Source organism: Bacillus sp. TH22 (genome assembly GCF_016651015.1).
GTDB lineage: Bacteria > Bacillota > Bacilli > Bacillales > Bacillaceae_G > Bacillus_A > Bacillus_A mycoides.
In genome coordinates this window covers 3413529-3471199 of record NZ_JAEKER010000001.1, presented here as the reverse complement: position 1 = coordinate 3471199, position 57671 = coordinate 3413529, and the positions used below count along the sequence as shown (strand labels likewise).

Annotated in this window: 65 protein-coding genes, 1 tRNA gene and 1 pseudogene (2 of these 67 cut by a window edge); 15 read left to right on the top strand and 52 right to left on the bottom strand. The window is 36.5% G+C overall.

Annotation, left to right across the window (positions count from 1 at the left end; translation table 11 throughout):
• From cggR to JFU18_RS17495, 9 genes are all read right to left on the bottom strand, one after another.
• Nucleotides 1-104, bottom strand: the start of a protein-coding gene (gene cggR, locus JFU18_RS17535) for a gapA transcriptional regulator CggR (RefSeq protein WP_061673724.1). 925 nt of this gene lie to the left of the window's left edge; only the first 104 of its 1029 coding nucleotides appear in the window; the start codon lies at nt 102-104; the stop codon falls past the left edge of the window.
• 135 nt (nt 105-239) lie between these two features.
• Nucleotides 240-485, bottom strand: coding sequence for a glutaredoxin family protein (locus JFU18_RS17530; protein WP_002143722.1), 246 nt, complete (start codon nt 483-485; stop codon nt 240-242).
• A 9-nt stretch (nt 486-494) separates the two neighbouring features.
• Nucleotides 495-1802, bottom strand: a complete 1308-nt coding sequence (gene rpoN, locus JFU18_RS17525; protein WP_201034496.1) for an RNA polymerase factor sigma-54 — start codon at nt 1800-1802, stop codon at nt 495-497.
• 300 nt (nt 1803-2102) lie between these two features.
• Entirely contained in the window at nt 2103-2300 is a 198-nt protein-coding gene (locus tag JFU18_RS17520) for a hypothetical protein (protein WP_201032090.1), read from the bottom strand.
• Nucleotides 2301-2319: 19 nt separating this feature from the next.
• On the bottom strand, nt 2320-3540 hold the full coding sequence (locus JFU18_RS17515; RefSeq protein WP_201032091.1) for an ABC transporter permease: 1221 nt from the start codon (nt 3538-3540) through the stop codon (nt 2320-2322).
• 3 nt (nt 3541-3543) lie between these two features.
• Nucleotides 3544-4428, bottom strand: a complete 885-nt coding sequence (locus JFU18_RS17510; RefSeq protein WP_201032092.1) for an ABC transporter ATP-binding protein — start codon at nt 4426-4428, stop codon at nt 3544-3546.
• Nucleotides 4429-4523: 95 nt separating this feature from the next.
• Nucleotides 4524-5996 (bottom strand): S8 family peptidase, encoded by a 1473-nt coding sequence (locus tag JFU18_RS17505; protein WP_201032093.1) that lies wholly within the window; start codon nt 5994-5996, stop codon nt 4524-4526.
• On the bottom strand, nt 5980-8136 hold the full coding sequence (locus JFU18_RS17500; protein WP_201032094.1) for a peptidase domain-containing ABC transporter: 2157 nt from the start codon (nt 8134-8136) through the stop codon (nt 5980-5982). Before JFU18_RS17500 ends, JFU18_RS17505 begins: the two co-directional genes overlap by 17 nt.
• 19 nt (nt 8137-8155) lie before the next feature.
• Nucleotides 8156-8410, bottom strand: coding sequence for a response regulator transcription factor (locus JFU18_RS17495; RefSeq protein WP_201032095.1), 255 nt, complete (start codon nt 8408-8410; stop codon nt 8156-8158).
• A 270-nt stretch (nt 8411-8680) separates the two neighbouring features.
• Between JFU18_RS17495 and JFU18_RS17490 the strand changes: the two genes are divergently transcribed.
• Nucleotides 8681-9610 carry a polyprenyl synthetase family protein gene (locus tag JFU18_RS17490; protein WP_201032096.1) on the top strand — a complete coding sequence of 310 codons (930 nt, stop codon included), beginning with the start codon at nt 8681-8683 and terminating at the stop codon, nt 9608-9610.
• 1 nt (nt 9611) lies between these two features.
• Here JFU18_RS17490 and JFU18_RS17485 read toward each other — a convergent pair whose 3' ends face one another.
• The gene (locus JFU18_RS17485) at nt 9612-9779 is read right to left on the bottom strand and encodes a hypothetical protein (RefSeq protein ID WP_201032097.1); all 168 of its coding nucleotides are present in this window, start codon (nt 9777-9779) and stop codon (nt 9612-9614) included.
• Nucleotides 9780-9895: 116 nt separating this feature from the next.
• Between JFU18_RS17485 and JFU18_RS17480 the strand changes: the two genes are divergently transcribed.
• Together JFU18_RS17480 and JFU18_RS17475 are read left to right on the top strand one after the other, a co-directional pair.
• The gene (locus tag JFU18_RS17480) at nt 9896-12211 is read left to right on the top strand and encodes a sensor histidine kinase (RefSeq protein ID WP_201032098.1); all 2316 of its coding nucleotides are present in this window, start codon (nt 9896-9898) and stop codon (nt 12209-12211) included.
• 5 nt (nt 12212-12216) lie between these two features.
• The gene (locus JFU18_RS17475; RefSeq protein WP_201032099.1) at nt 12217-12870 is read left to right on the top strand and encodes a response regulator; all 654 of its coding nucleotides are present in this window, start codon (nt 12217-12219) and stop codon (nt 12868-12870) included.
• Nucleotides 12871-12907: 37 nt separating this feature from the next.
• On the opposite strand, the gene JFU18_RS17470 is transcribed toward JFU18_RS17475, so the two are convergent.
• The 9 genes from JFU18_RS17470 to JFU18_RS17430 all read right to left on the bottom strand — a co-directional run bounded on the left by JFU18_RS17470 (nt 12908) and on the right by JFU18_RS17430 (nt 18422).
• Nucleotides 12908-16066 (bottom strand): type 2 lanthipeptide synthetase LanM family protein, encoded by a 3159-nt coding sequence (locus tag JFU18_RS17470; protein WP_201032100.1) that lies wholly within the window; start codon nt 16064-16066, stop codon nt 12908-12910.
• A gap of 155 nt (nt 16067-16221) precedes the next feature.
• Nucleotides 16222-16455 (bottom strand): mersacidin family lantibiotic, encoded by a 234-nt coding sequence (locus tag JFU18_RS17465; RefSeq protein ID WP_000033704.1) that lies wholly within the window; start codon nt 16453-16455, stop codon nt 16222-16224.
• 32 nt (nt 16456-16487) lie between these two features.
• Nucleotides 16488-16721, bottom strand: a complete 234-nt coding sequence (locus JFU18_RS17460; RefSeq protein WP_201050322.1) for a mersacidin family lantibiotic — start codon at nt 16719-16721, stop codon at nt 16488-16490.
• Between the two features lie 31 nt (nt 16722-16752).
• Nucleotides 16753-16986, bottom strand: coding sequence for a mersacidin family lantibiotic (locus tag JFU18_RS17455; protein WP_000033704.1), 234 nt, complete (start codon nt 16984-16986; stop codon nt 16753-16755).
• Between the two features lie 32 nt (nt 16987-17018).
• Entirely contained in the window at nt 17019-17252 is a 234-nt protein-coding gene (locus tag JFU18_RS17450) for a mersacidin family lantibiotic (RefSeq protein WP_000033704.1), read from the bottom strand.
• A 32-nt stretch (nt 17253-17284) separates the two neighbouring features.
• The gene (locus JFU18_RS17445) at nt 17285-17518 is read right to left on the bottom strand and encodes a mersacidin family lantibiotic (RefSeq protein WP_000033704.1); all 234 of its coding nucleotides are present in this window, start codon (nt 17516-17518) and stop codon (nt 17285-17287) included.
• 32 nt (nt 17519-17550) lie between these two features.
• Nucleotides 17551-17784 carry a mersacidin family lantibiotic gene (locus JFU18_RS17440; RefSeq protein ID WP_000033704.1) on the bottom strand — a complete coding sequence of 78 codons (234 nt, stop codon included), beginning with the start codon at nt 17782-17784 and terminating at the stop codon, nt 17551-17553.
• 32 nt (nt 17785-17816) lie between these two features.
• Entirely contained in the window at nt 17817-18050 is a 234-nt protein-coding gene (locus JFU18_RS17435; protein WP_201032102.1) for a mersacidin/lichenicidin family type 2 lantibiotic, read from the bottom strand.
• Between the two features lie 296 nt (nt 18051-18346).
• Nucleotides 18347-18422 (bottom strand) — tRNA-Arg (locus JFU18_RS17430).
• A gap of 204 nt (nt 18423-18626) precedes the next feature.
• On the opposite strand from JFU18_RS17430, the gene JFU18_RS17425 reads away from it, so the two are divergent.
• The 8 genes from JFU18_RS17425 to clpP all read left to right on the top strand — a co-directional run bounded on the left by JFU18_RS17425 (nt 18627) and on the right by clpP (nt 23226).
• Entirely contained in the window at nt 18627-18833 is a 207-nt protein-coding gene (locus JFU18_RS17425) for a DUF1657 domain-containing protein (protein WP_000216167.1), read from the top strand.
• 107 nt (nt 18834-18940) lie between these two features.
• Complete coding sequence (locus JFU18_RS17420; RefSeq protein ID WP_085312774.1) at nt 18941-19429, top strand: YhcN/YlaJ family sporulation lipoprotein; 489 nt, start codon at nt 18941-18943, stop codon at nt 19427-19429.
• Between the two features lie 28 nt (nt 19430-19457).
• Complete coding sequence (spoVAC, locus tag JFU18_RS17415; protein WP_002034730.1) at nt 19458-19934, top strand: stage V sporulation protein AC; 477 nt, start codon at nt 19458-19460, stop codon at nt 19932-19934.
• On the top strand, nt 19935-20951 hold the full coding sequence (spoVAD, locus tag JFU18_RS17410) for a stage V sporulation protein AD (RefSeq protein WP_000938981.1): 1017 nt from the start codon (nt 19935-19937) through the stop codon (nt 20949-20951).
• Nucleotides 20948-21298: a stage V sporulation protein AE gene (spoVAE, locus tag JFU18_RS17405; RefSeq protein WP_000575919.1), complete on the top strand. Its 351-nt coding sequence runs from the start codon at nt 20948-20950 to the stop codon at nt 21296-21298. Before spoVAD ends, spoVAE begins: the two co-directional genes overlap by 4 nt.
• A gap of 9 nt (nt 21299-21307) precedes the next feature.
• Entirely contained in the window at nt 21308-21514 is a 207-nt protein-coding gene (locus JFU18_RS17400) for a DUF1657 domain-containing protein (RefSeq protein ID WP_002034728.1), read from the top strand.
• 20 nt (nt 21515-21534) lie between these two features.
• A complete protein-coding gene (locus JFU18_RS17395; protein ID WP_201032103.1) occupies nt 21535-22404 on the top strand; it encodes a DUF421 domain-containing protein in 870 nt (289 codons plus the stop codon).
• 240 nt (nt 22405-22644) lie between these two features.
• Complete coding sequence (gene clpP, locus JFU18_RS17390) at nt 22645-23226, top strand: ATP-dependent Clp endopeptidase proteolytic subunit ClpP (protein WP_001049163.1); 582 nt, start codon at nt 22645-22647, stop codon at nt 23224-23226.
• Nucleotides 23227-23826: 600 nt separating this feature from the next.
• Here clpP and JFU18_RS17385 read toward each other — a convergent pair.
• The 25 genes and pseudogenes from JFU18_RS17385 to JFU18_RS17265 form a co-directional block, all read right to left on the bottom strand.
• Entirely contained in the window at nt 23827-24075 is a 249-nt protein-coding gene (locus tag JFU18_RS17385) for an HPr family phosphocarrier protein (RefSeq protein WP_002016081.1), read from the bottom strand.
• Between the two features lie 23 nt (nt 24076-24098).
• Entirely contained in the window at nt 24099-25049 is a 951-nt protein-coding gene (gene whiA, locus JFU18_RS17380) for a DNA-binding protein WhiA (protein WP_002016082.1), read from the bottom strand.
• 88 nt (nt 25050-25137) lie between these two features.
• The gene (locus tag JFU18_RS17375) at nt 25138-26091 is read right to left on the bottom strand and encodes a gluconeogenesis factor YvcK family protein (RefSeq protein WP_002016083.1); all 954 of its coding nucleotides are present in this window, start codon (nt 26089-26091) and stop codon (nt 25138-25140) included.
• A 3-nt stretch (nt 26092-26094) separates the two neighbouring features.
• Nucleotides 26095-26976 (bottom strand): RNase adapter RapZ, encoded by an 882-nt coding sequence (gene rapZ, locus JFU18_RS17370; protein WP_002016084.1) that lies wholly within the window; start codon nt 26974-26976, stop codon nt 26095-26097.
• Nucleotides 26977-26996: 20 nt separating this feature from the next.
• Complete coding sequence (locus JFU18_RS17365; protein WP_001190080.1) at nt 26997-27455, bottom strand: NUDIX hydrolase; 459 nt, start codon at nt 27453-27455, stop codon at nt 26997-26999.
• Nucleotides 27456-27670: 215 nt separating this feature from the next.
• The gene (locus JFU18_RS17360; protein WP_201034497.1) at nt 27671-28477 is read right to left on the bottom strand and encodes a DUF368 domain-containing protein; all 807 of its coding nucleotides are present in this window, start codon (nt 28475-28477) and stop codon (nt 27671-27673) included.
• 160 nt (nt 28478-28637) lie between these two features.
• Nucleotides 28638-29594 carry a thioredoxin-disulfide reductase gene (trxB, locus tag JFU18_RS17355; RefSeq protein ID WP_002089563.1) on the bottom strand — a complete coding sequence of 319 codons (957 nt, stop codon included), beginning with the start codon at nt 29592-29594 and terminating at the stop codon, nt 28638-28640.
• Between the two features lie 80 nt (nt 29595-29674).
• Complete coding sequence (locus JFU18_RS17350; RefSeq protein WP_002129890.1) at nt 29675-31186, bottom strand: tetratricopeptide repeat protein; 1512 nt, start codon at nt 31184-31186, stop codon at nt 29675-29677.
• Nucleotides 31187-31331: 145 nt separating this feature from the next.
• Complete coding sequence (locus tag JFU18_RS17345; RefSeq protein WP_201034498.1) at nt 31332-31838, bottom strand: acyltransferase; 507 nt, start codon at nt 31836-31838, stop codon at nt 31332-31334.
• Nucleotides 31839-31891: 53 nt separating this feature from the next.
• Nucleotides 31892-32539 carry a pyrophosphatase PpaX gene (gene ppaX, locus JFU18_RS17340; protein WP_002112826.1) on the bottom strand — a complete coding sequence of 216 codons (648 nt, stop codon included), beginning with the start codon at nt 32537-32539 and terminating at the stop codon, nt 31892-31894.
• A 66-nt stretch (nt 32540-32605) separates the two neighbouring features.
• Nucleotides 32606-33418, bottom strand: coding sequence for a prolipoprotein diacylglyceryl transferase (gene lgt, locus JFU18_RS17335; RefSeq protein WP_002034719.1), 813 nt, complete (start codon nt 33416-33418; stop codon nt 32606-32608).
• A gap of 24 nt (nt 33419-33442) precedes the next feature.
• Nucleotides 33443-34372, bottom strand: coding sequence for an HPr(Ser) kinase/phosphatase (gene hprK, locus JFU18_RS17330; RefSeq protein ID WP_002016091.1), 930 nt, complete (start codon nt 34370-34372; stop codon nt 33443-33445).
• Nucleotides 34373-34528: 156 nt separating this feature from the next.
• Nucleotides 34529-34909 (bottom strand): phage holin family protein, encoded by a 381-nt coding sequence (locus JFU18_RS17325; protein WP_002089574.1) that lies wholly within the window; start codon nt 34907-34909, stop codon nt 34529-34531.
• A 114-nt stretch (nt 34910-35023) separates the two neighbouring features.
• Nucleotides 35024-35473, bottom strand: coding sequence for a DUF4275 family protein (locus JFU18_RS17320; protein WP_002139156.1), 450 nt, complete (start codon nt 35471-35473; stop codon nt 35024-35026).
• 58 nt (nt 35474-35531) lie between these two features.
• Entirely contained in the window at nt 35532-38402 is a 2871-nt protein-coding gene (gene uvrA, locus JFU18_RS17315; RefSeq protein WP_201032104.1) for an excinuclease ABC subunit UvrA, read from the bottom strand.
• Between the two features lie 5 nt (nt 38403-38407).
• On the bottom strand, nt 38408-40384 hold the full coding sequence (uvrB, locus tag JFU18_RS17310; RefSeq protein WP_201032105.1) for an excinuclease ABC subunit B: 1977 nt from the start codon (nt 40382-40384) through the stop codon (nt 38408-38410).
• A gap of 151 nt (nt 40385-40535) precedes the next feature.
• Nucleotides 40536-40976 (bottom strand): annotated as a pseudogene (locus tag JFU18_RS30375) (DUF4362 domain-containing protein).
• Nucleotides 40977-41012: 36 nt separating this feature from the next.
• Nucleotides 41013-41633, bottom strand: coding sequence for a hypothetical protein (locus tag JFU18_RS17300; protein ID WP_060749262.1), 621 nt, complete (start codon nt 41631-41633; stop codon nt 41013-41015).
• On the bottom strand, nt 41630-42391 hold the full coding sequence (locus JFU18_RS17295; RefSeq protein ID WP_002129901.1) for a MerR family transcriptional regulator: 762 nt from the start codon (nt 42389-42391) through the stop codon (nt 41630-41632). Before JFU18_RS17295 ends, JFU18_RS17300 begins: the two co-directional genes overlap by 4 nt.
• A 100-nt stretch (nt 42392-42491) precedes the next feature.
• Nucleotides 42492-42719 carry a hypothetical protein gene (locus JFU18_RS17290; protein WP_063219387.1) on the bottom strand — a complete coding sequence of 76 codons (228 nt, stop codon included), beginning with the start codon at nt 42717-42719 and terminating at the stop codon, nt 42492-42494.
• A gap of 16 nt (nt 42720-42735) precedes the next feature.
• Nucleotides 42736-43128 (bottom strand): ATPase, encoded by a 393-nt coding sequence (locus JFU18_RS17285; protein ID WP_201032108.1) that lies wholly within the window; start codon nt 43126-43128, stop codon nt 42736-42738.
• Complete coding sequence (locus tag JFU18_RS17280; protein WP_002089582.1) at nt 43125-43346, bottom strand: hypothetical protein; 222 nt, start codon at nt 43344-43346, stop codon at nt 43125-43127. Before JFU18_RS17280 ends, JFU18_RS17285 begins: the two co-directional genes overlap by 4 nt.
• A gap of 17 nt (nt 43347-43363) precedes the next feature.
• Nucleotides 43364-43681: a hypothetical protein gene (locus JFU18_RS17275; protein WP_201034499.1), complete on the bottom strand. Its 318-nt coding sequence runs from the start codon at nt 43679-43681 to the stop codon at nt 43364-43366.
• Nucleotides 43682-43764: 83 nt separating this feature from the next.
• Nucleotides 43765-43962, bottom strand: a complete 198-nt coding sequence (locus JFU18_RS17270; RefSeq protein WP_201034500.1) for a helix-turn-helix transcriptional regulator — start codon at nt 43960-43962, stop codon at nt 43765-43767.
• 124 nt (nt 43963-44086) lie between these two features.
• The gene (locus JFU18_RS17265) at nt 44087-45109 is read right to left on the bottom strand and encodes a YeiH family protein (RefSeq protein ID WP_002166465.1); all 1023 of its coding nucleotides are present in this window, start codon (nt 45107-45109) and stop codon (nt 44087-44089) included.
• A 152-nt stretch (nt 45110-45261) separates the two neighbouring features.
• Here JFU18_RS17265 and JFU18_RS17260 point away from each other — a divergent pair, with 152 nt between their 5' ends.
• The 4 genes from JFU18_RS17260 to abc-f all read left to right on the top strand — a co-directional run bounded on the left by JFU18_RS17260 (nt 45262) and on the right by abc-f (nt 49024).
• Entirely contained in the window at nt 45262-46155 is an 894-nt protein-coding gene (locus JFU18_RS17260) for a LysR family transcriptional regulator (protein WP_201032111.1), read from the top strand.
• A 51-nt stretch (nt 46156-46206) separates the two neighbouring features.
• Complete coding sequence (locus JFU18_RS17255; RefSeq protein ID WP_002016114.1) at nt 46207-46575, top strand: MerR family transcriptional regulator; 369 nt, start codon at nt 46207-46209, stop codon at nt 46573-46575.
• 4 nt (nt 46576-46579) lie between these two features.
• Nucleotides 46580-47125 (top strand): flavodoxin family protein, encoded by a 546-nt coding sequence (locus JFU18_RS17250; RefSeq protein ID WP_002016115.1) that lies wholly within the window; start codon nt 46580-46582, stop codon nt 47123-47125.
• A gap of 264 nt (nt 47126-47389) precedes the next feature.
• Nucleotides 47390-49024 (top strand): ribosomal protection-like ABC-F family protein, encoded by a 1635-nt coding sequence (gene abc-f, locus JFU18_RS17245; RefSeq protein WP_201032112.1) that lies wholly within the window; start codon nt 47390-47392, stop codon nt 49022-49024.
• Between the two features lie 283 nt (nt 49025-49307).
• Here the strand turns inward: abc-f and JFU18_RS17240 are convergent, their stop codons facing one another.
• From JFU18_RS17240 to prfB, 8 genes are all read right to left on the bottom strand, one after another.
• Complete coding sequence (locus tag JFU18_RS17240) at nt 49308-49619, bottom strand: YbjQ family protein (RefSeq protein ID WP_002112849.1); 312 nt, start codon at nt 49617-49619, stop codon at nt 49308-49310.
• Between the two features lie 65 nt (nt 49620-49684).
• A complete protein-coding gene (locus tag JFU18_RS17235) occupies nt 49685-51400 on the bottom strand; it encodes an ABC transporter ATP-binding protein (RefSeq protein WP_201032113.1) in 1716 nt (571 codons plus the stop codon).
• A gap of 128 nt (nt 51401-51528) precedes the next feature.
• Nucleotides 51529-52713, bottom strand: a complete 1185-nt coding sequence (locus tag JFU18_RS17230) for a PDZ domain-containing protein (RefSeq protein ID WP_201032114.1) — start codon at nt 52711-52713, stop codon at nt 51529-51531.
• Between the two features lie 95 nt (nt 52714-52808).
• Nucleotides 52809-54245, bottom strand: a complete 1437-nt coding sequence (locus tag JFU18_RS17225) for a S41 family peptidase (protein WP_012261984.1) — start codon at nt 54243-54245, stop codon at nt 52809-52811.
• 118 nt (nt 54246-54363) lie between these two features.
• Nucleotides 54364-55257, bottom strand: coding sequence for a permease-like cell division protein FtsX (ftsX, locus tag JFU18_RS17220; protein WP_002089596.1), 894 nt, complete (start codon nt 55255-55257; stop codon nt 54364-54366).
• Complete coding sequence (gene ftsE, locus JFU18_RS17215) at nt 55247-55933, bottom strand: cell division ATP-binding protein FtsE (RefSeq protein WP_002016128.1); 687 nt, start codon at nt 55931-55933, stop codon at nt 55247-55249. The genes ftsX and ftsE overlap by 11 nt, the downstream gene beginning before the upstream one ends.
• Before the next feature lie 323 nt (nt 55934-56256).
• The gene (gene cccB / locus JFU18_RS17210; RefSeq protein ID WP_002016129.1) at nt 56257-56580 is read right to left on the bottom strand and encodes a cytochrome c551; all 324 of its coding nucleotides are present in this window, start codon (nt 56578-56580) and stop codon (nt 56257-56259) included.
• Between the two features lie 456 nt (nt 56581-57036).
• Nucleotides 57037-57671, bottom strand: a protein-coding gene (prfB, locus tag JFU18_RS17205; protein WP_100248371.1) for a peptide chain release factor 2; it runs 464 nt beyond the window's last position. Within the gene, nt 57037-57671 belong to an annotated coding region that runs on past the window's edge; the region does not span the whole gene.

Here is a 57671-nt window from a genome sequence, read left to right as displayed (position 1 = left end):
ATCGGCTGCATAAGCCTAATGTACTGAAGCACTTGCATTCTCGTTTGCATAACAGGTAGCAGATCAGGTAATAATTTTTTTGTGTTCTGAATCCATGAGCGCATATCTTTTCTCCTCACTGCATCGGTTCATTTCCCTTCGTGGTCACTTTATGTCCCGTAGTGACATTTTGTGTCCCACTTAGGTTAAAAAAATAATCCCTGCTACGTGTATTATTGTAACAGGAGACAGAAACTTATTCAACTCTTAACTGCATTCTTTATATAGTTTATTATGACACCTTTGTGAATGTTACCATATTCCACTTGTCTTCCGCCTATTTCTACAACAGGAATCATTAGATGGTATTTCTCTAAAAGGTCATTATCTTCATATATATCTATTTCCTCAATTTGAAAAGAATATTCATATTGTACTTCTTTTAAAACTTGTTTCGCCTTCACGCAAAGACCACAATCTTTTTTTGTATATAGTACAACCTTCATCTTCTTCACCTATCCAATTGTTTTTCTTAGAGATGAAGCAGGAATATGCATTTGTTCTCTATACTTCGCAACCGTTCTTCGAGAAATAACTATTTCATGCTCTTCTTCTAATAATTTTGAAATCTTTTGATCCGAAAGTGGCTTTTTCTTATTTTCTGCTCCAACAAGCGTTTGAATGAATTGTTTCACACGCTTTGTGGAAACCGCCTCATCTTCCGTCGTAGAAATAGAATTACTAAAGAACGATTTCATCTCAAATAAACCGTGCGGCGTTTGCACATATTTATTACGCGTTGCACGACTAATTGTAGACTCATGCACACCTAACTCTTCCGCCACCTCTTTTAAAGCAAGTGGTTTTAAATACTCTGGACCTCCCCAGAAGAAATCATGCTGTTTTTCCATAATAATACTCATCACTTGTAAGAGTGTTTGTTTTCTCTGTTTCAAACTGCGTATAATCCATTGCACATGCTGATACTTCTCCGATACGTAAGAAGCCACTTCACTTTCACTATTATTTAGTAACGCACTATACTCAGAGTGAATTTCAATTCTTGGCATATTTCTCTCATTCATCTGTAAAACGAGATGATCGCCATCTTTTTTTACCGCCATATCAGGCACGATATAAAGTGGTTTATCAGAAGAAAATGCAAGACCTGGTTTCGGCTGCAATGATGTAATACAGTTCACCGCATCCTGTAATTCCTCGTTGGTACACTTCAACACTTGAACGAGCTTTCGCCAATCTTTCTTAACGAAATAATTAAAATGATCATCTATAATTTCTTCCGCTAACCCATTTCTTCTTTGTAAGCGCTTCAATTGGATTGATAGACATTCCTGAATATTACGCGCACCTACCCCTGCTGGCTCTAACGATTGAACAAGCTCCACGGAACAGTCCACTACATCAATTGGCGCAGAAAGAAGCTCTGATAACTCTTCATTTGTTTCTTGTAAATAGCCATTTCCATCCATGTTCATAATAATGAAAGAAGCTGCTTTTCGCTCTTCTTCATCTATTTTATAATACTGTAGTTGATTTAATAAATGTTGCTGAATCGTTGTAGAATCCACACTGTAGATTTCCATTTGATTATCGACTTGTTTGCGGGTACTTTTACTTGTGTTAGAGCTCTTTTTCTTCTCCCTCTCAAAACCACCTAACTCAATAAGGGGATTCTCTAACGATTGCTCATACAAAAACTCCGATAATTCTTGTACATTATACTGGAGCATTGTAATCGCTTGCCTTAACTCTTGTGTCATTGCCAAACGTAAGCTTTGTTCTTGTAAAAGACTTGCCTTCAAACTAATCTCCCCCTTGTTTCTATTGTACAATAAGTTTGGTAAAAGGAGAATCCTATCGCAGACACCCATTCCAAAATATTATTAATTTATATGTATTAATGAGATTTACATCTTACAACCTAAATTTGAATAATATTGAAAGAAAATAATAACGTATAAAAATTATTACCACATACTAATAGTAACCCTTAATTTTATATATAACAACATTAAATTTATCTCTGTTCAATTCCAAAATAAAAAGAGCAGTTTAGGTATAGTGACACTTCACTATGCCTAACTACTCTTTTATGATTCCTATTAAGTAAGAAACCTCTTATTTAAAGCTAAGGAACTTTGATTCCTAATTACATAGGAATCATAGAGATAATCGTTCGATTCACTAGACGCTCCTTGAATTCCTCTCATCTCTTCCACAGACAACTCAACTATTTTTTTCACGCTTCTCTCGCCACTACTATCCATCATTTTTTGTTTTCTTTTCGAAAAAAATCCCATTTTTTATTCCCCCTTACAATTAATTATTTTTTAACAATTGACTAAATTTAAGGCTCTTACCACTTCTTAATACACCTTTCGGATAGACCTTCGCTGCAAACATAGCAATTAAGCTGATGCTAGCCAGTAATACAACCATAGATGTAATAATTTCTAAACTCCCAACAGATCCATTAATAATCCTAACTACCATACTAATCGGGGCTGTAAATGGTACATATGATGTCACCCTTGATACTAGCCCCTCAGGATTATCAAGTACTACTAATAACTCCACCACTAAGCTTCCCATCAATATAAGGGTAATCGGCATCGTTGTTCCTGATAATTCTTCTGGCCTGCTGACCATGGAACCAAACACTGCGAAAAGCGCTGCATAAACGAAGTAACCGAGAACAAAATATAACAAGAAATATGCAGCGTGCTCACCTGTAATCATATTCACATCAATATTCACTCCAAAAAATGAATCCGATACCTTAAAAACTCCCGATTTAATATATAGCGCCATACTAAGGAAGAAAATAAATAACTGTGTCAAACTAGCAAGACCGACCCCTAAAATTTTTCCGAAAACCATATGGACAGGAGATACTTTTGTTACCATCACTTCCATAACACGTGAGGCTTTCTCTGACGCAACTGCTGTCGCGATAGCATTTCCATATGAAGTGATCGCTAAGTACATAATCGCTACTAATAAATATACTAGTAAAAATGAACTTGTTTCTTCGTTATTTAAGTTTTGCTTTTTCGCTTGCACGTTCATCGTAAGTGATTTCACAGCCTCTTCTGATAACTGTTGTTTAACTACTGTACTTTGGAAATACTGATTTTGTACAAATACCTGTGCACTTTGAATCAACTTAGGATTATCCAGCTTCATGAAATAATCTAATACTGGTTCAGCACCCGCACCCTCTTTTAATATAAAGAGCGCTTCGACTTTCTTATCTAACAAGTCTTGCTTATATTGATTTAATTTTGTTTTATCTCCCAAAGACCAATCCCATTCTGGAAAAGCTTTACTAAGATTAGATTGATCCACCGTAACATTAGGTGCTTCAGAAATAAATACAACCTTTTCTTTTTCTTTCTCTCCAGAAAACTTTTGTACTAAAGTTGGAAAAGAGAATAAAAATATCCCGCCTCCTATTAATAACAATGTCATCCCAATAAATATTTTCGTTCTCACACGATCCCAGTACGTTTGCCCTAAAACAATCCAGAAATTCCTCATTACTTATGCACCCGCCTTTTCAACAAAGATTTGATGTAAAGAAGGTTCTTTAATTGAAACATCTCGGATATATTGTTTAGTTTTAATATCTTCAAGCAGCGAAAATGCATCCTCTCCATCATTAACTTTAATCATGAACGTACGATTATTTTTTTCAAAATTGAAATTTTTTTCCTTGAGAATAGGTTCAATATCTCCTTCCGTTTGCAACGTCATATATTTGTATTGATAACTTTTCTTAATATCTGACAAAGCACCCGATAATACAAGTTGACCGTTTTTCATAATACAAATTTCCTCACAGAACGTTTCTACACTGTCCATTTGATGACTACAAAAGATAATCGTTTTTCTTTGTGCGATTAACTCGAGCACAACATTTTTTAACATCTCTGCATTTATAGGATCCAATCCACTAAATGGCTCATCTAGTATGATGAATTCCGGATTATGCAATATCGCTGAAATCAATTGGATTTTTTGTTGATTTCCCTTTGACAATTCCTCTGTTTTCTTCTTTAAATGTGGTGTCATTTCTAATTTTTCTAGCCATTGTAACGTATGCCTTTTTGCAAGATTAGCTGGCATTCCTTCTAACTTTCCGAAATACACTAATTGCTCCACTACATTCATTTTCGGGTATAATCCACGCTCTTCTGGTAAATAACCGATAGACAAGTCTTTCTTTGAAAAAGGGCGATTATTCCATAGAATTTGGCCGCTATCCGGTTTAATTAAATCTAAAATCATACGAATTGTTGTCGTCTTACCAGCACCATTCCGGCCCAGCATCCCTAAAATCCCGCCTTCTTCTACACGTATATTTAAATCGTTAACGGCTTTATATTCACCAAATGTTTTATTTAATCCTTGAATTTCAAATGCCATATATAACATCCCCTTTTACTGTTTAATAAAGTAAATAACTGCCATTCCTAAAGCAATTCCGCCAATCATGAGTAAAAATTTTTTAAAATTCATCTTTATCTCTCCCATTTTTTAAAATTTGTATTTCGAAAATCAAGTGCACCCTTCGCATTTACAATGCCTTTTCCAAAGTATTTTTTCCCGTCATCCAATACCGGTTTGGCCCCCTGATATAATCTTGTTTTAACAAATCCATTACTAGGCTTCAGCCTAAATTTTTCTTTATATTCCGCAATTACAAGTGCAGCTGTAGCAGATACTTTAGGAACTGCTAGACTCGTTCCAATCATCAGCTCATACCCTCTATCAAATCCTAACCATTCACTTAGCTGAGATTGCGGAAGGTTTGTAGGGTATGTGGTTAATACCATAGCTGTTTCATCTCCCACTTTTTCACTTTCCCACAAAGATCCATAATCTCCTGATGGAGCTGCAATATCAACATTTGTTCCATAATTAGAGTAATAAGCTAATCGATCATCTTTATTTGTTCCCGCAACAGTTACTACCCCCGGTAAACCTCCAGGCATATGAAGTTGCAAGTCGTTTTCATATCCTCTTTGCTTAGCTAATTGAAAAGGATTTGAAATATCGAACCCTTCTGTTCCAGAGGAAGCCACTAGCAAACTCCCTTTACTATTCGCATACTCTATTGCTCTTTTGTAAGCTAAATACACAGCTCCTTCTTCTGGATCTTTAATGGACTTGTATGTTCCTAAACTTAAATTAATAACATCCATCCCATCATTTGCAGCCTCTACAATAGCTTTAATAATCCAGCTTGAATCCGCAGAACTACCTTGAAATACTTTGTACGGTACAATCCCGATTTTTGGAGCTACACCCTTTATTTTCCCATCAGCAGCTATCAGCCCCGCAATCATTGTTCCATGACCAATATTATCTTCAATCGATTCTACATTCGGAACTAAAATTTTCCCCTGACTAACTATATTCCCCTTTAACGCAGGATGATTTACATCAATTCCACTATCAATAACACCAATCTTTACACTATGATTTCCTTGTTCAATTTTATAGCTCTCCCCATTTTCTGTTACCTTATCGATATCCCATTTCCATTTGCTATAATCGACCTCTTCTTGTTCTAATTGTGAAGGTGCGTATTTTGTTATATTCGAAGGTTTCTTCACTATAGTGGGTGGCTTTAATTCCACTACATCCTCTCTACCTGCTTTTTCAATTATCCCTTTATAATTTTTTAATAAATGCTGCTTCGCTTCTTGTACTCTTTCTAAATTATCACCTTCAATATTCAGCATCTTAATTTCTTTTATTACTTCTAGCTTTAAATCTGGATATTTATCTCTAATTTCCTTTATCATTTCATCCGTATTTTCACCTTGCCTCAATGTAAACACATACGAATTTTCTTTAATTTGATTATGTTTCATTTCTTCAGCGCTTATCGTACTAACTCCAACTATAGGAAGGTTTAATAATAATCCTACTGTAATTCCAGCACCTATTTTCGCTATAGTGTTTCGATATTTAGGCCAATCTTTCACTTTTAATCCCTCCTTTTACTTCCTGAGCTTTTGACAATTGATAATAATATCCTTGCTTCTCAAGTAACTCTGTATGTGATCCTATCTCTACAATTGCTCCCTTATCCATTACAATAATCTTATCTGCATTCTTAACCGTACTTAACCTATGTGCAATGACAATCCTTGTACATGACATATCAGTTAAATTCTCATCAATAACTCTTTCAGACAATGTATCGAGGGCACTTGTCGCCTCATCTAATATTAGAATAGATGGGTTTGTTACCAATGCTCTAGCTAATATTAACCTTTGTCTTTGCCCACCAGAGAAGTTAACTCCAAATTCAGATACCATCGTTTGAAAATTTAATGGTAGTATCATAATATCTTCAAATATATTCGCTTGCTTTGATGCCTCAATTACTCCATTCGGAGGCACACCTTTCCTTTGCGCGATAATATTTTCTCCTACCGTTTTGTTAAACAATCTCGCTTCTTGGAAAACAACTCCTATTGATTTCCTTAAAAATTTCAAATTCAACTTTTCGCTTTCTATCCCATCAAATCGGATTTTCCCATTCGTTGGTGTATATAGTCCAAGAAGCATTTTTACAATTGTACTTTTTCCAGAACCAGACGCCCCAACAATTGCGACCTTCTCACCAGCCTTGATTTTAAATGAAACATTCTGAATTGCATCTTCACTGAAATAATTGTGACGATAAGAAACATTTTCAAACTCAATATCACCATTCAGTTTTTTAATTCCTGAAAATTGATTTACCTCTCTCTCCGATCTCGCATGCATTACATCGTAAATCCGCTGAATATAGGAGCTAATATAAATCAATTCACCATAGCCACTCCCAATGGAAATAATCGGTGTTATAAACGAAATCGCTAATGCGTTAAAGCCGAGTACACTTCCTAATGTCATATTTCCAGCTAGCACCTGTTGTCCACTGAACCAAAGTAGAAACAACGGTAAAATAAATTGAATAGAACCCGCTAATGTATTCATCAACGCCGTCCAGATAGATCTCTTCTCTGCATGAATAAGTTGAGAACCAAAGCGTTCTTGCCATTCTGTAAATACTTGCTTTTCCAATCCCATAACCTTCACATCACTAATCCCATTAATACTCTCAGACAAAATTCTTTGAACTTGAGCTTGAGCCGAAACCTCTTTATCAGCTAACTTCTTAGAAACAGTCGTGCTCATGACAAGTAGGGCGAATATAACAATCCCAACTGCTAACACAACGAATCCTAATAAGGTCGAATAATGAAACATGAAGAATAAGTAAGTGAAAAGCAGAATTCCATCTATAAGAAAGGAAATTACCTTAGTAGATAATATTTGTCTAATATATACATTGGAATTTGCTCTAAATAACAGTTCTCCCATAGATCGATTCTCAAAAAAGTTATAAGAAAGACTTAATAGTTTTTCTATAAAACTTTGCATTAAAGACATATCAATTGCCGTTTGCAACTTCGCTATTAGAAAGCCTCTTAACGAAGCAAATACTTGATAACTTATTAGCAATACTAAAATGCTGTAACCTATCATATTCATATAGCTCGGATCTCTCGGAACAATTACATGGTCGGTCATCCAACTTGTTACAAATGGAATCACCAGCGCAAAAGCCTGAATTATTAAAGATGCTAATACAATTAAAGCTATTAATTTCTTTTTTCCTAACACAAACGATAAAAAGAATTGCAAATGAGAGACACCTTTTTGTTTTTGAAATGACTCATCTGGTTCAAGTGTTAATACAAATCCAGAATACTTTTCCTCCATCTCTTTTTTAGAGATTTTATTTCTTCCGTAAGCAGGGTCTATAACTATAGCCCCTTTTTTTGTCACTTTCTCTAGGACTACATAATGTTTATGCTCCCAATGGATAACTGCTGGTAATTTAACTTCACTTAAAGCCTCATATTCAGCTTTATATCCTTTTACATGAAAACCATTTTTTCTAGCAATATGCATAAGCTGGTATAAAGATGTACCACCTTTTGGGACACCAAACTCTTCTCTTAATTCCGCTAACGAAACATGCTTTTCATAAAAACTAAAGACCATCGCCAATGAGGCTAATCCACATTCGCTATGTTCCATCTGTTCTATAAAGGGCACCTTTGCCATTTTATTCCCCCCTATCTCTTTAACTATTAATCATGGCAACACCCTCATGGTTACCCTGATTAAAATTAAATTCAAATGTAATTAATCCTAAAAAATATGCAGCTATTCCGATTTGGACCCTTGAATGTATTTCTAACTTTCTTTTAATTGAGGCTACTAATTCCCCCACCCTCCTTCTACTAATAAATAACTCCCTTGCTATTTCAACATCCTTCAAACCTCGTGCAATCAACACAGCTACTTCTTTTTCTCGACCACTTAAAACTTTCTTCATCATTCTCCTCCTTTATTCTCAAACCATATTAGATTATTTTTTCTCGTTTATTAAACTGTGTTGTCTTAATCTGTACTCATATCATATCCTTCTTTTAAACGTTATTGTCCGCAATGCACGTTGTAGTTACCGCAAACAAATTAGCGCGATTCTCCGCAACATCTTCATAAAAAAAACACATCGCATTTGCGATATGCTTAATTGTGAAGATCTCCTTCTTATGTTACAATTTGAATATTACGAATTTTCCGTAAAAAAAGGGGGCTGCGAGTGATTTATTCATTACAAAACGAATTAATTTTGCGTGCAAAAAAACTGGTTTATGGACATTTTTTCGAATCTACATTACGTCAATGTTCTTCAGAATATATCGAATACAAATTCAATGATTCTACTCGTTTTGCTAACATCACTCTCGTACATTATGAAATATTTCAGGATAACCAAAATGAAGAAGAAAAACAATTACTGCTAACAATTATAGAATTACTTATGCTCTCTCTAGATATTATGGATGATATTCAAGATGAAGATTTCTTAGAAGGACCTTGGACAAAACATCCAATTGCCACAAATCTCAATATAATTATGGGATTCTTACTTATTTGTTTGCAAGAAATTGACAAATCTTCCCTTTCAATTCAAATGAAAAACTGGCTCAAAAATGAAATACACTCTTGTATTTTAAACTCTATTAATGGACAACAGCTAGATCTTAAAAATGAAATCCATTCTGAAAAAGATTATATCGATATGGTAACTCACAAATCTGGATATCTAATTAAACTTGCATGCTTATTAGGAACAGGGAATATCAACCCTATCCAGCGTTCTTTAATTGAAAACTACGCACTATGTATAGGTGTTATTAATCAAATAAAAAACGACATGCGTGATATTATGCAATGGGATAAGAAAAATGATTTTCTTAATTTAAAGAAAACTTTACCAATACTATATTATTTAAATAGTAAAAATGATAACTTTATACTTATAAAAAAATTCTTTAATCAAGAGATACAATATGATGAATTAAATAATCAAGCATTAGATTCTTTAAAACACATATTACTATACGGTGGATCGATGGAGTATTGCTCCGTTATGCAGAACCTATATGTATACAAATGCCAAGGATACATCGAACAACTTTCACTCAGTCAAGCAAATAAGGATAGGTTAATTGATACTCTAATTTAGTTTACTTCCATGTCTCAGCAGCTTTACTAAGTAAAGTCGATTTATTTAAAGTACCTAATATAATTTCTAATTCTTTTTTTGATATACCATCAATGGCTATTGTTCCTTGACTACACACATTTTTAAATTGAATATCTTCTAATATACGTTCAACTAATTCCCTAATCATATATCGTTCACCCCACCAATTTTTATAGTTTTATATTATTACATATTCTTTTGCTATTATCCGCAATCCTATTGCGGGATTCCGAAATTATATATGATAGTGAGGTAGTTCTAGCAATGATTAAACAACGTCCAATTTATTTCGTAATTTCATTAATAATTTTTTACTTAATCATACAAAGTTACATCCTCTACAAATTTTATCAGCCTTACAGTGGCATTATCGCTTCTAAAGAAAACCATAAGACATATACAATCAGTCAAATTGATACTTCGGGTTGGGCTGCAAAAACAGCATTAAAAGCAGGTGATGAAATTTACAAAGTGAATGGGGAGAATCCTTATTTAGGGGTTTTCAAGCGGTACCAAAATCAATTTTTAAATGCAACCGAAATTCAAACTATAAAGAATGATAGGATCTCTACTTATAGCACAACAGCTACTTCAGACAACAAGGAGCTACTTATTACATTATACTTACCAATGATTTTTTCTCTAACCATTTTAAGCTTATGTTTTATTGTCTATAGAAATAAAGCTATAAGGCGAGAAGAGCGTTATTTTATGCTTTTTTTATTAGCAACCTCTATTAGCCTTTCCGCCTCTTCTATATCTAGTAAATCTGATTTTGGCGGACTCTTAATTATAAGTATCTCTTTTCAAAGTGTATCTTTATTTCTTACTTTATTTCTATATCAACTGTTTAAGCGGAAGGAAATTATTATTATACATAAAAATGTGGTTAGATTTCACATTTGTCTATACATGACCGTTGTTACTACTGGCTTATTATCCGTTACCTTTTTTCCAAATTTGCAACAAGTCTCTGCTTACACAGATTTAGCTTATTTATGTTTTAGTATTCTTTTAAGTGTATATTTCCTTTTAAAAGGATACATAAAATATAGAAATACTTTACACAGACCTTTTTTTAAATTTATGTTAGTTATCCAATGTATTTCCTTCGGGCCATTTATAATACTATATGCTCTCCCAAGGATATTATTTAATGCAGCCATTATTAGGGCTGATATTGCAGCATTATTCCTATTTTGCATTCCAATTGGCTACTTTTATTTAATATTAACAAAGCAAATCTTTGATATTGATTTTATGTTTGATCGTGTTCGATACTACTCTATGCTCTCATTACTTCCAACTATCATTATTACGTTAATTATAAGTTGGGGTATTAATCCTGACGAACGCTTCTTTATTAGACTCATGCAAAATTTTATTATCATTTTCCCTTTAAACATACTGTTTCTTATAATAAAGGAACGATTAGATTTCACATTTCGCAATCAATTATTCAGAAGCAAAACCAATCTACATGTAAGTATTGATCAATTCGCACAACAACTTTCTTCCATTATGAAAGTAAAAGATTTAGAGAAAAAATTTATGAATGAAATTATCTCCCTACTAAAACCATGTTTTATACAATTTATTGAATTTGATATAAAACAAAATACATACAATTGTTATAAAAGTTACGGAGAAACAGAAAAATTTAATCTTTCGAAAAAGAAACAATGGGGAATGGAATCGGGATATGTAAATGATTTATTAGAAGATGACGGATGTATCGGCATCTATTTATATTCTACTCAAAATACAAAGCATTACATTTGGGTTGGAAATAAAACCAACAATATTAAATTTAATATCAATGAAAAAACTTGGTTTATTGCTATCGTAAAATATGTACGTCTCGTTTATGAAAACCTAAATTCAGTTAACCAGATCATTCAATCTTTAGAAAAAAAAAGCCTAGCAAATAAAACACATTCAGCAACTCTTTCGCGCCTACTATTTCAAATCTCAGAGACTGAAAGGCGTCGACTCGCTGCAGATCTTCATGACGCTGCCCTGCAAGACCAAATTGTCTGGTATCGGAAACTAGAAACCGTATTAAAAGAACATACTGTACCAGGTGAATTGCAGGGACAATTAGAAAAAATAAAATTCGGTATGTTTGATGTTATTCAACAAATTCGTGACACTTGTAATGAATTAAAACCCGCTCTTCTATCTGAAATTGGTCTTATAGGTGCGCTTAAAGAGCTATTAGCACAAATGCAACTACGTACTAATTTCCGAATTCAATTTGAATACGACTCAATACAGGAGAATCATTACGAATTTGATAAAATTTTATCTATTTATCGTATCATCCAAGAATTATTAAACAATGCTGATAAGCACTCTAATGCAAATTTAATTAATATATTTTTATGGGAAGAGAATAATTGTATTTATCTAGATTATCGTGATAATGGCATCGGTTTTAATACACAAGCCCCCTATTCTTCAAATAAACATATGGGCTTATCTGGAATTAAAGGGCGCGTTCAAGGAATAGGAGGCGAAATTCAGCTTATTTCAGAAATAGGAAATGGACTACAAGTAAATATTACTATACCGAGGTGAATAAAGTGATACACGTTTTGATTGTAGACGATCACCAAATAGTTGGTGAAGGCACGAAAAACATGATCGAGTTAGAAGAAGATATTCAAGCAACATACATTTTAAACGAACAGGAAGCAATTTCTCAAAGTTCAAAAACACCTTTTGATATATATCTTTTAGACATGAACATGCCTAATTATAGTGGACTTGATGTAGCTCAAAAACTTTTTCACATACAACCAGATGCAAAAATCATTCTCTACACAGGCTTCGAATATTTATCACAATTTAATTTATTAATAGATTCTGGTATTAGCGGTATTGTTAGCAAATCAGCATCACAGCAAGAGTTATTAATGGCTATTCGGGCCGTCTTAAATGGGTATACTTTAATTCCAATTTCTCTATTGCGACAACTTCGAGTTGAAGATATGACTGTTGATAACTTAGATCCGAAAAGAGCATCAAGCCATGTTACAATTACACAAAAAGAATTAGAAATTCTTGAATCCATCGCAAAAGGAAAAAGTAATAAACAAATTGCAGATGAATTATATATGAGTTCTAGGGCTGTTGAATATAATTTAACGAAACTGTTTAAAAAGTTCAAGGTGAGTTCTCGTTCTGAAGCACTAGCTGAAGCTGTTCGAAAAGGTATAATAAATGTAAATGTATAATAAAGAAATTCTACCAAAAGGTAGAATTTCTTTTCATTTATCCTTTTACATTTTCTAATGTCATAACGGATGGAATTTCATTCGGCTGTACTAGTCTTAATAACTGCATACCAACTCCTGCTATCCCTACAAACATACCGAATGATTGAATATCATCTGGTGCATCACATTGATAACTACCAGTTTCTCTATAATTATTAATGACTTGTATGCCAATTTGCATCGCCTGTTCATACAATTCTTTATTATCATATAACTGTGAAACAGCCAATAGTAATTCCGTGTCCCCCATATTCCCATGACATAATGTATCATTATTTTTAAATCCATACTTTCGTATATTATTTACAGCTACTCGAATTTCTTCGTCCATTTCTACATCTTCTTCATAGCTTCTTACTAAAACCCTACTCAATCCTATTCCAGTGGAACCGTGGCACCATTGATGTAAACACTTCTTCTCACTCTCTCTTGTGTCTTTCCACGCACTTTCTTCTTTTTCAAATAATGATCGATCATAAGCAAGTGCTTTTTTAGCTAAATTAATATATTCTTGATTCCTATTCATAATCCCTGAACGCCATAAGCTCCAAGCGATACCACTCGTCCCATGAGAAAAACCACCTAAATAACTGTTAGTATGTTTATTCTTCCACGCTACTCCACTTTCTAATATTGATACATTTCCCACCAAATGCTTACTGTACATATCAGCAAGATTTAAATAATCTGGATCCTTTGTCATTTCAAATAAATTAAGGGCCACTTGAATAACTCCCGCTGAACCACTTAACAAATCAAACTCTTCTTCTTCTTCGAGCCTTTCTTTTAATTCTACTTTTATTTCTTCTAAAAAATCCTGATATTCTTTTCTAGGACTTATAGATTGAAAATGTGCTAATGGATATAACAATGAATATTTACCCAAGAAGGTTGATAGAAGCCCCTTCGCTTTCGATAAAGGGTTCATCGCTGATTTCAACGCCTTATGAGCAACCTCTAAATATTTTTCGTTACCTGTAACCTTATTTAGATACAATAAGAATAGTGCTACGCCACCTAAACCGTCATATAAATTTTGTTTCATAGGAGCAACATACCACTTGTCGTGAATAACATTTGCTTGTAACCATGAAGCCGTTGTTCTATCACCGGATAATACTACATTCTCTAATAAGGCCTCTCCGATATTTATAGCTTCCTGCAAGATTGTCTCCTGATGATTTTCTAACAATTCACTTCTGTAATCCTCTTTTCTTCTCACTTTAATATCAACATCTCTATTTCCCTGTATTGCCAACTTCAGCCATCCTCTTTGCTTTTCCAATTCCTTATCATCAAAATGATAAATTCTATTATATACTTGCTCATAACCGCTCTCCTTAAAAAAATCTTCCATCCTTTCACCTGTACTACTATATAAATCTCGTGAATCTGTAAAAGTCGTAAATATAGGAACATCCGCACGTAATAAGTCTTGAATCTCATGAATGACTAGTTCCTTATTTTCGTATGGGTAATACCATACTCTTTCAAATAATTGTTCCAATAAAATTGAATCTCTCATATAGTCTGGATGTGTAGACTCTTGTAAGAAATTACAATATTGTTGAGTAGCTCTAGCAACAATGCGAATTTTATTTTCTTTAAATGTAATTAAAGGTCCTCTTTCTGATAAAATCTCTTCCTTATACTCAATAAAAAATTTACACATTTCCTGAAAACCATCAATAATAAAGGTTAAATAATCCTCTACATAAATTTCTTCTACTCCAAGTTTCGGTAGATTTTTAGCACTTTGACTTTTAGCTTCTTTCATAGTAAATTCCATTTCATCCTTACTATTTTGATTTAAAGCCAACACCTTAAACGGCAAATCTTGCTCTTTTCCATTTAAAGCACTTAAATCTATACCTTTTCCATCGATGTTTTGAAACATTGCTTGTGGCAGCAATCCAGATCCTATCACTGAGTCGCTTTGTTCATACTTCAATTTTACTTCCGCACTATCCGGAAAATTCAGTTTTGGATATTGATGAAAAATCGTCTCCGAATCAATAATGTATGGATACTCTCCATGAGCAATTATATTTTCAAAATGCAAATCAGCACCTTTTAACATATGCATTAACCCAATCAACTTACCAAAACGTAAATAGTAGCGCTCCACCTCTTCTTTAGAAGAACATGGTTTATAAAATATTTTTTCTTCCCATCCATATTCACCAAAGTCTAAAACTTTATATGATGGAAGTTGTATACTTCCACTTACCTCATTCATCCATTCTAAAAACGCATGGTACGATTTCGTAATTCCCATGGACTTTGGCTTATATAAAATTTCTTTACCTGAAGAGAATACAAGCTGAACAACCGTTTTTCCTTCTTGATGTGTATCTCCTAATCCAACCTTAATTTCGCTTAATGATGCATCCTGCAATTGAAATTCTTTTTGTAATTGTAGCCAATTTTCATTCAAACGAAATAGTAACATTTGAACATTTTGTATAAAATACTCTGTTCTCAAAATTAACCTTCGTGTTAATGTTGCATATTCCTCATAGAATGCAATTAAATTCTCCTTATTTCTAGCTTTCTCTCTGACAAAGGATAGAAATCGTTCTTCTGGAGTCTCTCCTACTAGTTCTTCCCTTAGTTTTACAATATTAAATTCTAAGACTAGTGATCGCACCGCATTATTTAATAACTCTTCTACTAAAGATCGAACTAACATTTCTTTAATCTCTTCATGCTCATAACGTATCTTATTTAATCTATATTTCAACGAACTATCTATCATTTCGGCTGCATAAAGTGCAAACGGCCTAACAAATTCTATAAACCCTAAATCTTCCTCTGCACTTAATGGTTTACTTTCACACAACTCTATTCCCATTTCTAACAAGCGCAAATTCACATATTCATTTAATTCATCTATATATAAATGCTCTTTGAATTCAGGGATTTTCTCAATTAAACTCGCAAACTCTTCTTTTGTCATTTCATTCATCTTTAATTTATAATCAAAATCAGCTTTATTACTTCTAAACATTTTATCTATCCATTTATTTAATTGGTCTAAATTTAACTCTTCCGATAATAATAAATCTCTTCTACTCATTAGCGTTTTATAACGCTCTTTCAAATTAAGACTCTTCGCAAATGCCTTTTCATTTATATATGAGTGAATTAACATAATAATTTAATCCCCTTCCTTATTTTAAAATCCATATTCCAATAAATTGGTCCCCCTTAAGGAGAAACAGATTCCAACATTCGATTTTTCGCATTCGAATATTGGAATCTGTTTCATTCAAAAGGAGATGAACACCCCTTTCGAATGAAACCTATCTACTTACAAATCTTAATTGACGTTGTTAATCCTATAATTACTCCCACACAAAGTGGTGTTGTTTCTGGTTGTACATCTGATGCCCCTTGAATCTCCGCCAATTCTTCTTCACTTAATTCATTTAACGCTTTCCCAGATGGGTGTTTCGGTAAATCTTTTAACTTCTCTCTTACTTGTGGATCTTTCCACGCCTCTACTAACTCTTCTTTTGTAAATTTGTATCCTTTTGACATTTCATTCATCCTCTCGTTTTGTTTTTTTATTTTTATTTACAAATCTTAATTGACGTTGTTAATCCTATAATTACTCCCACACAAAGTGGTGTTGTTTCTGGTTGTACATCTGATGCCCCTTGAATCTCCGCCAATTCTTCCTCACTTAATTCATTTAACGCTTTTCCTGATGGGTGTTTCGGTAAACCTTTTAACTTCTCTCTTACTTGTGGATCTTTCCACGCCTCTACTAACTCTTCTTTTGTAAATTTGTATCCTTTTGACATTTCATTCATCCTCTCGTTTTGTTTTTTATTTTTATTTACAAATCTTAATTGACGTTGTTAATCCTATAATTACTCCCACACAAAGTGGTGTTGTTTCTGGTTGTACATCTGATGCCCCTTGAATCTCCGCCAATTCTTCTTCACTTAATTCATTTAACGCTTTCCCAGATGGGTGTTTCGGTAAATCTTTTAACTTCTCTCTTACTTGTGGATCTTTCCACGCCTCTACTAACTCTTCTTTTGTAAATTTGTATCCTTTTGACATTTCATTCATCCTCTCGTTTTGTTTTTTTATTTTTATTTACAAATCTTAATTGACGTTGTTAATCCTATAATTACTCCCACACAAAGTGGTGTTGTTTCTGGTTGTACATCTGATGCCCCTTGAATCTCCGCCAATTCTTCCTCACTTAATTCATTTAACGCTTTTCCTGATGGGTGTTTCGGTAAATCTTTTAACTTCTCTCTTACTTGTGGATCTTTCCACGCCTCTACTAACTCTTCTTTTGTAAATTTGTATCCTTTTGACATTTCATTCATCCTCTCGTTTTGTTTTTTTATTTTTATTTACAAATCTTAATTGACGTTGTTAATCCTATAATTACTCCCACACAAAGTGGTGTTGTTTCTGGTTGTACATCTGATGCCCCTTGAATCTCCGCCAATTCTTCTTCACTTAATTCATTTAACGCTTTCCCAGATGGGTGTTTCGGTAAATCTTTTAACTTCTCTCTTACTTGTGGATCTTTCCACGCCTCTACTAACTCTTCTTTTGTAAATTTGTATCCTTTTGACATTTCATTCATCCTCTCGTTTTGTTTTTTTATTTTTATTTACAAATCTTAATTGACGTTGTTAATCCTATAATTACTCCCACACAAAGTGGTGTTGTTTCTGGTTGTACATCTGATGCCCCTTGAATCTCCGCCAATTCTTCCTCACTTAATTCATTTAACGCTTTTCCTGATGGGTGTTTCGGTAAATCTTTTAACTTCTCTCTTACTTGCGGATCTTTCCACGCCTCTACTAACTCTTCTTTTGTAAATTTGTATCCTTTTGACATTTCATTCATCCTCTCGTTTTGTTTTTTTATTTTTATTTACAAATCTTAATTGACGTTGCAGGTAAAACCGTTAACCTTACACACATCGGTGTTGTAGCTACTTGCACATCTGATGCTCCTTGGACTTCCGCTAACTCTTCCTCACTTAATTCGTTTAGTACTTTCCCTGATGGATGGTTCGGTAAACCCTTTGATTTCTCCCTTACTTGTGGGTCTTTCCACGCTTCTACTAATTCCTCTTTTGTAAATTTGAATTTCTTTACCATTTCATTCCTCCTCTTGTTTTTTCTATTTATTTATTTGTTTGTTTGTTGTTCTCTACAGTTATAAATTTACAAGATTCTAATTTTTTAGGTAACTTCGCAAAATTGCATATTTTTAACATTTTCAAAACAAAAAATTCCTAATCTACAAAATGTAAATTAGGAATTTCAGCTCTATATTCAACATTAAATAAACAATAATTGGCTAACGATAACATCAAAAAAGCCCTTTGCACATGGTATTTTTACTTACCACATACAAAGGGCTTCTGCACAAAATAATATTAAAGTTTATATAACGCGCCCAGAGGGATTCGAACCCCCGGCAGACGTGGTACCGGAAACCACCGCTCTATCCGACTGAGCTATGGGCGCATGATTATAAAAACACTTCATTTTCTTCTCATAATAATAGCAATAAAACCCATCTAAATCAATAAAAATATCCCATACTTCCTTTATACTCCATAGCAATATTTATATTAAACACATTCCTTCACCTTAATTTTCCAAACATAAATTCACCCAAACCCACAAATTATAATCTTTGAATTGATATTCCAAAGGGGGCTTCATTCAATGACTGTAATTACAAAACTAAAGCAAACTGTTTCTGGATTAAAAAGTGCACAAGCTAGTTTAGAGGGATTCGCTCTTGATACGGATAACCAACAAGCAAAGCAACTTTTCCAAACAGCTGCGCAGCAAACGCAAACAATTATCGATTCTTTAAACCCGCGTGTTGAAGAAGTCCAGCAAGAAGAACCACAATACACACAGCAATAATCAAAAGTGCCATTTCATCTAATGGTACACAATTTGAGAAAAAGGATGATATGCAATCATCCTTTTTCTCTCACATTACATACTGCAATAGAAATGGAATGATTATAATGCGAAAACTTGGAATCATAACCGCGTTATTTATGCTCCTATTCGGTTCACTTACCGGATGTGATAATAGCCCGTTAGATAAAAAAGTAAAGAAAGAAGAAGCTAAGCGAACAGATGAGAAAAAGGGCCCTAAGTTAACAAAAATGAGTACAGAATCCTTTAATCAATCTATATCGCAAGACTCTAAGAAAAAAGCTCTTGCTATGGAGGGAATTATAGAAGCTACCGCAGTTAATACAAATTTAGATCTTTACATAGCCATCAAACCTGAACATCACGAAAGATTTGGTTTAAAACCTTTACGAAGTAAATTAAAAAAGAAGCTAAGTGATGAAAACCCTACTTTCGATATTCGTGTAAGTACAGACAAAAAGATCTTTATGCTCATAGAAGAACTTGAAAACAAAATTAAGAAAAAGAAAGTGAGTAAGGATGGCATTAAAGAACAGTTAAAACTCATTCAATCAGAAATGGGATCTAATATTTAAGCTTTCTAAAAGAGAAGGAAGGATTCAAATGTCTAGTAAAGATAAAAATTTAACACCTGTACAACAAGAATATAAAAAATTCGAACAACAGCGCGAACCGAAGCGCCCCGTTTTAAAAAATTGTATAAAAGCTTTTTTCGTCGGGGGATTAATTTGTCTAATAGGCCAACTGATTTCCACCTTTTATATTACGTACTTTGATTTCACTGAAAGATCTGCCGGGAACCCTACTGTTGCAACTCTTATTTTTATCTCCATGCTACTGACGGGATTTGGCGTCTACGATCGCCTCGGACAATTTGCTGGTGCTGGTACCGCAGTTCCCGTTACTGGATTTGGTAACTCTGTTATTGCCGCGTGTATTGAACACCGTACAGAAGGGTTCGTTCTCGGCGTTGGTGGTAACATGTTTAAACTAGCAGGATCGGTCATCTTATTTGGCGTATTTTCCGCTTTCGTCATCGCACTTATTAAAACGATTCTCTTTCAATGGGGAGGGCTGTAAATGTTACAAGGACACCGAACATGGGTATTCGAAAACAAACCAGTTATCATCTCAACAGGTGTAGTCGGTGGCCCATTTGAGGCAAATGGAAAAATTCCTGAAGACTTCGATACCCTGCATGAAGATTTATGGCTCGGACAAGATTCTTACGAAAAGGCGCATAAAATTTTATTTGAAGAAGCTTGTAGCCGCGCTACCGAAAAGGCAAAGCTCCGTAAAGACGATATTCAATTCGTACTCGCAGGGGATTTAATTAACCAAATAACTCCAACGAGCTTTGCATGCCGCACACTCGGAACACCTTATCTCGGTTTATTCGGCGCCTGTTCTACCTCTATGGAAGGCTTAGCACTCGGCGCAAGTATCGTAAATGCAAAAGGCGCAAAGTATTTATTAACTGGGGCATCAAGTCATAACGCTGCGGTAGAAAAACAATTCCGCTATCCAACTGAATATGGCGGTCAAAAACCTCCTACGGCTCAGTGGACAGTGACCGGTGCAGGCGCGGCTATTTTAAGCGACACTGGATATGGTCCACAAGTAACATCGGCCACCATTGGACGAGTTATTGATATGGGACTAACAGATCCTTTTAATATGGGTGGTGCGATGGCCCCAGCTGCTGTCGATACGATTGAAGCTCATTTACGCGAACGACAAATTGACGCCTCTTATTACGACTTAATCGTAACAGGTGACCTTGGACATGTCGGTCGCGAAATCGCTTACGACCTACTACATAAACATGGAACAAAGGTAAAGAGCGAGCAATTTCAAGATTGCGGAATCATCATTTATAGAGAAGGTCAACCTGTCATAGCTGGTGGAAGTGGTCCAGGCTGTTCAGCAACAGTCGTATACGGACATTTATTAAACCGAATGAAAAGAGGAGAATTCAAAAAAATACTTGTCGTTGCGACAGGCGCTTTACTATCTCCACTTACATTCCAACAAGAAGAAACGATTCCGTGTATCGCTCACGCTGTTTCGATTGAATTTGGAGGTGCAACGCAATGATTTTTTTCTGGGCTTTCGTCATTGGTGGACTCATATGCGTAATCGGACAGCTTATGTTTGATGTCGGCAAACTAACCCCCGCTCATACGATGGCAACACTCGTTGTTGCTGGAGCTATATTAGATGGATTCAATCTGTATGAACCATTAATAGACTTTGCAGGCGCTGGCGCAACTGTACCTATTACAAGTTTCGGTAATGCCCTCGTTCATGGTGCGATGGAGGAAGCAGCCAAACATGGCATCGTCGGCGTTATTACCGGCATGTTTAAAGTAACGAGTGCTGGTGTATCAGCTGCCATTATTTTCGGCTTCATTGGAGCATTGCTATTCAAACCGAAAGGATAAGGTGTTCGTATGACAGTTATCGCTAGCGTTAAAACCTGCCTTGCCAGTGTAAGGGGCGCTCAAGCAAGTTTAAGCTCCCTTTCACTAAATTCACAGGACGCGGAATCAAAACGTGTATTTCATGAATGTATGTTAGAAATGGACAGCATCATCACCGATTTACAGAATAGAGTTTCAGTATTAGAACGTGAAGAACCTCAATATAAAGGGTTTTAAGTAGACTGGAGGAAATGACTATGTCTCACCTGCCGGAATGGACACTTGTCATTCTTCGCTCTGTATTCATATTAATTATTTTATTCGCTATTACGAAATGGTTAGGAAAAAGACAAATCTCTCAGCTCTCCTTTTTTGAATACATAGCCGGAATGACAATCGGTGACATCGCTGCCCAAGTATCTACAGGGCTTGATTCAAAATTTTTCCACGGCGTCTTTGCAATACTTATTTTTGCCTCGGTACCTTTTTTTGTAGGAATTCTTTCCTTAAAAAACAAAACTGCTAGAGATTTTTTTGAAGGAAAGTCTACAGTCTTAATAAAGGACGGCAAAGTACTTGAGGATAATTTAAAGAAAGAAAAATATACAAGTGATGAGTTACTTGAACTTCTTAGAGGAAATGGTGCATTCAGTATAGCTGAAGTCGAATTTGCTGTCTTAGAACCGAGCGGAGAATTAAATGTATTATTAAAGAAAGATTCTCAGCCACTTACAGCAAAAGACCTCGGATTAAAAGTGCCGAATGAGAAAGAACCGCAAACTGTTATTATGGATGGAAATGTACTAGATGAACCTCTTTCTGCTAGCGGGCATAATCGCGCTTGGTTACATTCTGAGCTAGAAAAACTCGGTGTTGTCATTGAAAATGTCTTTCTTGGTCAAGTTGATTCATACGGACAACTTACTATCGACATCTATAATGATAAACTCCAAATGCCTTCTCCTCAAAACAAGCCTTTACTATTGGCATCCTTAAAGAAATGCAATGCTGATCTTGAATTATTCTCTTTAGAAACAAAATCAAAATCAGCGAGTGATATGTATAGTAAAAACGCAAAACAAATCGAGAAAATCTTAAATAAAGTAACCTATCTGTTAAAAGAATAAAAAATGAAAGAACGCTTCTATACAAAAGGCGTTCTTTTGCCTTTCCCACACCATTAATCACGTTTAAATTTATGTAATTCGGTTATGATGTTGAAGATACATAAGCAGGGAATTTTAAAAACATAGCGAATAAATCATGATACAACTACATATTTTTTGATTTAAAGTGGTTTCGTTTGACCTTCATTGACCATAATTGTATTATAAGACTAAGAAAGCTTTTAAAGGAGGAAATAACAGATGAATTTAATTCCTACAGTAATTGAACAAACAAATCGTGGAGAACGCGCTTACGATATTTACTCTCGACTATTAAAGGATCGCATCATTATGCTTGGTAGCGCAATTGATGACAATGTAGCAAACTCAATCGTTTCCCAGCTTTTATTCTTGGAATCTCAAGATCCAGAAAAAGATATTCACATTTACATCAACAGCCCTGGTGGTTCTATCACAGCTGGTATGGCAATTTACGATACAATGCAGTTTATTAAACCACAAGTATCAACAATCTGTATCGGTATGGCTGCATCTATGGGTGCATTCTTACTTGCAGCAGGTGAAAAAGGAAAACGTTACGCACTTCCAAACAGTGAAGTTATGATTCACCAACCACTTGGCGGAGCACAAGGTCAAGCGACTGAAATCGAAATCGCTGCAAAACGTATCCTATTCTTACGTGAAAAATTAAACCAAATTCTTGCTGACCGCACAGGTCAACCACTTGAAGTTCTACAACGCGACACAGACCGCGACAACTTCATGACAGCAGAAAGAGCTCTAGAATACGGCTTAATCGATAAGATCTTTACAAATCGTTAATACTTAAAAGCGGAGGCGGCTCGTTTAGAACAGGAGGAAGTTGGAACCCCTGATTCCGAGGCGCCTTTTGCCTCGAATGAAGGGGTGAAACGACCGACTGTTCTAGCCGCCGGAGCTGGATACACTTAAAAGCGGAGGCGGCTCGTTTAGAACAGGAGGAAGTTGGAACCCCTGATTCCGAGGCGCCTTTTGCCTCGAATGTAAAAGCGAAACGACCGGAGATTCTAGCCACTGGAGCTGGATAGAATTAAAAGCGGCAGCGGCTCGTTCAGAATGAGAGGGGGATGGAGCTTCTGACAAAGAGGTGCTTTTTACCTCGACGGAAGAAGCGAAGCCACCGACCATTCTAGCCGCTGGAGCTGGATACATCTAAAAGCGGCAGCGGCTCGTTCAGAATGAGAGGGGGATGGAGCTTCTGACAAAGAGGTGCTTTTTACCTCGACGGAAGAAGCGAAGCCACCGACCATTCTAGCCGCTGGAGCTGGATACATCTAAAAGCGGAAGCGCCCTATTACAGGGCGCTTTTTATTATGTACAAGGGTATCACGCACCCCACAAACAGAAAAATAAAAAAAGCTATCGCACATTCGCGATAACCCTTTATTGTACATATGCAGTTAATGCTTCCAAAGCCTCTTCTGCATCTGAACCTTCTGTTGTGATTGTAATCATGCTACCAGTTCCGATCGCTAAGCTCATAATCCCCATTATGCTCTTTGCATTCACTGTCTTTCCATCTTTCTCGATGAAGATATCCGCATGAAAGCGATTTGCCTCTTGTACAAACAACGCAGCCGGACGTGCTTGTAAGCCGTTTTTTAATGCCACTTTAACCAGTTTTTGAACCACAGCTCCATTTCCCCTTTAACCTTTTATTTTTTTGCTACTGTTTCCCCCGCGCGTAATTTCTCTGCAATTTCATCGATTTTACGCAAACGATGATTAATACCCGATTTACTAATTTTCCCCCCGGATACCATCTCACCTAACTCTTTCAATGTTACATCTTGATAATCTCTTCGTAACTGTGCAATTTCTCTTAATTTATCTGGCAAAATATCAAGCCCAACCGTCTCATCAATATAGCGGATGTTCTCAATTTGCCTTAGCGCTGCACCAATTGTTTTATTTAAATTAGCTGTTTCGCAGTTAACTAAACGATTTACTGAATTACGCATATCGCGAACAATTCGAATATCTTCAAATCTTAAAAGTGCATTATGAGCACCTATAATATTTAAAAACTCTGTAATTTTTTCAGCTTCTTTCAAATACGTAATGTACCCTTTTCTTCTTTCCAACGTCTTACTATTTAAATCAAATCCGTTCATCAGTTCACATATAGAATCATTATGTTCCTTATATAACGAAAAGATCTCTAAATGATAAGATGATGTTTCTGGGTTATTTACTGAACCACCTGCTAAAAATGCACCGCGTAAATACGATCGTTTACAACATTTCTTCTCGATTAATTCCTGCGATATATTTCGAATAAACGAAAAGTCATCTCGAACAATGTGAAGATCTGCTAATATTTCGCGAGACTTCTCAACAAGCCGCACGATATATACATTATTTTTCTTCAATCGCATTTTTTTACGAACAAGTAATTCTACCGTCACATCATATCCTTTTTTCAAAAGCGTATAAATCCTTCTTGCAATTGCTGCATTTTCCGTTTGAATATCGATAGATAGGCGACGGTTTGAAAAAGAAAGCGATCCGTTCATTCGAAGCAACGCCGATAATTCTGATTTCTCGCAGCATTCCTTCATTTCAAGGTTGGTCAACTCTTTCTTTGTTTCTGATGCAAATGACACAGTCAACACCTCCTTATACTATTACTTTGGAACAAAAATCTTGTCCTATATGAATGAGGAGCGTTACCTCAAATGAGGCAACGCACATTTATAACAATGAATATAAAATAGAAGCTAACTTTAATGTATCATGTCTTACAACACGATCATCATATTTCGCTAATCGATCTTGGATGATTTCGATATTATGTTCAGCAAAACGATTTGTATCCAGTGCCACTGGTTCCGACATCTCTTCCTCATATAACTTACGTAATTCACGAGGAATATCACGATTATTTACAATCGCAGTGTCGATAAATGGTTTACCTAAATGATCATGTAACGCCTGCACATGATCAAACGCAGTATAACCCTTCGTTTCGCCCGCTTGCGTCATAACATTACATACATATACCTTCTTCGCTTTTGCAGCAAGAACAGCGTCTCCAATTTTGTTAACAACTAAATTCGGTAATATACTTGTGTACAGACTTCCTGGACCGAAAACAAGCAAATCAGCTCGTTTAATTTCCGTCAACGTTTCACATAACGGTTCTACATCTTCTGGAGTTAAAAAGACACGATTAATCTTCTTCCCGAAATGAGGAATCTTTGATTCACCTGTTACAATTTCTCCATCTTCTAATTCTGCATGAAGTACCGCACTTTGATTCGCTGCTGGTAATACACGTCCTCTGACATTTAATACTTTACTCGTTTCCGTAATCGCGTGATAAAAGTCTCCTGTAATCGAAGTCATACCTGCTAATAGTAAATTCCCTAACGCATGCCCTTTCAGTCCGTCTCCAGTTGTAAAACGGTGCTGAAATAAAGCTTCCACTAATGGTTCTACATCCGATAACGCAACAAGTACGTTACGAATATCACCTGGAGGTGGAATTTCTAGCTCATCACGTAGTCTACCTGAACTGCCTCCATCGTCGGCTACTGTTACAACTGCTGTAATATCAACAGGATATTGTTTTAATCCCCTTAATAAAACAGAAAGTCCAGTTCCACCTCCCATGATAACAATTTTAGGTTTTCTCTCTTTTTTCATCCCTTAATGGCCCTTTCTCTTCTCCACATCACGATGAGATACATGAACGCTATACTCTGGTTTCAAATGTTTCCCAAGGTACTCTGTAAGCGTAACAGAACGATGTTGCCCACCTGTACATCCAATCGCAATTACAAGTTGACTCTTACCTTCTCTTTTATAATGAGGCAGCATGAAAGTGATAAGATCCGTCAATTTCTCTAAAAACTTATGTGTTTCATTAAATTTCAACACATACGACGAAACTTCTTCATCCAGTCCTGTTAATGGCTTCATATGTGGAATATAATATGGATTTGGTAAAAAACGAACATCAAATACTAAATCAGCATCAATTGGAATTCCGTACTTAAATCCAAATGACATAACATTTACACGAAATGCTTGCTCAGTTTCTGTTGAGAATAAGTGAACAATTTTTTCTCGTAATTCTTTCGGTTTCAAATCAGATGTATCAAGCACAATATTCGCTCGTGCCTTCATATCAGTTAAGAGACCACGCTCAGCTTCAATTCCCTTTAACGGCAAGCCAGTTGGCGCAAGTGGATGCGAACGTCTCGTTTCTTTATAACGAGTTACAAGTGTGCTATCTTTCGCATCTAAAAATAAAATATGAGGAATAATCCATGTACGTTCTGATAAATCATCAAGCGCTCCCCATAAATATTCAAAAAACTCTCGGCCACGTAAATCAATACCGAGTGCCACTTTATTCATTTTACCTTTTGAATCTGCCATAAGTTCAATAAACTTCGGCAATAACATCGGTGGTAAATTATCTACACAAAAATATCCTAAATCTTCGAAACTTTGTAACGCTACCGTCTTTCCAGCTCCAGACATCCCTGTAATAATTACCATTTTTATATCATTATTCTCTGTCATCGTATCCTCTCCTTGCAGGTTTAACTCGGATCTAATCGATATGAAAGCAACTCAAAATCTGGGGTATATACAAATGTACCGTAGATTATACCATTCCCTTTAATTAAATAATCAATAATGTGATAATCCCCTGGTGCCATTGCTAAATCATCAATTTTATCAAATGTATGCCAACCAATGATGCCTTCTTCGCTCTCTAATTTGTTTTCTCCTGCAAAATCTGTTGCTAAAAAGGAGAACATCATCCATTCAGAAACAACTTTATCACCTTCTTGGATGACAAAAGTGAAGACCCCTTTTAATGCTGGATTCTTTAAATAAATACCTGTTTCTTCACGATACTCGCGAACAACGGAATCTCTTACTGTCTCACCACGCTCCATTTTCCCGCCCGGTGCAACCCACCAATTCCGGCGAGGTTTTTGGAGTAAGAGTACTTCATTATCTCTAATTAACACACAGTTTGTCACTCTTTGCATGTTTCTTCACCTCAGCTACTTGCAGCAAAATTTCTCACTGCATACTCATTTCATTATACTATCAAAAACAGTTTGCTACAACGAAGGTGCCAGTCCCCTTTCGTTAAGCAATTGTAAAAATTCTTTCTATAACAAGCAATCAAAATACCTTACTTCCCATGAATAGCACATAAAAATCCCCTTAACGATTTTTATCGTTAAGGGGATTAAAACACTTATTTCTTACCGAAATAAGTAACAACCGCAAATCCTAAAATAAAAGTAATAATTGAACTTACAATTGAAATTCCACCAGTCGGAATGCCAGGGAACACAATGACAATCGACCCGATAACGAGCCCAATAATTGCCGCAAATGTCATACTTTTATAACGATCTAACAAATAACTAATTCCTTTACTACTTACAACAAATCCGGCCATCACGCCGGCACCGATAACCACGATTAACGGTAAATTGAGTGTAGTTAAAGCGTTAATTGCTGTTGGATACACACCAATAATTAATAAAATAAACGATCCACTAATTCCAGGAAGAAGCATAGCCATACTAGCCATCCATCCTGCGAAAAATAAACCAATTGCATTTAAAATTGTTAACGTCGTAATCGGATCAGCTGCCTTATCTGGTTTAAAGAATGCTGTTATTGCAACAAGAATTGCTGCAATTATTAATAAGACAATATGACTACCTTTAAACGTTGCCTTTGCATCAGCTTCTCTCATTAACATCGGTAATATACTAATAATTAAACCGAGAAAGAAAAATTGAGTCGGTTCATAATGATTTGCTAATAAATATTTAATAACGTGACTTAACGTTAGAAAAGCTGCCGCTACACCAGCTGCAAGTGGGATTAAAAACGCTAAATGTTTTTTCCATTCACGACTAAAAAATCCGCTAATTGCTGCGAGCAATTGTTCATAAATTCCCAACATAACAGCGATTGTTCCGCCGCTCACACCAGGAATTAAATCACTAACGCCCATACAAAATCCACGATATATATTACGCCATTCCATACTGAATAAATTCCTCATTTCTTATAATGATTTTTCCCGTAAATTCTAGTATAACAATAAGAATCATTATATTCTTAATTGTTTTTGACAATAGTTTGACATTTGGACAAAAAAAGAAAGCCACCTATCGGTAGCTTTCTTCTCAAAAGGAAAAATAACCTTATTTTTCTGTTACAGTCTTTAGTTCCTCTACTAACTCTTCTATATAATGCTGTGCACTCTGCGCTGCAATACTACCATCGCCTGTTGCCGTTACAATTTGACGAAGCATTTTTTCACGAACATCACCAGCTGCGAAAATACCAGGAACTTTCGTTTCCATACGCTCGTTCGTTTCAACATAACCATTTTCATTTGTAATACCTAGCTCAACAAACGGTTTTGATAATGGTAACATACCGATGTATATGAAAACGCCGTCAGTTTTAACTTCTTGTTCTTCTCCGCTGTTTACATCTACAAGTGTTACGCTTCCCACTTTCCCATTTGCATCGTTAATTTCTTTTATAGTGTGATTCCAAATGAAATCTACTTTCTCATTTTGGAAAGCACGATCTTGTAAAATTTTCTGTGCACGAAGAGTGTCACGACGGTGAACAATCGTTACTTTTGATGCGAAGCGTGTTAAGAACACACCCTCTTCAACAGCAGAATCTCCGCCGCCAATAACAACAAGTTCTTTCCCTTTAAAGAATGCACCATCACATACTGCACAATATGATACACCGCGGCCGCCAAGTTCTGTTTCACCTGGCACACCAATTTTTTTATACTCTGCACCGCTTGCAACGATAATTGCACGTGCTTTATATTCTTTTTTACCAGCAATAATTGTTTTGTACTCTTTACCATCGATGATTGCTTTCACATCACCGTATGCATATTCAGCACCAAATTTCTTCGCATGCTCAAACATTTTATTTGATAAGTCTGGTCCTAAAATAGACTCATAACCTGGATAGTTCTCTACATCTTCTGTATTTGCCATTTGTCCACCTGGAATACCACGCTCAAGCATCAGTGTGCTTAAATTCGCACGAGATGTATATACCGCAGCTGTCATACCAGCTGGTCCTGCACCAATAATAATGACATCATAAATTTTTTCTTCTGACACACTATTCACTCCCATTCATACACATTAAGTTACCCTCATTATACTGTTAGCATCATTTTTTTCCCAATGATTTGCCTACCCTACGTGTGCGTGCGCTTAACAGCCTGCACATACTTTCGTACAGTCGCTACAGATACATTATATACATCACCAAGCTCTGCCTGTGTCATCTTATTTCTTTGTTCGCCGCGCACAATGTATTCAATTGCCGCTGACCAACCGTACACATTTGTAAAAGTCGCTCCAGATGTATATAAACGTATGAACGTGCAAAACCAAAAATTTAAACACTCTTCGATTAATTCATCGTCTTTTTTCGTATAATTGTATAATGCATCCGCGATTCGTACGCACTGTTCAAATTGCTGTAAATCAGCTGGGATGCTTTTATGACTATTAAGTAAAAAGAAATATTTTGCAAGTTGCGATACGATTGGAACACCATTTTTCGCTTGCGTTACATCAAAGAAGAATCCAACCTTCTCTGGTGTTGACAATTCATTCATTAAATATAAAGCTAGCATTTTCTCTTCTAGCGTCGTACTTTGCTGAAATGATTTTCGTAACTCTTCAAATAAAAGATTTTGTCCTTCATCTGCTAAATTCAGTGCATTCCACGGTTCTTTTCCTTTTTTATCAGGATGCAATTCTACAACATGTTGCCACATTTTTTCAGCTACTTGCTGTTCCTTCACCATATACGCAGAGTATGCAAACCAGTAATAAAAACTGACGTCTCCTTCATACCCTTGACGCTTTAATACTTTGAACCATTTATATGCAGGTTCAAAATGACCAATTGTTGCAAGCGTTGTTCCAAGTTTCAAACGATGCTCAAATGAAATTGGATATACCGAAACTAACTGCCCCGCTAATGACTCTACTTGCTTATGCTCTCCAATTGAATATAGAAAAATAAGCGTATTACAAAGCGCATGCATATTACCAGGATTTTTCTCTAAAATCATTTCTGTTAACTTAAGCGCTTGATCTACATTACCTGATTGAAAATGTGCAATCGCTAAATTATTATGTCCTGACCAAAATTCTGGATATTCTTTCGTAACAACTTCTAGTGTAGCAATCGCCTCTTCTAATTGTCCGTTACGAATGTAGCGGTTCGCTTCTTCTTGCATAACAATTAGCTCATCTTCATCCTCAATCTCTTCCGCACCCATTGCATCTTCTTCCATAATCTCAAGCAATTCTAATGTATCTTCTACAAATTCCTTCTCTTCCGCAACTTCTAAATATCGCTCTGCATACTTCTTCGCCTGTTGAAACAAGCCCATATATGCATAATTATTTGAAATAAAATAATAGCATTGCTCAAGTTCTGGATTGGATCTAACAAGCTTTAGAAATATCTGATTCGACTCTTGATATTCACCAGATTCAGATAATGCTATTGCTAGTTGGCATAAAATAAACGGCTCCTTCTCGCTTTGTGCTGCTCTTCGAAAATATTTAATTGCATCTTGCAATTTTTGCCCTTTATAAGCCCTCATCCCTTTTTTATAAAAGAAGTCCGCTAACTGATTAAAAGAGATAACTTGTCCGTTCTCCTTATATATTCTTTGATTTTTCCCCATATATCCTCCAGTTTTTTGTTTTCTTCGTTCACACATTCTTCTATCTATAAGTATAAACGATTCCGTAAAAAACAAAACAGTATATTATAATCAATTATTTCCTTTTTATTCATAAAAACAGAAGGGAAATGTTACATTTTTAACATCAACCTTCTCTAGTGGCCATTTCCTCTTTCGTATAAATAATACGCATCGGATTTCCGCCTACGAAAGCGCCGCCTGGTACATCTTTATGGACAAGTGTGCCTGCAGAAACGATAGCTCCATCTCCAATTGTCACACCTGGTAAAATTGTCGTATTCGCTCCAATCATAACTTCATTCCCTATGACGATTTCTCCGAGTCGATACTCACGAATTAAATATTCATGTGCTAAAAGCGTTGTATTATAGCCGATAATTGAATTGTCTCCCACAGTAATCTTTTCTGGAAACATAATATCTGGCATTACCATAAGTGCAAACGACGTTTTCTTTCCTACTTCCATCCGTAAAAACGTGCGATATAACCAATTCTTTACGGATAAAAATGGCGTGTAACGTGCGATTTGGATGATAATAAAGTTTTTCATTACCTTCCAAAAAGAAACTGTTTTATACACATTCCACAATGAATTTTCTCCTAAAACAGGATAGCGCGTTGTCCGTCGCACTGAACTCTCTCCTCTACTTATATAAAGTGACACTTTAACCGGCAGGAATCTTACTACCCGTTAATGCGGGACAAAATCGGTAGTAAATCACTCATTTTATCTAGCACATAATCTGGTTTATACGCTTCTAAATACGCTCTACCTTTCAATGTCCATGAAACCGCTACTGTTTTCGTACCTGCATTTTGTCCACCGACGATATCATGATGATTATCACCAACCATCAATGTTTCTTCTGGCTTTGCATCTAATAATTCGAGTGCTTTTTGAAGTGGTTCTGGATGTGGTTTCACATGTTCCACATCATCAATCGTCACGACAACATCAAAAAACTGATCAAGTTTCGAAAGCTTTAATCCCATTTCAACCGTCTGTCTCGCTTTCGTTGTAACGATGCCGATCTTATAACCTTGCTTCTTCAATTCTTGAACCGTTTCATATACAGTCTCATACTCTTCCACTAATTCATCATGATGCTCATGATTAAATTGACGATAACATGTAATCATCTCTTCAACCTTACTTGCATCAATTTTACTAAAAGTATCATGCAAAGATGGACCGATAAATGGCAATACATCTTCACGCTTATACTGATTAGAATAATAGTGATTTAACGTATGTAAAAAAGAAGAGATAATAAGTTCATTTGTATTAATTAACGTTCCATCTAAATCAAATAACACTGTATTTATTTTCATCGTCCTTAATCCTTTCATTACCTGAATATGAAAGAAGCAGCATCTTATATAAGATGCTACTTTTCTCTAATTTTCTAAATATCTTTTATCAGCTTGCCCCATTTTTCGTCTCACAATAATGAAAATGATAGAAATAACAACAATTCCAATAGACATTACTTGTGCAATACGAAGTGGTCCTAACATTAAACTATCTGTACGCAAACCTTCTACGAAGAAGCGGCCCACTGAATACCAAATTAAATATGTGAAGAATAATTCACCACGGCGTAAATTCACTTTTCGTAACGCGAGTAGTAAAATAACACCTGCAAAGTTCCATAATGATTCATATAAAAACGTTGGGTGATAATACACACCATCAATGTACATTTGATTAATAATGAAATCTGGTAAATGAAGACCTTCTAAGAACTGTCTCGTTACTTCATCACCATGCGCCTCTTGGTTCATAAAGTTTCCCCATCGGCCAATTGCTTGTCCTAGTAAAATACTTGGCGCTGCAATATCTGCTAACTTCCAAAATGAAAGCCCGCGTCGTTTCGCAAAAAGGATTCCTGTAATAACAGCCCCGATTAAACCACCATGAATCGCCAAACCACCTTGACGAATATTAATAATTTGACTCGGATTTTGCGAATAATATTCCCATTCAAAAATGACATAATACATTCTCGCAAAAAGAATGGCAATTGGTACTGCGATTAATACAAGGTCGATAAATGTATCTTTGTGAATACCAAGCCTTTCTCCCTCGCGAGTTGCTAGCCAAAGACCTAATAGCACACCTGTACCGATAATAACCCCATACCAATAAACAGGGAACGGCCCAAGTTGGACTGCTATACGGTCAAGCTGTGGTACAGAACCTAACAGCATATATATGACCTCCCTCTCCAGAGTCTACTCTTGATTTCCTAACTCAATCGCACTCATTAATCGTTCAGAGAACTGTTGTGCCGCATTGACTCCCATACGTTTTAATCTGAAGTTCATCGCTGCTACTTCAATAATAACAGCCAAGTTTCGACCAGGACGAACTGGAAGTGTAATCTTCGTAAGTTCTGTATCAATAATCTTCATCTTCTCTTCATCAAGACCTAAGCGATCATAATTTTTCTTTTGATCCCAAATTTCAAGATTAATAACAAGTGTAATACGTTTATAATTTCGTACTGCCCCTGCACCGAATAACGTCATTACGTTAATGATACCTAGACCACGAATTTCTAATAAGTGCTCAATTAAATCAGGTGAGCTCCCTACTAATGTATCTTCATCTTCTTGACGAATTTCTACGCTATCATCCGCAACAAGGCGGTGACCACGCTTTACAAGTTCAAGCGCTGTCTCACTTTTCCCGACACCACTTTGACCTGTAATTAAAACACCAACCCCATAAATATCTACTAACACGCCATGAACAGCTGTTGTTGGCGCTAACTTACCTTCTAAATAGTTTGTTAAACGACTTGATAATCTCGTCGTCGTTTGAGCAGAGCGTAATAAAGGCACGCCTGATTCACGTGATGCTTGTAATAACTCATCCGGTACATCTTGATTACGAGTTACAATAATACAAGGCGTCTCCTCAGTACAAAGCGCTTTCATTCTCTCTTGCTTTTGCTCTGTCGTTAACGTATCAAAGAACGTAAGCTCCGTTTTTCCAAGAAGCTGCACACGATCAGCTGGATAATATGTAAAAAATCCTGCCATTTCAATTCCAGGTCGCGATAAATCACTCGTATCAATCGGACGATGAATCCCTTCTTCACCACTTACTAACTCCAATTGAAATTGTTCAATTAAATCTTTTGTCCTTACTTTCGGCATATGTATAAACCTCCACTCCGCTGCGGGTTCAGTCTCATTTGATGTGAAATTCCATTCTATCGGATATTGTACCATTTTTTTCTGGAAACAAGAAACTCGGTTTCTAATAAATAGAAAAAAACATTTCATATGAATCATGAAATGTTTTTCTTTTTGTCATTTTCTCTTTTTTTCATGTAATGGTTCAACAATTACTTTTTCAATTATCATATTAAAAATAGAAATACAAATTGCCGCAACAATCGCTACACCAAATCCAGATATATTAAAGGCGTCCCCTAATAACGAATCCGTCATCTTTAACGTAATCGCATTAATAACAATTAAGAAGAAACCGAAAGTTACAAGAGTAATCGGTAGCGTAATTAAAATTAAAAGCGGCTTTACAAATACGTTTAAAATCGCCAATATAATACTCGCAATAATTGCAGTTTGTATATTTGCTATGTAAAATGCGTCTGGTGCAACCCCTTTTAAAAGTCCGGATACAGCGATTAACACAACGCTATTTACAAGAAGTGATACAATCCATCTCATTTCCTTACACATCCTTTTAACATATATATTTCATCATACGCTAATAGACAATAAACGCAAGTATCATACGAGCGCTTATATCAACTTATTCTACCCTTCATGCTTGTATACCTATTAACATTTCCTTGTAAAATAAGGTCCACACCATCTATGTTCATGAGTTTTCACAAAGGTCCAAGTGAAATTTTCATCTACAATATAGATATCGCCTTTATACGCATCGTCTGTCTCACGTAATATATCATCCATACGTAATAAACTCGCATCCTTTATTAGCAGTACTTCATCACAATGTTGAAAGAAGATGTAACACTCCTTTTTCATTTCATTATGAAACATATTCTCCGCTTCTTTACCTTCTAAACACTTTTTCTTTTCATAACTGAATATGTGCCACAAGTAACCACAGCTATATTTATCCCCATATAAATGAATCTCTTCTTTCTCTTCATAACTCAAATGATTCGCAAAGTTATCCTCCCAGCGTTTTCTAAAGTATACGCCCCACTTTTGAAATTCCCTTACCTTCATATTTTTCTTTCTCAATACCTCTATAAACTCCATTTTCTCCCCCGATGAAATAAAAACCGAGTGCAATTCCCACTCGGCTTTCATTAACAACTTATTGTGATAACTCTACTTCTTTTATTTTCTCTTTCATTCTTGCTTTATCACGATCTAAAATCTCTTTTAAATACTTACCTGTATAAGAGCGCTCTTCTTTCACTACTTGCTCTGGCGTTCCGGAAGCAACGATTTGTCCGCCTTTGTCTCCGCCTTCTGGTCCAAGGTCAATAATATAATCAGCTGTTTTAATAACATCTAAATTATGCTCAATTACAAGTACCGTCTCACCACTCTCAACAAGACGTTGCAACACTTCTAGAAGGCGTGCAATATCATGTGCATGTAAGCCAGTCGTTGGCTCATCTAAAATGTATAACGTACGCCCTGTAGAACGACGATGTAATTCAGAAGCTAATTTCACACGCTGCGCCTCACCACCTGATAACGTCGTAGCTGGTTGTCCTAATTTCATATAACCAAGCCCTACATCTACAAGCGTTTGAAGTTTACGCTTAATCTTCGGGATATTAGCAAAGAACTCTACCCCATCTTCAATTGTCATCCCTAACACTTCAGAAATATTCTTATCTTTATATTTCACTTCTAACGTTTCACGGTTGTAACGTTTACCGTGACAAACTTCACACGGAACATACACGTCTGGTAAGAAATGCATTTCGATTTTAATAATTCCATCACCACGGCACGCTTCACAACGGCCGCCTTTTACGTTAAAGCTGAAACGTCCTTTTTGATACCCACGTACTTTCGCTTCATTCGTGTGCGCAAATACATCACGAATATCATCAAATACGCCAGTGTATGTCGCCGGATTTGAACGTGGTGTACGCCCGATTGGTGATTGATCAATATCAATCACTTTATCTAACTGCTCAAGACCTTTAATTTCTTTATGAGCCCCTGGCTTCGCTTTCGCCTTATATAGCTTTTGAGCTAATGATTTGTATAGTACTTCATTAATTATCGTACTTTTTCCAGAGCCAGATACGCCTGTTACTGCTACAAATGTTCCTAGAGGGAATGACATTTTCGCATTCTTTAAGTTATTTTCTTTCGCACCGACAATCTCCACTTTACGTCCGTCACCTTTACGTCTTTCAAGTGGTACCGGAATAAACTCTTTACCGCTTAAATATTTACCAGTTAATGAATTCTCGTCTTGCATAACTTCAGCTGGTGTACCTGCTGATACAACTTGACCACCATGAATACCTGCACCAGGTCCGATATCAAGTAAATAATCAGCAGCCATCATCGTATCTTCATCATGCTCAACAACAATTAACGTATTTCCTAAATCACGCATTTCCTGCAATGTACGAATAAGACGATCATTATCACGCTGATGCAAACCAATAGAAGGCTCATCAAGAATGTAAAGTACGCCAGTAAGGCGAGAACCAATTTGTGTCGCTAAACGAATACGCTGCGCCTCACCACCTGATAAAGTTCCTGCGGCACGACTTAACGTTAAATAATCTAAACCGACGTTCACTAAGAACCCAACACGTTCCTGAATTTCTCTTAAAATTAAATGCGCAATTTTTTGTTGTTTCTCAGTTAGCTCAACATTCGAGAAGAATTCCTGTACTTCTTGAACAGAATATTTCGTTACATCGGCAATCGTTTTATCACCAACGAAAACAGCTAAACTCTCAGGCTTTAAGCGTCCACCTTTACACTTCGGACAAGCTTGCTCTGCCATATATTTCTCCATTTGCTCACGAACATAATCAGAACTCGTCTCACGATAACGACGCTCAATATTCGGAATAACACCTTCAAATAAAATCTCATTTTCCTTTACTTGACCAAATTCATTCACATAGCGGAAATAAAGCTTCTCTTCCCCGCTTCCGTACAGCACTTTATCAAATAAATCCTTCGGTATATCTTTCACCGGCATATCCATATCGATGCCGTAATGATTACACACAGATTTTAATAATTGCGGGTAATATTGTGAACTTGTCGGTTCCCAAGGAGCAATCGCATGTTCATTTAATGATACATCCCAGTTCGGAATAACAAGTTCTAAATCTACCTCTAACTTCGATCCAAGACCATCACAAGAAGGACACGCGCCGAACGGACTATTAAACGAGAACATACGCGGCTCTAATTCTCCGATTGAAAAACCACAATGTGGACAAGCATGATGTTCACTAAATAGAAGTTCTTCCTCTCCCATTACATCGATTAAAACTCGGCCCCCGCCAAGCTTTAAAGCACTTTCTAGTGAATCTGCAAGTCGGCTTGCAATTCCTTCTTTCACAACAATACGGTCAATAACAACTTCAATTGAATGCTTCTTATTTTTTTCTAAAGTAATCTCTTCCGATACATCCAGCATCTCTCCATCAACGCGCACACGAACATAACCTTGCTTCTTAATATCTTCTAATACTTTCGCATGCGCACCTTTACGCCCTGACACGATAGGCGCTAGCACTTGCAACTTCGTACGTTCAGGATATTCAAGAACACGGTCTACCATCTGTTCCACTGTTTGTGATGTAATTTCAATTCCATGATTCGGACAAATCGGCGTACCAATTCGTGCAAATAATAAACGTAAATAATCATAAATCTCCGTTACCGTTCCAACCGTTGAACGAGGATTACGACTCGTCGTTTTTTGATCAATTGAAATCGCTGGAGATAAACCTTCAATCATATCAACATCCGGCTTATCCATTTGCCCTAAAAACTGGCGCGCATACGCAGATAAAGATTCCACGTATCTACGCTGCCCTTCTGCATAAATCGTATCGAATGCTAACGATGATTTCCCCGAACCAGACAATCCCGTCACAACAACAAGCTGATTTCTCGGAATGGTTACGTCAATATTTTTTAAATTATGCGCTCTAGCACCTTTTACAACAATAAAATCTTTACTCACTCTTTTCACCCTTCCGCTTTTAATTCTAATAGTAAATCTCTTAATTCAGCTGCACGCTCGAAATCTAATGCCTTTGCTGCTTCTTTCATCTCTGCTTCCATCTTCGCAATTGTATTTTCACGTTCTTTTTTCGTCATCTTCTTAGCTGGTGTTGCTTCATATATTTCCGTATCCTCAGCTGCTGTTGTCGCACGAATAACGTCACGTACTCCTTTTTGAATCGTTTTCGGCGTAATACCATGCTTTTCATTGTAAGCTTCTTGTATACTACGACGACGCTGTGTTTCTTCAATTGCAATTCCCATTGATCTCGTTATGCGATCTGCGTACATAATAACGCGGCCGTTTGCATTACGCGCCGCACGACCAATTGTTTGAATTAATGAACGCTCTGAACGTAGGAACCCTTCCTTATCAGCATCTAAAATAGCTACAAGTGATACTTCTGGAATATCTAATCCTTCTCGTAATAAGTTAATACCGACAAGTACATCAAACTTACCAAGGCGAAGATCACGGATAATTTCAATACGCTCTAATGTTTTAATTTCAGAGTGAAGATAATTCACTTTAATTCCTACATCTTTTAAATAGTCCGTTAAATCCTCTGACATTTTCTTCGTTAAAGTCGTAATTAATACACGTTCATTTTTCGCAATCCGGTCATGGATTTCTCCTAATAAATCATCTATTTGTCCTTCAATTGGTCGTATATCAATTGGTGGATCTAAAAGCCCTGTTGGACGAATAATTTGTTCTATTGCTTTCGGTGACTGCTCTAACTCGTACGGTCCTGGCGTTGCCGAAACGTAAATAACTTGATTCGTTTTCTCTTCAAACTCATCAAACGTGAGCGGTCTATTATCTAAAGCTGATGGCAGACGGAATCCATGATCAACAAGCACTTGCTTACGTGCTTGGTCCCCGTTATACATCGCTCTTACTTGCGGAACCGATACGTGCGACTCATCCATAACGATTAAGAAATCCTTTGGAAAATAATCTAAAAGCGTATACGGCGTTGAACCTGCTGGACGAAGTGTTAAATGACGGGAATAGTTTTCAATCCCTGAACAAAAGCCCATCTCGCGCATCATTTCTAAATCATAACGCGTTCGTTGTTCTATGCGCTGCGCCTCTAACAACTTACCGTTATCATTTAATTCTTTTAAACGCTCTTCTAATTCTTTTTCGATATTTTCAATAGCGACCTTCAGCTTTTCTTCACGTGTAACGAAGTGAGATGCCGGGAAGATTGCTACATGATCACGTTCTGCTAATACTTCACCCGTTAATGCATTTACTTCTCGAATACGATCTATTTCATCCCCAAAAAATTCAATTCGAATACAATGCTCATCAAGTGATGCGGGGAAGATTTCAACTACATCTCCACGCACACGGAATGTACCACGCTTAAAATCAATATCATTACGTCCATACTGTACATCAACAAGTTCACGAAGCAATTGATTGCGGTCCTTTTCCATACCAACTCGAAGCGAAACAACTAACTCGCGGTATTCTTCCGGAGAACCTAAACCGTATATGCACGAAACACTCGCAACGATAATAACATCATCTCGTTCAAATAAGGAAGACGTTGCCGAGTGGCGTAATTTATCAATTTCATCGTTAATTTGCGCATCTTTTTCAATAAACGTATCCGTATGTGGTACGTACGCTTCCGGCTGATAATAATCGTAATAACTAACAAAATACTCCACAGAATTGTTAGGAAAGAAATCTTTCAGCTCACTATATAACTGTCCTGCTAACGTTTTATTATGAGCCATTACAAGTGTTGGTTTCTGCACTTCTTTAATGACATTTGAAATCGTAAATGTCTTACCCGTTCCTGTCGCTCCAAGCAACACTTGCTTTTTCTTTCCACTATTAATTCCCTCTACAAGCTTCTCTATCGCTCCCGGCTGATCACCTTGCGGGGAATACTCTGAGATAATTTCAAATGGATGTTCCAACTAAAAACCGACCTCCTCATAAAAATCTGTATTATTATTTTACCACGAATGCCCATAAAAAACCTAAAAAAACGAACAGATATTCGGTAAAGTTTTCGACAAGTTATATATAGAAAAAGGAAGGAATAAATACTTCCTTCCTTTACTAACTCTATTTTTTAAGTACATATAATAAGTCATATCCATTGCGCCCATTTTCATTCGTACAATCTATTAACCTATATGCCGTTTCTGATTCACGTTGCTCTTTAACAATCCTTTTACAACTATCTTTATGTAACCCTTTATGGTCACCAGCAAATTGATCTTGTCTATTATCTAACACATAAAGTATATCTTTCTCACTATGCTCTAACGTTTGAAAAATCGGGTCACCTTCATGTGTATACTGTACAATTCTTATTTTACCAACTTCCCCTTGTTCCACATTTCAAACGAACTTCTCGAATTTATCTAGATTAGAAATTTCTGCCCCCTTTGCAACGACATCATTCTTCTTATCAATTGCACTGCTAGGTTGTGAACATGCTACTAAACTAAAGAGAAATAGACATATAAAACCTGTTCTTTTCCTATCGTTATCCTCTCCTATACAAACTATTGGTATACTAGAAAAAGCTACTTTCCTCTATGAAAGTAGCTTCTTGTTTCCTTTCTCCTTCTTCGGAAAAATAACATATGAAAATGAAATCGCAGTATCCACTAAAAGAATAATAGCCCATACTTGGCTTACACGGCTTGCTGTTTTATTTAAAACGATTCCTGACTCTAACCAATTCCCCCACTGTTCTACTGGAATAAGCCCATACATGAAGAAAAAGAATATATGAACCGCAATAAACAAAATAAGATGTAAAATCCAATTTTTTATTTCCTGCTTCGCATGCGCCATCCCTGTCACTTCAAGTGGTTCTTCGATAATAGGCGCCGGTTCATTCCGCCACTTCGCAACTAATTTTTGTACATATATGTCTAATTTCTTCAAATCCTTTTTCCCATAAAAAACTGCATATAATAAAATGATTACCGTAATGATTTGAAAATTAGAGAACTTCCCTGTTTGATAATAGTCCAATACCCCTAAAGTTAAAATAAACACTTCATTTATGAGTAGCACAATCCCCATAATAAAGCTCGCCTTTTTCAAGCGAAATCCATACCTTAGTAAAAAGAATCCAATAGCTGATAGCCAAAATACAATCTCTGCACCAATTAAAAAATACCATCGATATTCTGCGAGTATACTCATTTATCCCTCTCCCTTTCATCATATATACGAAAAGCCTCATCCATATATACTAGAAGCTCTTCCTCAATTGGATACATACTCATTTTCTGTGAATCTTCTTTTGACTTTCTTACTTCCCACAGTTTATCTAAAAATGCTTCATCACCATTTGCCATCTCTAAACACTTCTGCATTAATTTCTTTGTTGCGCCTTGTACTTCATCACATGATGCTTCCTTACCGTCTTTCATAAAGTTACGTAGTTGCTTCAATAAATTTACCCATTCTAAAACATTCGGATCTTCTTCACTCATGTTCGGCAAATTATGAAGCAACTTTTGTTCTCCCTTAGAAAAAACTTCATTTTGAAACATCTCACGTATCCGCGGAGACTGTTTCGAAAGCTGAATGAGTTCAAACATAACTTTCCAATCCAGTTCTCCCTCCACATCTACTGAATAAACAACTGCCTGTAAAATACGTTCCATTCGATTAAATTTTTTCTGTTCTTCCTGTACAAATCTAAGTTGCTTTTCAAGCGATACTTTTAAATTGAGCTCATCCGTTATTAACATATTCGTAATCTCTTTTAATGAAAAACCCATTTCTTTTAAAAATAAAATTTGCTGCAAACGAACAACATCTCTCTCGCTATATAACCGATGTCCTCCATCAGTTTTCCCACTCGGCTTTAATAAATCAATTTGATCATAATAACGTAACGTCCTTACTGTAACCCCTGTTTCCCTCGTTAGTTCTTGAATTGAAATCAACTCCATCACCTCTTCTCCTTCATTATAAAAGATGACGTAACGTAACTTTCAAGTGGTTTGTAAAAAAAATACAAAAAGCTGTTTATACCTTTTGTATAAACAGCTTTTATGGAAATAACCCCTTTTGTATAGTACGACCACAAAATAAAATAATTGCTCCTACAACAACACTTGTTGCTGTTTTATGATAATGCGCTAAAATTAATAAATAGTATGATAAACCTACAGCACCAATCATAATACATACACTTGGCACTGGATTACGAGAGAAGTTTTGTATTCCCCAAAACAAAGCAAAAATAGCCGTAGCGACACATAATACCGGTAATCCCATCCCAGTTCCCCTTTTTCTATCTATTCCTTGTTGCTAACACACTCGTCGATGCCATGCTTATTAATAAACCAAAAATAGCAATATATAATAACTCATTTACATGTACTACTTGCCTATCTAAATACTTATTTACACAAAGATACATAATGAACAAAAAAACGCAGCTTGTAATACAAATCGTAAAATATGACTTCATATTGTTCACAAATCGCTCATCAATTGACGGTACTCTCTCTTCTTTCAAACGCTTCTGTTCTCTATATTCCGAAATGCCATATAAAATGACTAGTGCTACATTCGATATGAAGATCGTTCCCCACGAAATACTTAAAATCATTAAACTCACATTTAAAACAAGACCCGCTAAAAACAAACTTCCTATGAACCGTATAATATCTTGCTTACTCATACATGATCAGCCTCTTTTTGATTTCTATATTTCCATTTCGGCCAATAGTTCACAAAGAAATAAACAAACTGTCCTAATACAAATAAAACAAACGGCATGCCCGCATTTCCATAAACAATTAAATTATACAAACTCCATACCGCTAAACTCATTGTTAAAAACAACCCTAAATATTTAAACGCTTTATCTGACTGAAATCTCTCAAATTCATCTTGCATTTTCATTCCTCCTATCGTTATGCTCGTTTTCCCGCCATTACTCCTATGATGAGACTACCAGCAAATAAGAAACTACATACAATGAATATTTCTGGAACCGGTATAGTAATTCGCCCTACCGCTTTGCTTGCAACAATATAAACAATAAGCAAAAGAAATACGAATATAAATGAGACATTTACATACTTTTTTATATTTTCATTTACCCGCTCATCTATATCTGGAAGTTCTTCTTTTTTGTACTTCCGCTTTTTGTAATTCGTATACAATATCAGAAATACAATTGCTAAAATGGTACTAACTATAAGCGATAACATCGGCATGGATGGGTCCATAATACGAACTAAAACGTCCCCTCCTCATAATCCTAAGACAGTAGCGATATACAACTTTTTAGTGTCGTTCATTTTCTCTCCCCTTACTCCAGCGTAAATATTCCCTCTACCTTCATCCCAAAATATTTGGCGATTTTTAGGGATAGCTCTAGACTCGGATTATAATGATGGTTTTCAATCGCCACAATCGTCTGCCGCGTCACCTGCATCGCCTTTGCCATTTCCACTTGCGTTATATGATGTTGTTTTCTTAATTCCTTAATTTTATTTTTCACACCCATAGGCTCCACCTTCGAAAGTAAAGATATCTTTACTTTAATTATAAATATTTTCCAAATCCAAGTAAAGATATCTTTACAAAAAAAGGTGAAAAAAAGAGACATCTATAAGATGCCTCTTTTTTTGCTACATAAATCCTAAAGCATACACAAGAACGTACCCAAGAACAGATAAGCAAACCGAGCCAATCAACCCTGCCACAAATGCCCTACTTCCTAATTTGCGGAACGTTTTAAACTCTACATTTAAACCTAGCCCTGCCATTGCCATTGCAATAAGCATGTACGCAATTACTACAATATATCCGGCAACAACTTCTGGGATAATCCCAATCGAATGCACCGCACTCATTGCTAAAAATCCGAAGATGAACCAAGGAATCGGAAGGTCGCGCCACGATCTTTTTTCCTTGCTTTCCTCGCTCTTACCAAACCATAATCCAATTAAAATCGCTACTGGCACAAGCATCGCTACGCGCGTTAACTTCACAATAACCGCGATGTCTACAGCCGTGCTACCTCCTGGCGCTGCAGCCGCGATAACGTGAGCGATTTCGTGCAGCGTCGCCCCTGAGAACACCCCGTAACCGTAGGGTGAGAAGCCAAGCACTGGGTATAATAGCGTATAAATAAGTGTAAATATTGTACCTAAAATTGCAATAATTGCTGCCCCGACTGCTGTTTCTTCATCTTTCGCTTTCACTTGCGGTGCAATTGCCACGACCGCTGCAGCTCCACAAATTGCCGTCCCACATGCTGTTAAAATTCCAAGTTTCTGTTCTACTTTAAATACTTTCGTTAGTCCATATACAACGAAAATTGTAAATGTAATAACAACCGCTGCGATGACCAATACTTTCGGCCCCGCCTTCGCAATATCTACAAGATTTAACCTCATTCCGAGTAAGATGATCCCAAAGCGTAGCAACTTCTTACTCGCAAAGTTCGTTCCCGCTATCGCTTCTTGAGGAATCCCGATTGCCGCGCGCCAAACCATCCCGATTAGAATAGCGATTACTAATTGTCCCATAATATTTAAAAATGGAAGCTCTGCTAAATATTTCGCGGCGATTGCGATTAATAACGTAATCCCAATACCTTGCGAAAATCCAAAGCCCTTCTTCTTTTGTATAACAAGTGTTTGTTCCACTTTGTACCACCCCAATAATCGTATTGGAACATGCATGTTCTTTCTAGTTACATTATAAGAGAGTTTTAATAATAAGTTTAATATCAATATTGAATACCTATCATCAGAAATACTTATGATAAAATAAAAGCAAAAATAAAGGGGCCTAACAAATGAACGTCGACATTTTAAAGATCTTTGTTACTGTCATTGAACAAAAACATTTTTCGCGTGCTGCGGAACTATTAAACCTTTCACAACCTGGCGTTAGTATGCACATTCGCAACCTGGAAAATGAATTTGGGACTACACTTATTCAGCGCTCCCCAAAGCACGTCCAAGTTACGGAAGCTGGAAACATATTATACATACACGCAAAGCAGATGCTCTCACTTTATGAAGATGCAAAACAGGAAATTAATGCGCTCCATAACGTCGTAACAGGAACACTTCGCATCGGCGCTAGCTTTACAATTGGCGAATACTTACTTCCAAAAATACTTGCGCGCTTTGCCAATGAAAATGCACACGTCGAAGTTCATACATTTATCTCCAATACGGAAGAAGTTTTGCAAAGCCTCCGCTCTAATCAAATTGATATCGGCTTAGTGGAAGGCCAAGTCGTATACGCTGACGTAGATGTTGAAACTTTTATGCAAGATGAAATGAAACTCGTCGTCCCGCCAAACCACCCATTGCTCCATATCAAGGGGATTAACGAAAATGCATTGCAAGACCAAGTCTGGGTATTAAGGGAGAGCGGCTCTGGCACACGTGCCTATAGCGATCGATTTATACACCAACATCATTTAAAAATGAAACGCTTCTTTACATTTAGCAGTATTCAAAGCGTGAAGGAAGCCGTTGCAGCCGGTCTTGGCATCGCCATCCTTTCAGATTGGACTGTTCGAAAAGAACTATTAGCAAAAGAACTATTCCACATCCCTGTTCCGAACGAAGAGCTAATCCGTCCATTCTCCATCGTGCGCGGCAAATATTTTATCCCGTCTAAAGCTATTCAAGTCTTTTTAAAACACGTAGATTCTTTTGCGAAAAAACAGAGTTGACCTTCACATTAGTGTGAAGGTTTACAATACATGTAAAAGGAGTGAAACGCATTGCGAATTGGAGAGTTATCAAAAGAAACTGGGGTTAGCGAAAGGGCACTAAGACATTATGAAGAAAAGGGATTACTCCCTTCGAAACGCCTAGCAAATGGCTACCGTGATTTTGATGAAAGTGCAATCGAAAAAGTAGAGCTGATTCAAATGTACTTGCAAATCGGCTTAAATTTAGAAGAAACAGAACGAATGCTACGTTGCCTTGAAATCGAGCCACATCTTTACGAAAATCCGTGTAGTAGTATCCTTGCACTTTACGAAGACAAACTTGATGAGGTAACGAAGCAAATCACATTACTTTCCAACATTCAAACGAATTTACAAAAACACGTTTCACTCCTAAAACAAGCAAAAGAAAAGGGATGATTACATGTTTGTTATACATGGCAGTTCAAGACAAAACGGAAATACGGAAGCTTTAACACATATGGTGATTGATGGGATTGAAACAGAACAAATTTACTTGCGTGATCATATCGTCCACCCAATCATAGATCAGCGCCATGATGTAGAAGGATTTCAACCTGTAAATGATGACTACGAGCAGTTAACCAAACGCATGCTAGAGCACGACACGATTATCTTCGCTACACCGCTATACTGGTACGGAATGAGCGGCCACATGAAGAACTTCGTTGATCGCTGGTCACAAAGCTTGCGTAATAAATCTCTTCATTTCAAAGAAAAAATGAAAGGCAAAAAAATGTACGTTGTCATCGTTGGCGGAGACAGTCCAAAACTGAAAGCATTGCCGCTTATCGCCCAGTTTCAATATATCTTTGATTTTGTTGGTTCATCATTTGAAGGGTATATTATTGGGGATGCGAATGGACTAGATGAAATCAAGAACGATGCTGAGGCACTGGCAAAAGCACAATTGTATAATAATAAATTCAAAAATAGCACACAGAAATAAGTTTGACAAATCCATTTGTATGCGCATACAATAAAAATAATATTATGAAAGGAAGGTACTTTGACCAATGAAGTTCTAATTCTCTTATTTATTTCATCCATCACAAATAGTGAACAAAAATGATGAAAACTAGCAGAGGATTAGTCTGTCCATTTGTCGATACTTTCTTTCGATACGATCATGTAAAAAATCGTTTATTTATGTACGATTTTTACATTGAAGGGCGACATTTATCCTCTCTAGTGAAACTAGGGAGGTTTTTTTATGACTATTTTAATCGCACGTAATATCGAAAAGAGCTTTGGTGATCGCACCATATTTACGTTACCGTCACTAGAAATCCAAGCAAACGATCGTATAGGAATTGTCGGAGTCAACGGAGCTGGAAAATCTACGTTATTACAAATATTAAGTAAAGAAATAGAAGCTGACAAAGGCACAGTAACTCATCATAGTTCTATCGCCATCATTCCACAGCTTAGCGAGGGGATACCGGAAACCGCTTCTTCCCTCGCTAAGGGCAAATGGAATATTTCAAACGTCGCAAATTCAATGAGCGGGGGTGAACGAATGCGCCTAAAGATCGCCCATGCCCTCGAACAAGATGCAGGCATTCTATTTGCTGATGAGCCAACAAGTCACTTAGATATGTTCGGTACAGAGCAATTAGAAAAGGCACTTTTATCTTATAAAGGTGCACTTGTTTTAATATCGCATGATCGTGATCTTTTAGATGCCATATGTACAAAAATCATCGAAGTTGAAGACGGTACTATTCAAGAATATAAAGGTAATTATTCAAACTATCGAAAGCAAAAAGAACGTGAGCGAATACAAAAGCAGGCAGAATATAATCAATATATACAAGAAAAAAATCGGTTAGAACAGTCAATTTCACAAAGAAAGCAACGTGCTTCTAGCATGACAAAAATCCCAACACGGTTCAGTTCATCTGAATCTAAACTTTATAAGTGCAGCGGGGCTCATGGGCAAGAAAATGTTAGCAAAGTAGCGAAAGCACTAGAAACACGCCTTGAAAAGTTGGAACAGAAAGAAAAACCGAAGGACTTTTCTCAAGCTCAGTTTGACGTACAATACCACACACCAATTCATAGTAAAGCAGTTGTTCAGTTTAATAAAACAACGAAGAAAATAGGGGATCGCACATTATTTAAAAATATGAATGGAACAATTGTCCCTGGGGCAAAGCTTGCTATTCTAGGGGAAAACGGAAGCGGAAAAACAACTTTGTTCAAAATGCTTCTCGCGAACGAGCGTGGCATTCAGCTTTCGAAAAGTTGTAAAATTGGATACTTTGGACAAACATTATCTATTTTAAAAACAGATAAAACAATTTTAGAAAACGTTCTAGAAGAAACAAACTATACAGAATCGTTCGTTCGAACAATACTTGCACGGCTCCTATTCCGCCGTGAAGATGTTCATAAACCTGTGCACATCTTAAGTGGTGGAGAACGCATGAAGGTTGCACTCGCAAAAGTATTTTTAGGAAACTATAATATGCTTCTGCTCGACGAACCGACAAACTATTTAGACTTGGCAACGCAAGAAGAATTAGAAAGCATGTTACAGGAGTATCCTGGTACAATACTTTTCATTAGCCATGACCGTGCCTTTATTCGTTCTGTTGCAAACCATATTCTACAAATAGATGAGAGCGAACCAAGAATATTCCACGGCAATTACGAGCAATACACAAAAAGAACCACCCAAGCTTCTGTAAACGTTACTGAACAAGAATTATTGCGATTACAAACAAAATTAACAGAAATCATCAGCCGGATTTCTATCCCAAATCAGCATGATGACATCACATTTCTCGAACAAGAATACGAAAAATTATTAGTTCGAATTCGGCAGTGTAAAGAAGCGCTCTAATGTCTTCCCCATATATCGACGGGACCTTCCGCATTTCCCAAGAAATATCGAGGCTTCGACATAGAATATCACCCTACCTATCATTTTAGACACAATAACAACAAAAAGCCGTGCACCAGCACGGCTTTTCACTTTATCCCGCTATTTGTGGGCAGTAAGACTCCCACCTCAAAATTCGGCTTGAGCAAAGAAATTAGGTGGGCGTCGGGCTGCCCGTAAACGCCCGATTGGTGAGGGCTAATAATCAGTGGGGGATGAACCCCCCACTGATTAAAGTTTCACTTTATATACGGACAGCAGTCCCGCTCACCGCAACCATTAGCATTCCTTCGCGAACTACTTCGTAGTCCACATCGATACCAACAATGGCGTTCGCATTTTTTTGTCTTGCGAGAGTTTTCATCTCTTCCATTGCAATGTCGCGCGCTTCTTTTAATTTACTTTCGTAGGCGCCTGCGCGACCACCGACAACGTCACGGACAGAAGCGAAAAGGTCACGCACGATATTCGCACCCATGATTGCTTCGCCATTAACGATATCGATATAATCAATAATTTCTTTCCCTTGAATTGTAGAAGTTGTTGTTACAATCATGCTTTGTAGCCTCCCAAATAAGATTTCCACTTACTTATGGTGCACTAATTCAGCAGAAATTATATTTACGAACTAAACTGCGCCTCATACAATCGGCTGTAACCCTCGCCTCGTTTGATTAGTTCCTCATGTGAACCTTGTTCTGCAATACCGTCTTTATTTACAACGACGATGCGATCTGCATTTTTAATAGTTGCAAGCCTGTGAGCGATAACTAATGTTGTACGGCCAACAGATAGTTCTGCAAGTGATTTTTGGATAGCAAGTTCTGTCTCTGTATCTAGCGCAGAAGTTGCTTCATCTAAAATTAAAATTGGCGGGTTCTTCAAGAACATACGTGCAATCGCTAAGCGCTGCTTTTGTCCTCCTGAAAGTTTCACACCACGCTCACCGATAACTGTATCTAAACCGTCTGGTTGCGAGTAAATTAAGTCCTCTAGCTGAGCACGTTTTACCGCCTGCCAAATTTCAGTTTCTGAAGCTTTTAAGTTTCCGTAAGCGATATTTTCACGAATTGTTCCTGAGAATAAGAAAACATCTTGCTGTACAATTCCGATTTGCTTACGAAGTGACGATAACGTCATCTCTTTAGTGTCAATGCCATCAATTTGAATTGATCCAGATGAGTGTTCATAAAAACGAGGTAATAAACTACATAGTGTTGTTTTCCCTGCCCCTGATGGTCCAACGAAAGCAACTGTTTCACCTGCATGTATTTTCAAACTAATATCGTTTAAAATCGGCTCTTTATTTTCATATCCGAACGTGATGTTATTGTATTGAATATCGCCGTGTACATGTTTAACTTCTATTGCATCTTTAGAATCTACAATATCCGGCTCTGTTTCCAGAAGTTCTACATATCTTTTAAAACCAGCGATTCCTTTCGGATAACTTTCAATAACCGCATTAATTTTTTCAATTGGGCGGAAGAAAATATTCGTTAATAAAACGAATCCAATAAATCCACCGTACGTTAATTCACCTTGCAGAACAAACCATGTACCACATATTAATACAAAGAGTGTTACAAGACGCATCAGCATATAACTAATCGATGAATTTAACGCCATAATTTTATACGCCATTAATTTTGTTGTACGGAAACGAGCATTATTTACAGCAAATTGCTCTTGCTCAAACTTTTCATTTCCGAATGCTTGTACAACGCGGATACCACCTACATTGTTCTCGATACATGCATTGAAATCAGCAACGTCTGAGAATAAACGTCTAAACGTACCTGTCATTTTTTTATTGAAGTAAAGTGCCAACCATAATAAGAACGGGATTACGAAGAATGTTAGAAGTGCTAACTTCCAGTTAATCATCATCATAAATGAAAACGCTCCAACTAAAGTCATAATGGCAATGAATAAATCTTCTGGTCCATGGTGAGCAATTTCCCCAATTTCCATTAAATCGTTTGTAAGACGTGAAATTAAATGACCTGTTTTATTATTATCAAAAAATCTGAATGATAGCTTTTGAATGTGATCAAATAATTTCTGCCTCATATCTGTTTCAATGTTAACCCCAAGCATATGTCCCCAATATGTAACGACATATTGCAAACCTGCATTTAGCACATAAACTATGAACAAACCGAAACAAGCCCATAAAATAAGCGTCCAGTTTTGTCCTGGTAATAACTTATCAATAAATTGATTTACGATAAGCGGGAAACCAAGTTCGAGTAAGCCTGCGATAACTGCACAGGAAAAATCAAGTATAAATAAACCTTTGTACGGTTTATAGTAAGAAAAAAATTTACGTAGCATATTTTTCCTCCCTTTTCCAAATTAAAAGACTCCCTAAATGATAACCATTATCAAATAATTATTCAAGTTATCCGTCTATGAAACTAAAAAAACCTTCATCTGTGTTTGATGAAGGTTCCCATTTTATTTTACATCGCTTCCGAATCCCACTCATGCTCTTGCTGGACAAACACAACACCTAATTCATGATGTCCCCCAGCATATAACGCCGTTTGAGCAAGACGAAGCTCACCATTTGTATCTACTACTTCTAATTTACAAAACGCCCCTGTCGTCTTCGTTTGAAGCGCGTCATAAAACTCTTCGGTACTTCTTGGAATGACTCCATTTACTTTCGTAATAACTTCTCCAGGCTTTAAATGCATCTCTGCCCCAATTGTATTAGGAATTGTATCTAACACAACAAGTCCATCATTACGTGCGGCAAAGTATGCTGGTCTTTTCTCGTCTGCAATTTTCTCTTGCATCGAGATTGTAAAGCGTCCAAGCATTGCGACTCCCATCGCGATAATTGCGAGTACGTGCCACCAGTAACTTGCGATACCTAAAACGAGTACGAGCCCCGCTAATCCATAGACACGTCTTCCTGTAAATAATAAAGCTTCTGTCGGCTCATAACTTCTAACCTTTCTCATAAATCCAATTAAAAATGGAACGAGGAATAAAGAGTATGTAGTTGAACCGATTGAAACGACAGGCCACCAAGGGATAAATGCTGTCACCGCATCTCCTGGTATAAGAATAAATACTGGTACAAGCCATAAACGATTTGATTCATGTAGTCCAATTCGTAGCCCACGCTTACCTTTGTTAATTTTCGGCGTAGAATAGCGAACTGCATTTTTAGAGATTAATAACCCCTCTACAACGAGCATAACGCCTAGTAAAATAGCGAGGGATACAATCGTACCCTCTTCACCTTCTCCAAGCTGTAAGAAGGAAACTCGCATCTTAGACGATAACAATACGAGTGCAATAGCGATTCCGAAAGTATAAGCTACAGATAAATATCGATACATAGCAGTTAATCCAAATAATAACGTCCAAAGTAAAATTGCCCATAAACTCGCTTTTGAAACAACTAGCCCGAGTCCAATCGTAATAATAGATACGATTAATCCGTACCCAATACCTGCAAATAGAGTTGTTCGTAGTTCAAACCAAATATCATATACTTTAAAAGAAAAATCTTTTCGTTCTCGTAATATACGTAAGTATCCAACGAAGATACTACTAATTAAAAATACATAGACAGCAGGGTGTAAGAAAAAACGTCCAACTGCTCGTAGTATTTCAAAAAGCCATGCCTCCACGAATTCATTCACCACCATTTATATCATTTTTTCTTTTTATCTTATCATATTTAACACATAAAAAAATACAGGCATCAAAGTGCCTGTATTCTTTCTTATTTCGCTATTAATTTCAATGCCGTCTGTAATTGTAAATCATTTTCTCCAGAACGGATTTTTTCAATGATTTTAGTTTGAATCGCTTCAGCTGTCTTTTTATCAAGTTGTCCTGTTGCTTCCATCTCATTCGCATTTTGGAATGCTTTTAGTGCTGATTCTGTCTCTTTGCTAAAGTATCCATCTTCACGTCCTGGTACATATCCTAAGCTCTTAAGCATTTCTTGCGCGTGTTTTACTTGTACATCATTTGAATTGTATGAAAGTGTCTTTTCAATTTGAATTGGTGTCGCATGATAATAATCTGGTTGCTTCACTTCTACAGTTGGCGCGATTCCTTTTTTATGAATCCAATTGCCATCTGGTGTTAACCATTTAAACATTGTTAATTTAATGTTGCTGCCATCTTTAAATGGAACAGCCTGTTGAACAGTACCTTTACCAAACGTTTTTTCACCAATTAAATCGTATCCTTCTCCTTCTTTTAGCGCACCAGCTAAAATCTCTGAAGCAGAAGCACTTCCGTTATCAATTAATACTGAAATTGGATATGACTTTCTCTCTTTCAGTTCCGTAGAGAATTTCTTCTTCTCACCATTTCGCTGTTCTACTTGTAGCATTGGCTTTTTATCTGTCATGATGTCTCCTAGTATATCTTCTACACTATTTAAATAACCGCCAGGATTACCACGCACGTCAATAACTAAGCCCTTTATGTTTTTCTTCTCTAGCTCTTTTAACTGATCCTTAAATTCTTTCGCAGTATTTTCAGCGAAAGAAGTAATTTGCATATAACCGATATCTTTTCCGCTATCTTGCTTTACAGAACTAAATACAGTGAAAATCGGAATCTTTTCACGCTTAATTTTAAATTCTATCGGATCAGCCACTCCTGCGCGCTTAATTTCAATTGCAACAGTCGTTCCTTTTTTACCACGAATTTTTAATACTGCTTCTTCACGTGATAAATCTTTCACACTATTTCCATCTACAGATAAAATTTGGTCATTCGGTTTAATTCCTATTTTTTCTGCTGGTGAACCTTTAATTGGCGATACGATAATAAGCTTACCGTCCGTCTTGTTCACTTCAGCTCCAATCCCTTCAAGTTCAGGATCCAGTGACTGACTAAACTGTTTTGCCGTTTCTTTATCCATATACGTGGAATAAGGGTCCTTCAGCGTAGACAACATTCCCTGTATCGCACCTTCGACTAATTTGTCGTCTTTCACGTCTTCCACATAACGTGAATCAATTAGTGCATACGCCTCATTAATCTTTACCAAATTCCCTTGCGCTGTGCCAGCATTACCATTCGATACTGTTTGCGTTACATACGCTGGGTTTATCCCAAACCAGTACATACCACCAAACATCCCGCCAGCACCAATTAAAAATGCAACAACCATTCCAATAATTGCAACTCTACGTTTCAATGCGGAATTCCCCTTTCCAGAACACACAGGTGGTGTAGCAAAAGGCATCACACGATGTGTGATGCCTTTACCTATTTCTACTATATGATAAGCTTGTACGAATTATGTTTGCAACTTTTTATACTTTTAAGAAGCGACGAATTGACATTACACTTCCCCACATACCGATTAATGCACCGATTAACATTAATAAACCAGCTAATTGGAATACGAATGGGTTGTATGGTAGAAGCTCGAAAATTGTTCCGCCAAGTTTTTCATTAAACACACCTTGCAACGAATTATACATAACTAAAATTAGGCCAATTGGAATAATTGATCCTAATACTCCTAGGAATAATCCCTCTAACAAGAACGGCCAACGAATAAACCAGTTTGTTGCACCAACAAGTTTCATAATTTCAATCTCAGTACTACGAGCATAAATTGTAATTTTAATTGTGTTAGAGATTAAGAACATCGCTGTGAATAGAAGACCCGCAATTAACGCAATCCCGATGTTACGACCAGTTTTTACAGTATCAAATAATTTTTCAACTTGACCTTTACCGTATTGAACATTACTTACAAACTGCATTTTCTCAATCTTTTTCGCAATTGTTGCCGTATCTGTTGGTTCTTTCGCCTTTACAACAAATACGTTTTTCAGCGGGTTATCTTGCTCAAATAACTCGAACGTTTTTCCACTATCGCCTAAGCTTTTAATTAAACGTTTCAACTCTTCTTCTTTAGAAGAATATTTAATAGAATCTACTTTCGCAATTTTACTCATATCTTCTTCTAATTTCTTTTGATCAGCTTCTTTTGCTGCTGGATCAACATGCACACGAATTTCTACATCTTGCTCTACTTTCGTCGCAAAATGGTTCATATTCATAATCGCTGTCAAAAAGACACCTACAAGTAATAATGTAACTGTTACTGCACTTACAGAAGCAAATGTCATCCATCCGTTACGGGATAGATTTTTCACACCTTCTCGCAAATGTCGACTAAGGGTTTTAGCCTTCATATCCGTATCCTCCCTCAATCTCGTCTCGAACAATTCTTCCGCCTTCAATTGCAATTACACGATGACGAATTGTATTTACGATATCTGCGTTATGTGTCGCCATAACAATCGTTGTACCACGCTCATTAATACGTTTAAAAATCTTCATAATATCAAGAGCTGTTTCAATATCTAAGTTACCTGTTGGCTCATCGGCAATTACAACCTTTGGCTTATTTACAATCGCTCTTGCAATCGCCACACGTTGTTGCTCTCCGCCCGAAAGCTCATTTGGAAGTGCATCGGCACGCTCTTCAAGACCAACAAGACCTAACACTTCTGTAACGCGCTCACGAATCGCTTCCTTCTCTTCTTCAATTACTTCTAAAGCAAACGCAACATTCTCATATACCGTTAATTTAGGTAGCAATTTAAAATCTTGGAAAATCACGCCTAATTGACGACGGAAATATGGAACATCTCTTTCTGCTAACGTTTCAATTACAAGTCCATTTACATTAATTGATCCTGTAGATGGCTTCTCTTCACGATACATCATTTTAATAAATGTAGATTTTCCGGCTCCACTCGGTCCAACTACGTATACGAATTCACCTTGTTTAATGTTAACTGTGAGACCAGCAATGGCTTTCATACCATTTGGGTACTCCTTATAAACATTCGTCATTTTTATCATTATTTATCACCCAATACTTAATGATTTTTTTAGAAATACTTTTCTGTACATTTAAAAATAAAAGAAAAGTCTTTATTTTCATTCGACCATTCTTGTTGAAGGTAGCTTCCATACATGCTTTTTATTAGCAACGCTACTCTATGTAATATATTTCATCAAAATTCTACAAACCCCATTGTAACATCAATCGGTTTCCAATTCGGATACAATTTTGTTACAGTTATGTTACATCCTAATAAAAGGTAAACGAGCTCATGTAATTACTTAACTCGAAGCACTTTTCGGTCAAGTTATACAATCAGCTCGTTTATTAATTACGTTTCTTATTTATGCTCCGCTAACCATTCAGCTACTTTTTTCGCATCTTCACCTTGAATAATTCCTGGTGACATTGAACCCCGGCCTTTTTCAATAATCTTTTCAATCTCTGCTGCGTCATATTTCTGTCCTACTTTTCGTAAATCTGGTCCAGTTGCTCCTGATAAATCTTTAGCGTGACAACCTATACAACTTTTTTGGTAAATTTGCTCTGCGCTATCTGTGCTTGCAGATTGTTTTGATGGTTTACTCTCTTCTTTATTTCCACATGCTCCTAAAGCAAAAACGACTGATGTCCCCAGCGTAATAGCCAACAATTTCTTTTTCACTTCTATCGCTCCCCATTGTTGATATTCTTTTCATTCATAACTAGGCAATAGTTTTCATAACACATTCAATATTCATTATAAGCATTATCTTTATATAGAAAAACTAAGGTGTATTTCATATTTTTCACAAATATAGTGAGAAGCCTAATAAAATAAGCTTTCATAAATTGTTTCAATTCTGTGAACACCTTAAAAAATTCTATAAAGAGCCTTTTTCTCCAATCAAAACTGAGAAATTCTATATAAAGTCCTACTCTATTACCACTTTGTTTTACTATTCTCTACCTTTTACAAAACAATATACGGCATTGTATTCTACATATAATCTCATCAAAAAGAGAAGTTGTCGTTTCCAACTTCTCTTCCTCTTTATTTCATCAATATAAATAAGATAAGCCTCTTTATATCCTCTTGGACCTCAGCATGTGCCAACAATTCTGTTGGCTTTTTCTCTTATTAAATACGAGAACGTAAATACGCATCAATAAACGGATTAATTTCTCCATCCATAACTGCTTGTACATTACCAACTTCTGTATTTGTGCGATGGTCTTTCACAAGAGAATACGGGTGGAATACGTAAGAACGGATTTGGCTGCCCCATCCAATTTCTTTTTGCTCTCCGCGAATCTCATCTAATTGTGCTTGTTGTTCTTCTAATTTCTTTTGATATAATTTCGCTTTCAGCATTTTCATCGCATGCTCACGGTTTTTAATTTGAGAACGCTCTGACTGACATGTTACAACCGTGTTTGTTGGTAGATGAGTTATACGAACTGCTGAATCTGTCGTATTAACGTGCTGTCCACCTGCACCACTTGCACGATACGTATCTATTTTCAAATCTTCTGTACGCACTTCAATTTCAACTTCATCATTGAATTCAGGTACAACTTCACAAGATACGAACGATGTATGACGACGACCTGAAGAATCGAATGGTGAAATACGTACAAGACGATGTACACCTTTCTCCGCTTTCAAGTAACCGTAAGCGTTATGACCTTTAATTAATAATGTAACACTCTTAATACCAGCTTCATCGCCCGGTAAGTAATCAACCGTTTCTACTTTAAACCTACGTTTTTCAG

Coding starts and splice junctions, on each gene's coding strand:
- JFU18_RS17290 (WP_063219387.1), bottom strand. CDS start 42,719: ATGGGATTACCGGTATTATGTGTCGCTACGGCTATTTTTGCTTTGTTT.
- JFU18_RS17510 (WP_201032092.1), bottom strand. CDS start 4,428: ATGGCATTTGAAATTCAAGGATTAAATAAAACATTTGGTGAATATAAA.
- clpP (WP_001049163.1), top strand. CDS start 22,645: ATGAATTTAATTCCTACAGTAATTGAACAAACAAATCGTGGAGAACGC.
- ftsX (WP_002089596.1), bottom strand. CDS start 55,257: ATGAAGGCTAAAACCCTTAGTCGACATTTGCGAGAAGGTGTGAAAAAT.
- JFU18_RS17260 (WP_201032111.1), top strand. CDS start 45,262: ATGAACGTCGACATTTTAAAGATCTTTGTTACTGTCATTGAACAAAAA.
- JFU18_RS17275 (WP_201034499.1), bottom strand. CDS start 43,681: ATGGACCCATCCATGCCGATGTTATCGCTTATAGTTAGTACCATTTTA.
- JFU18_RS17515 (WP_201032091.1), bottom strand. CDS start 3,540: ATGAGGAATTTCTGGATTGTTTTAGGGCAAACGTACTGGGATCGTGTG.
- rapZ (WP_002016084.1), bottom strand. CDS start 26,976: ATGACAGAGAATAATGATATAAAAATGGTAATTATTACAGGGATGTCT.
- JFU18_RS17435 (WP_201032102.1), bottom strand. CDS start 18,050: ATGGTAAAGAAATTCAAATTTACAAAAGAGGAATTAGTAGAAGCGTGG.
- JFU18_RS17480 (WP_201032098.1), top strand. CDS start 9,896: ATGATTAAACAACGTCCAATTTATTTCGTAATTTCATTAATAATTTTT.
- JFU18_RS17425 (WP_000216167.1), top strand. CDS start 18,627: ATGACTGTAATTACAAAACTAAAGCAAACTGTTTCTGGATTAAAAAGT.
- JFU18_RS17360 (WP_201034497.1), bottom strand. CDS start 28,477: ATGGAATGGCGTAATATATATCGTGGATTTTGTATGGGCGTTAGTGAT.
- JFU18_RS17395 (WP_201032103.1), top strand. CDS start 21,535: ATGTCTCACCTGCCGGAATGGACACTTGTCATTCTTCGCTCTGTATTC.
- JFU18_RS17280 (WP_002089582.1), bottom strand. CDS start 43,346: ATGCAAGATGAATTTGAGAGATTTCAGTCAGATAAAGCGTTTAAATAT.
- JFU18_RS17270 (WP_201034500.1), bottom strand. CDS start 43,962: ATGGGTGTGAAAAATAAAATTAAGGAATTAAGAAAACAACATCATATA.
- JFU18_RS17235 (WP_201032113.1), bottom strand. CDS start 51,400: ATGCTACGTAAATTTTTTTCTTACTATAAACCGTACAAAGGTTTATTT.
- JFU18_RS17250 (WP_002016115.1), top strand. CDS start 46,580: ATGTTTGTTATACATGGCAGTTCAAGACAAAACGGAAATACGGAAGCT.
- JFU18_RS17375 (WP_002016083.1), bottom strand. CDS start 26,091: ATGAAAAAAGAGAGAAAACCTAAAATTGTTATCATGGGAGGTGGAACT.
- JFU18_RS17465 (WP_000033704.1), bottom strand. CDS start 16,455: ATGTCAAAAGGATACAAATTTACAAAAGAAGAGTTAGTAGAGGCGTGG.
- JFU18_RS17495 (WP_201032095.1), bottom strand. CDS start 8,410: ATGAAGAAAGTTTTAAGTGGTCGAGAAAAAGAAGTAGCTGTGTTGATT.
- JFU18_RS17350 (WP_002129890.1), bottom strand. CDS start 31,186: ATGGGGAAAAATCAAAGAATATATAAGGAGAACGGACAAGTTATCTCT.
- ftsE (WP_002016128.1), bottom strand. CDS start 55,933: ATGATAAAAATGACGAATGTTTATAAGGAGTACCCAAATGGTATGAAA.
- JFU18_RS17520 (WP_201032090.1), bottom strand. CDS start 2,300: ATGGGATTTTTTTCGAAAAGAAAACAAAAAATGATGGATAGTAGTGGC.
- hprK (WP_002016091.1), bottom strand. CDS start 34,372: ATGCCGAAAGTAAGGACAAAAGATTTAATTGAACAATTTCAATTGGAG.
- JFU18_RS17450 (WP_000033704.1), bottom strand. CDS start 17,252: ATGTCAAAAGGATACAAATTTACAAAAGAAGAGTTAGTAGAGGCGTGG.
- spoVAC (WP_002034730.1), top strand. CDS start 19,458: ATGTCTAGTAAAGATAAAAATTTAACACCTGTACAACAAGAATATAAA.
- JFU18_RS17295 (WP_002129901.1), bottom strand. CDS start 42,391: ATGGAGTTGATTTCAATTCAAGAACTAACGAGGGAAACAGGGGTTACA.
- JFU18_RS17470 (WP_201032100.1), bottom strand. CDS start 16,066: ATGTTAATTCACTCATATATAAATGAAAAGGCATTTGCGAAGAGTCTT.
- spoVAD (WP_000938981.1), top strand. CDS start 19,935: ATGTTACAAGGACACCGAACATGGGTATTCGAAAACAAACCAGTTATC.
- JFU18_RS17325 (WP_002089574.1), bottom strand. CDS start 34,909: ATGAGATGGATTGTATCACTTCTTGTAAATAGCGTTGTGTTAATCGCT.
- JFU18_RS17455 (WP_000033704.1), bottom strand. CDS start 16,986: ATGTCAAAAGGATACAAATTTACAAAAGAAGAGTTAGTAGAGGCGTGG.
- JFU18_RS17300 (WP_060749262.1), bottom strand. CDS start 41,633: ATGAGTATACTCGCAGAATATCGATGGTATTTTTTAATTGGTGCAGAG.
- spoVAE (WP_000575919.1), top strand. CDS start 20,948: ATGATTTTTTTCTGGGCTTTCGTCATTGGTGGACTCATATGCGTAATC.
- abc-f (WP_201032112.1), top strand. CDS start 47,390: ATGACTATTTTAATCGCACGTAATATCGAAAAGAGCTTTGGTGATCGC.
- JFU18_RS17365 (WP_001190080.1), bottom strand. CDS start 27,455: ATGCAAAGAGTGACAAACTGTGTGTTAATTAGAGATAATGAAGTACTC.
- JFU18_RS17440 (WP_000033704.1), bottom strand. CDS start 17,784: ATGTCAAAAGGATACAAATTTACAAAAGAAGAGTTAGTAGAGGCGTGG.
- JFU18_RS17320 (WP_002139156.1), bottom strand. CDS start 35,473: ATGGAGTTTATAGAGGTATTGAGAAAGAAAAATATGAAGGTAAGGGAA.
- JFU18_RS17460 (WP_201050322.1), bottom strand. CDS start 16,721: ATGTCAAAAGGATACAAATTTACAAAAGAAGAGTTAGTAGAGGCGTGG.
- ppaX (WP_002112826.1), bottom strand. CDS start 32,539: ATGAAAATAAATACAGTGTTATTTGATTTAGATGGAACGTTAATTAAT.
- JFU18_RS17240 (WP_002112849.1), bottom strand. CDS start 49,619: ATGATTGTAACAACAACTTCTACAATTCAAGGGAAAGAAATTATTGAT.
- lgt (WP_002034719.1), bottom strand. CDS start 33,418: ATGCTGTTAGGTTCTGTACCACAGCTTGACCGTATAGCAGTCCAACTT.
- JFU18_RS17285 (WP_201032108.1), bottom strand. CDS start 43,128: ATGAGTAAGCAAGATATTATACGGTTCATAGGAAGTTTGTTTTTAGCG.
- JFU18_RS17485 (WP_201032097.1), bottom strand. CDS start 9,779: ATGATTAGGGAATTAGTTGAACGTATATTAGAAGATATTCAATTTAAA.
- JFU18_RS17530 (WP_002143722.1), bottom strand. CDS start 485: ATGAAGGTTGTACTATATACAAAAAAAGATTGTGGTCTTTGCGTGAAG.
- JFU18_RS17400 (WP_002034728.1), top strand. CDS start 21,308: ATGACAGTTATCGCTAGCGTTAAAACCTGCCTTGCCAGTGTAAGGGGC.
- JFU18_RS17500 (WP_201032094.1), bottom strand. CDS start 8,136: ATGGCAAAGGTGCCCTTTATAGAACAGATGGAACATAGCGAATGTGGA.
- JFU18_RS17420 (WP_085312774.1), top strand. CDS start 18,941: ATGCGAAAACTTGGAATCATAACCGCGTTATTTATGCTCCTATTCGGT.
- JFU18_RS17445 (WP_000033704.1), bottom strand. CDS start 17,518: ATGTCAAAAGGATACAAATTTACAAAAGAAGAGTTAGTAGAGGCGTGG.